Raw genomic sequence first — 54,898 nt, 5'->3', positions numbered from 1 at the left:
ACTCATCTTCGACGCCCAGGTCGCCGAGATCAGTGCCTACACCGCCTTCACCGAACGCAGGAAGAGCGAGCAGGTCACCGCCCGGCTGATCGTGCGGCGTGTCCGTGACCTGGCCAAACCCGCCACCGTCGGGGAGCAGGGCGAACTGTTCCCCGCCTGGCGCTACCACCCGTTCCTCACCGACACCCCGTTCCAGACGCTGCAGGCCGAGCGGCACCACCGCCACCACGCCGTGATCGAGCAGGTCATCGCCGACGGCAAGGCCGTACCGCTGGCCCACCTGCCCTCCGGCCACTTCAACGCCAACGCCGCCTGGCTGACCCTGTTGTGGGCGATGTCGTTCAATCTGCTACGCGCCGCCGGCGCGCTGGCCTCGGCCTTCCACACCCGCGCGACCACCGACACCATCCGCGCCCACCTGGTCAACTTCCCCGCCCGGCTGGCACGCTCGGCCCGCCGCCTGATCCTGCACCTGCCCCGCAACTGGCCCTGGGCCGACACCTGGCAGCAGTTGCTCACCACCCTCCACACCCCACCCGACAGCATCTGACCTGCCGCTATCCACCGCCCGAGCGGGCCCGACCGGAACCGAACACGTGGAAAAGCTGGACAGACCAGCCGATCACCCCTACCCGCGAGCGGTCGATAACTCGACCGTCCTCCCGAAACGGCCGAAAGATCGACCTCGATTTCACCATCGGTGGATCGAGACTAAGCACCAACAGCTTCGATGTCACGGTGCCGCCGATTGCGGGTACCCGAGGCCACATCCGGCCTGCCGCTCCTTCCAACATGGACACGAGCCCCCGACCGCTAGCATCAACGGGTACTGATGCAACTCCGAGAACCCGGTCGTCCGAGCTGCGAACTTCAACTCTGAGGCATCCCAAGCGTGTTGATATCGCTCGGTCGAAACGCCGCCGGGACGATCGCGACGAGGATGACCGGGCGCCAACATGGCTGATCATTTGGGGGCAGGCAATGGCGGGACTCAACTTTGGCAAGTTGAACAAGCGATCGGTCGTTGATACAGCCACCGAACCGAGACGAATCTTCGCCGCGCTGCCTGCACGTGACCCGAAGTACGCCCGCCCCTGGGACGTACAGACCCAGGTGTGGGACCGCTGGCACGACCGCCGCACCGAGTCCGACCTACTGGTCAAGATGAACACCGGTGGCGGCAAAACGGTGGTCGGGTTGATGATGCTCAAGAGCTGCCTCAACGAAGGAGCTGGCCCGGCCATCTACATCGCGCCTGATATCTATCTCGCCGATCAGGTCCGGGCCGAGGCCGACGCGTTGGGGATGGAGACCACCGACGATCCCCACTCTGGACGGTTCCAGTCCGGCAAAGCCATCCTCGTCACCTACATCCACAAGGTGGTCAACGGCTTGTCGGTATTTGGCGTCGTTGGTGACACCCGGCAACGCATTGAGATGGGCTCCGTGCTGGTCGACGACACGCACGCCTGTCTGGCGACCCTGGAGGAGCAGTTCACCCTCACCATCCCCCGCGGGCACGAAGCCTTTAGCGAGCTAATCGACCTGTTCGATGACACGCTTCGTGACCAGTCGCCCACAGCGGTCCGCGACCTTCTGGAGGACGTGCCCGGTGTTGCACTACGCATCCCCTACTGGACCTGGGCAGACCGCCGCGAGCGGGTCCTCGATGCCTTGCATCCGCACCGCAAGAGCACCAATGCATTTACGTTCGTGTGGCCGCTCATCCATGAGGTCCTGCACTTGTGCGACGCGGCGATCAGTTACAGCGAGATCGAGATCAAACCCCCGTGCCCGCCGATCGACCGAATAGCCAGTCTCGCTGCCGCCAAGCGGCGAATTTTCATGACCGCGACCTTGGCCGACGACAGCGTCCTAGTCACACACTTCGACGCCGCTCCAGCCACGATCGCGACCCCTATCACCCCCCAAACCGCCGACGACCTCGGCGATCGCATGATCCTCACTCCGCTGGAGACCCACCCCGGCACTACGGACGAGGAGGTACGTGACTTCCTTGTCGAGCAGGCTCAATGCCACAACGTCGTCGTCATCGTGCCATCACGCCGCCGAGCCGCATTCTGGCGAGACGTCGCCTCTGCCGAGCACGACAGCACCACGATCCACGAGGGGGTCCGCGCCCTGCGGGACGGGCACGTTGGCCTGGTGGTGCTGATCAACAAGTATGACGGCATCGACCTCCCCGGCGATGCATGCCGCATCCTTGCCCTCGACGGGCTTCCTGAGGCATACAGCGCACTGGACCGAATCGAAGCCCTGGCCCTGGACGAGAGCGACGCAATGATCACTCGTCAAATCCAGCGCATCGAACAAGGGATGGGTCGCGGGGTACGGTCCAACGACGATTACTGTGTGGTCCTGCTGCTCGGTCCGAGACTCACCCAGCGTCTCCACAAGGCTGGCGGCACAACCAGTTTCAGCCCGGCCACCCGTGCTCAACTCGACCTGTCTGAACAGGTCGCCGACATGCTCCATGGCATGCCGTTCAGCGAACTCGGCAGCGTGATCAACCAGTGCCTGGGCCGAGACACGGAGTGGGTCACTGCCAGCCGTGATGCCCTCGACGGTGTCACCTACCCAGCCGCCAGTACCGTATCGGACATCGCCGTAGCCGAACGGGAAGGGTTTCGGCTGGCCGAGCTCGGCCGCTATAGGGAAGCCCATGACAAGATACGCGAGGCGATCAACGCCGCCCGAGGCGACCGACGGTACGAGGGCTGGCTCAAGCAGCGTGCCGCCGGCTACCTACACCTCACCGACCCGGCCGCCGCGCTGCAAATGCAGAAGTCAGCGCAGACAGACAACAAGGCGGTGCTGCGTCCCCGCGACGGCGTCGAGTACCACCGTCTGAGCAGCACCGCCGACCAGGCCCGCCAAGCTGCCGAGTACCTGACCGCGCGCTACAGCAACGGCAACGATCTCATCGTCGGTGTCGCGGCGGTTCTGGAAGCCATCACGCCGGACCCCGACCCGGCCAGCGTGCCGATCTTCGAGCAGGCCATGCACGACCTCGGACTGCACCTCGGGTTCGGCGCTCAACGCCCCGAGCGCGACACGGGAGAAGGCCCAGACGTGCTGTGGTCTAGGGGTGAATTGGCCTACCTGGTCATAGAATGTAAGAGCGGCGGTACGACGGACTCGATCTGGCGCCACGACGCCGAGCAGTTGTCGCACTCGATGGACTGGTTCGCCGAGAAGTACGACCATACGTGCACCGCGACGCCGGTCCTGCTCCACAATACCCACGTGCTGCACAAGCAAGCCTCTGCCCGGCCCGGGACCCGAGTGATTACCTTTGCCAAGCTCGCTGAGCTCCGCGAGGCCGTCAGTAAGTACGCCGCCGCGCTCGCAGCCGACAACGGACACAAAGACTTCAGCAAGATAAGCAGCCAGTTGGCGACCTGGAGCCTAAACGGCAAAGCCTTCATCCAGAAATGGGGAGCGACGCCACGCAAGCAGTGACTGTTCAGAATGCCAATGCGCGGCACCGTGACGGGACGGTGCCACTCGTGCCGCAGGCCCTGGACGAGCCGTCGACGGGCGCCCGCGCCTCGGTATTCATCGGCTTGGTCCGGCGTCCGCCTGCATCCGTACGAGGCCACGTATCAGCCCTTGTCTAGGCGCAGGTCTCCTTCTGCTTCGAGCGGTGGAGCGTCCCGCCGAGTGGTGCACGCGGTGAAGATCACTGGATGAGGAAGTTACTAACAGTTGATCACGACTTCCACCTCGGCAGTAAAGCAGATGGCCACGTCCAAGCAGGTGGTGTATGAGAAGGCCACCTCGCGATCTATTGACTAGTTAAGCACCAATTGCCTCAATTGTCACTTCGGCATCATTGGTGTCGGTTTCGGTGCCGACTTTCTGGCAGGCGGCCAGGATTTCGGTGCCCATGTAGCGGCGTTGCTCGGTCCATTCGTCGTTCTGCTCGGCCAGCACGGCGCCGACGAGGCGGACGATGGCGGTGCGGTCGGGGAAGATGCCGACTACGTCGGTGCGGCGGCGGATCTCCTTGTTGAGGCGTTCCTGGGGGTTGTTGGACCAGATCTGGCGCCAGACGGCCTTGGGGAAGGCGGCGAAGGCCAGGATGTCCTCGCGGGCGTCGTCCAGGTGCTGGGCGGCGGCGGGGAACTTGGCCTCCAGCGCGTCCACGACCTGGGCGTGCTGGGCGAACACCGCGTCTCGGTCGGGCTGCTCGAAGATGGTGCGCACCAGCGTCGACACCCACGGCTGCGCCGACTTGGGGACGCGCGTGATCAAGTTGCGGTGGTAGTGGGTCCGGCAGCGCTGCCAGGACGCGCCGGGCAGCGTGGAGGCGATCGCGTCGCGCAGCCCGGCGTGGCAGTCCGACACCACCAGCTTCACCCCCGACAGGCCGCGGGCCACCAGGCCGCGCAGGAACGCCAGCCACCCCGCGCCGTCCTCGCCCGACACCACGTCGACACCGAGGATCTCGCGGTGCCCGTCGGCGTTCACGCCGGTGGCGATCAGCGCGTGCACCGTCACCGTCCGGCCGCCCTCGCGGACCTTCTGCGTCAAGGCGTCGATCCACACGAAGGTGTAGGGCCCGGCGTCCAGCGGCCGGTCACGGAAGTCGGCGACCATCTCGTCCAGCTCCCGGGCCAGCACCGACACCTGCGACTTCGACAGCCTGGTGACGCCCAGCTGCTCGGCGAGCTTCTCCACCCGCCGTGTCGACACGCCCAGCAGATACGAGGTCGCCACCACGCTGGCCAGCGCCCGTTCGGCCCGGCGCCGCCGCTCCAGCAGCCACTCGGGGTAGTACGACCCCGACCGCAGCCGGGGCACCGCCAGCTCGACCGTCCCGGCCCGGGTGTCCCACTCCCGGCGCCGATACCCGTTGCGGGAGTTGACCCGGGTGTCGGACACCTCGCCGTAGCCGGCCCCGCAGACCTGCTCGACCTCGGCGTCCATCATCCGCTGCGCCATCTCACGCACCATCGTCCGCAGCAGGTCCGGCGACGCCGACTCCAAGGTCTGCTCGAACCACTCGCCGGTCACCGGCACAATGTCACCTGCGGCCACTTCGCTCTCCTTCGTCCTGATTCGCATCGAGAAGGATCGCGAGGTGGCCGTCTCACGTCACGGAGACTCGCCCAGCAGGGCAGAAACCGGATGGAAGGTCACACAGACCCCATACACCACTCCGATGGACGTGAACAAGCAGGATGCTCGGCCCACCGCGAAGCGCCCGTCAGGGCGAGTACGCATGAGAATTGGACCCACACTCATCGGCATGTCAGTGCATTGATGCACAGCACGCGTGATCGGTGCTACGCACTCTGCCTTGGTTGAGGCGACTGTCGCGGCTATCGAGGACCTGACCTGCTTCGGGTTCTGGCGAGCGCCTCTAGGGCGGTTTCGTCGGCGTCTGGGAGGGTGTGCAGGTAGCGCTCGGTGGTGGCGATGGAGGCGTGGCCGAGGCGTTCTTTGACTATCTGGAGGTCGGCGCCGCCGTTGAGAAGCCAGGAGGCGTGGGCGTGGCGTAGGTCGCGCATGGTCGGTCTGAAGTCAAGGTCGGCGGCGGCGATGGCCGGGTACCAGATGTTGCGGCGGAACCAGTCGTTGGGGATGTGGCCGTCCGTCATGCGTGTGCGGAGGGGGCGGGGATTGTCCTTGCCTTTGGAGCGGCGGCCGGCTCGGTAGAGGGCGAAGGCGCCGCGACAGTAGTCGCAGCGGCATCTGCCGGCGGTGTAGGCGCTGAGGGTGCCGTGGTTGTAGGTACGGCCCTTGTCGTTGGGCTCGGTGCGGCCGAGGGTGGCCGGGTCAGGGATCTCGGTGATGCGAGCGCGGGGCTTGTCTTGGGGCGGGATGTGGAAGAGAAGGTCGTCCTGGGTAAGTCGCGCCGTCCTGATGTGGTCTTCGAGCTTCTCGGCCATTTGGGCGCTGAGCTTGAAGCGACGGAACTCCTTGTCCTTCGGGTAGTCCTTGACGAGGAAGTGGCCGCCGTCCGGGTGGAACTTCGGGTTGAGCTCCACGACCGTACGGCTGACCGTGAGGATGCGGGTTCGGAGGTCGAGGTCCTTCGGACGCAACTCGCTGAGTTCGCCCCAGCGGAGGCCGCTCTCGATCTCGGTTTCGGTGAGGAGACGGAAGGTTCCCTCGGGGAGCGCGTGGTAGATGTCGTCGAACTGCTCGGGCGTGACGATTTTGAGCGGCTTGCGGACGACGGGCGGGGCCTTCACTCCGCGGCAGGGGTGGAGGAACGTGACCTGGTCCTCCAGCGCCGTAGTGAAGATGGCACTGAGGATGATCTTGGTGCAGCGGATGGTCACGGGCGTCATGCCCTGCTTCTTGAGCTTGGCAATCCAGGCGCGGACGTGCTCGGGGAGGATGTCAACCATCCGCATGGGGCCGAACTCCGGCATGATGTGCTTGTAGATGGTGTAGGTGTACCCCGATCGGGTGCTGGCCTCCATTTCGTGGTTCGGGAGCCAGGTTTCCTCGACGTAGTCTTTGAAGCGCTGCCTTCCGCGTGCGGGTTCTCCGGTTCTTCCTTCAGAGACCTTCACTTCGGCGCGTTGCCATGCTTTTTCTGCTTCCTTCTTGCTCGCGTAGGTTCCGGCCGATCTCCGCTGGCCCCGGATGTCGTCGTAGTAGGCCGTGTAGCGAGGCTTGCCGTCCTTGCCCACTCTCTTGCGTGTCTGCCCCATGGGCTCTTCACCTCCCAGGCTTGATCATCTGACCCTCGTTTGACCCCGGACTATGAGTGACGGCGAGACCCTAGCCATCACTCACTGACAACGATTCAGGCCATCTACCTGGGACTTTACCGTGAAACGACGTTGATCACACATCCCGGTATTTGCGTGATCATCGGTTCGGGACAAACAGGTCGCGGGTTCAGATCTCGTTGCAGGTCGCTGCATACGTGGTCAGGGCTGAGGCGGGCGTCGGCACGGATTGCCGAGGCACCCTGGAGCCCGACGGTGGGCGTCGGCGCGCCGGGGGTCACGGCACGGGTGTAGCCGAGCGGCCGGCGCCTCATCGAGGGGCCCTCGGGTTACATATTTGTTTTCGGCTGAAGTAGATGTTAGTCATATGCATAAAAATGCCGAATCACAGGCGACTGCGATTGCTCGAAACTCATTGACAGCAATTCAGGTGCACTGCAAGCATTGCACTTCTGGACGGGGGTCTGGGCTCGACAATTGCGTGGAGGCAACACATGGGACAGCAGCATCGGGGGTCCACGGCGGGGTTGAGGCGGAAACTGGCCGCCGTGGGTGCCGTGGTCGTCATGGGTGTCATCGGTAACGCGGCGACTGCAGAGGCGGCGGCGGCGCCTGCCCGTCCTCCGGTACCGAACAAGTCCAAAGTCGACTTCTCGACCCATTCCAAGGCCTACGGCAGGAGGGTCATCCACTGCGAGATCCGGTTTATCGGTGCCCACGGCGGCATCCCGCACAAGTCTGGTCACGTGCACGGCACCGTCAACGTCCGGACTGGCGTTACCTGCACACAGCCGATCCGGATGATCCGTGGGAAGGTCGGTCTCTTCAGCAACCACGGAAGCAAGATCAAGGCGTTCGGCAGCACCGGAGCCCGCACGGCCAAGGGCAACGCAGCGCTCGTCTGCAGGACCGGCAGGTACCACGGCGAAGCGGTCGCAACCCTCTACGCGCCCCCTGGATACTCGCCCAGGGTCGTCACCGTCGGGAAGAAGACCCCGACGGTCTCCATCCACTGCTGACGCGATTCACCGGTTGATCTCGTCGCTGTCCGCCCACACCGGGTCGGCCACCTCGACCGGGACGGCCTCCAAGCGATCATCCGCCAGTATCTCGGCGATGAGCGCTGCGGTGCCCCCGAGGTAGGTGGAGTCCAGATCCGTTTCCGTCGTGACGCACCAGGCCCGGTCATCGGGCCAGAACAGGTTGGGTGACTGCGGAAGGAGCGGCATCGCGAGTTCCCCGGCAGCGTCAAGAGGGCCTTCGAGCAGGAGATATGCGCGTTCCGGCAACTCCACTCGAGGGCCCTCGGCGATTTCTGGAGGGATCGCCGGCGGAAGGACGTCGGGCTCCCACTCCTCATCCGGGTCCGCGTCCGCCGTGAACGTGGCGGTCGCCCCCTCCTGCGCCGGGTCGTAGTACCCGTCCCAGACGCAGAACCAGCAGTGATCAGCCGTTCGGGTGTGCCTGGCGAGGACGTCGCATAGTGCCGCCAAGAGCGCCGGAACCAGCGATCCCGGGTCGGGCTCCTCCACCCACGGTCGTGCGGTGCTCGAACGCGGTACCGGCCCGGCCAGTGCCTGGAACTGTACCCGCGGATGCACCACGCCCCCTGACCATGCGGCTACCTGCGCCCACGTCACGAGGCTGCCGTCGGCCGCGTAGGCCGGGTGCAGGATCCGGGCGTACGCCTCGAAACCATGCGGCACCAGACCACCCACCCCGGATCCGAACGGCCCGACACCCGCGGCCACCCAATCGGCCGGCCCGACATCGCCGCACGGAGAAAGCCGTGAACGCCGAGGCATCACCGAACCTCCGATCGAGTAACGCTCCGTCTCCGTCCTCGCACAGTACGCGACGCGCACGACATGAGCTGAGCCACCTCGGGTATCGCCCTCGGTGATGGTGGCGCGGGGAGTGGGCGGCTTCGGGTCCAGAAGGGGTGCATGTCCGGGCTGGTCATGAGGGACCGCAGGGCCTTGCGAAGCTCGGGCAGGTCGATCGTATGCGCCTCGTAGGCGACCTTCTGGATGTCGAGGATCGGGTTTCAGTGCCCCGTAGAGATCAGCAAGGTCCGGAACTGGCCCTGCTCCCCCAAGTTCTGCTCCGCGCCTGCAACTCGGACGTACAGTCGTGCCACGCTGCGGACCTGAGGGGGCAGATGACGCCCGACAGGTATCGGACAGACCGGTCCCGGTCCGTATCTACGGCCGCCGTCGGCCATCCTTGTCTCCGCGGCGCTTCGCCTCGCCTGCACCGCGCGTTCCGTCACCCGCAGCGGTGCGGGCGTCCGAAACGCCCCGGCGGACCCGGGCCATCTCGGTGTAGGGGTCGAAGGTGAGGATCCGCTCGCGCAGCTCCTTGTCCTCCTCGCTCGTGCACCCGTACCGCCAACGCTGGTTCCGCTCCGACAGGAGCGCCGCGGCCAGCCAGAGCCCGTGGGTCGCCAGCAGGCCGACGCAGGCGACGACCGCCGCGGCGATCAGTTCCTGGACCACCAACTGTGGCCGGTGACGGCCTGGATCTGCGCTCGCTACGCTCCGGCTGCGGCGGTGTTCACGGTGTGGTGGTCACGAGGGGGAGCACGGGTAGGGCGGCGCGGTTGAAGCGGGTGATGAGGCTGGGTTTGCGGTGGTGCTTTCGGTGCAGGAGCGTGAACCGTTCGGTGAACTCCTTGAGGAGGCCGGCGCGGTCGGCGATTACCTGTAGGTCCTTGAGGAGCTCGACGGCCACGTCGTAGTCGGACGGTTTGCGGGCATCGATCAGTTCGTCGACCCGTGCCCAGGTGATTTCCGGGTCGCGGGCGATGGCGTCGAGTCGCTTCTCGCGGGCCGCCGCGCGTTGTTGCTCGCGGCGGGCCTCCTGCTCCGCACGTGCCGCCTCGGCTTGGCGTTCACGTTCGTGGCGGAGTGCGGCGGCGGTGTCCAGCAGTTCGGCCACCGTGCGCCGGGGACGGTCGTCTCTTGCAGCGTCGGGTTCGCCACGGAAACGGCGGAGTAGCTCCATCTGGACCTGGGGCCCCTGGCCTTGCGCGACTCGGAGGAGGAGAGACTTCCCGTCCCTCGCCGGCAGTTCTTCGATCCACTTGGCGAGGCGGTCGGGGTCGTCCTCGTTGTCGGACAGGGGCGGGCTCTTCTGGGCGGCGACCCGGAGGAGGTCGGGGTCGAGGCGGAGGAAGTCGGCGAGAGCGCGCTGGGGGGCGGTGAGGGAACGCAGCCCGGCGGGTACCGGTGGTTCGAGTTCGTCGTCCTCGTCCTGGTCGAAGGCGTCCTCGTCGCGTTCCCAGGTTCCGTAGGCCGCGAGCCAGGCGAGGTAGAGGGGGCGCAGGTCTCCGGCGGCGAGTTCGGTGCGGACTCCGATGATCGCCGAGAGGGAGTCGTCGGCGCCTTCGATCCAGTCGCCGCCCTCGTCCTCGCTGGTCAGGTCGAGGATGACGTGCTTGCCGGAAACCTCGGCCGTGACGTGGGGGTCGATGCAGTACCGTTCGGCGACCTTGACGGGGAGCAGCGTGCGGGGAAGGCGGAGCATCACCTGATGGGTGCCCCAGCTGGTGACGTACAGGTGGGCGTCGTAGTAGCGCCGCATCATCGTCCGCGAACTGCCCCGGAAATCGCCCCAATGGTATTCGTTGGTGAAACTGGTGGCGGTGATCCGTGCCCGCGTGGACAAGGCGCGGACTTCGGCCTGCTGCCGCTCGTCCAGGGGCTGGTCGACGGCCAGGAACTCGTAGTACTGGTATGTGCTCATCTTCACTCGTCGTCAGCGGGCCCAGTGCCGGTAGGCGTCGATCCACTCGGCGCCCGCCGGTCGTGGTGTTGGAAGCGAAACATCGATCTCCGTGACGGTCACCTCGACGCCCAGGACGGTGGTCTGGAAGGGCACGGTCAGATGCTCTTCCAGCAGGCAATGGAAGGCGGCGCGTTGCTCGGGCTCGTCGTAAGCGTCGACGCTGGCGTGCTCAACCAGGGCGTCCAGTTCGGCATCGCTCAGGCATGTCACTCTGGTCAGCGTAGTGAGGCCCTGCGGACGATGTGAGATTTCGTTCAAGCCGGGTCAGGTGACGAAGACGGTTTCGCCGGCTACATGGACGACCTCCTGAAGCGTCATAAGCGCAAGACGTCGTTCATAGCCAGGCTCGGCAGGCTCCCCGTCCAATCACGTGACGTTCAGGGGTGGGTTGAAGCGGGAGTAGGCGGGGGTGGTCCAGCGCAGGGGGACGGCGGCGGGGACTTCGATGACGTCGGTGATGGTGAACTCGACCAGGCGTTGGGCGCCTGGTACTTCGGCGGCGTGGGCGGGGGTCCAGTCAGTGCGGGCGGTGCCGGTCAGGTGCAGGAGGGCGCCGGTTTGCCAGTCGGGGAGGAGGAGGCCGGCGCGGGGCTGGACTTCCAGGTTGCCCAGTGTGTTGAACATGGCGTTGCCGATGTAGTCGGGCCAGCGCAGGGCGGTCGGTGACACCACTTCCATGAAGCCCGGGTTGCCGCCTCGGTGGGAGGAGTCGGCGTTGCCTTCGCGGTCGGATGTGGCGATGAAGAACGTGTCGGTGTCGGCGATCCATTGTTGCTGGTCGCCGGTCAGTGCGCCGGATCGTTCCGGTCGGCCTGGGTTTGTGGCCGGTTCCCATCGGGGTTCGCGTTTCTGGATGTACTTGGGGCAGTTCGAGTACACCTGGTCTAGCTTGACGTGAAGTCCGTTGTCGGTCGGGACGGCTCGTCCGTTCATTCGCATCCGGCGGTGCCGGGACGGTTCGATGGCGAGCATTCCGACCGGGGCGGGCATGGTGAGCCGGTCGTGCAAGGGGTCGTCGGGCCCGGTGACGGCCTCGACGGTGACGGTGCGGGTGTCCTCGGCGCGTAGAAAGCCGGGTCGGCCGGTGAGCAGCGTGGCCCACATCTTTCCGGCGGCGTCGGCGGCTCCGACCACGACCATTGGCTGCTGCAGGAGGAAATTGCGCGCTATTTCGGGGATCTCCGTGCGGACGGCGCGTCCGGAGAACCCGCTCTGGTCGAGCAGGCCGGCGCGCCGCTGGGCGGCTCGTTCGCCTTCGTGGTAGACGTCGACCGCCACAGCGGCCTCCCTTCGACGGGTGAGGGTTAGAAGAAGCCGCAGGTCGGGGCGGCTCCGCTGGGCGCGGGGGCGGTGTCGGCGCCGGTGGGTGCGTAGATCTCCAGGCGCGTCCCGTCGGGGTCGGTGAAGAAGATCCCGCCGGACGAGACGCCCTCGCCGTGCGGGACGACGCCGTCGTGGGCGAACTCGGCGCCCAGTTCGCGCAGCACTCGTTCGGCGGCCTTCACCTCGTCGATCGTCTCGACCTGGAACGACAGGTGGTGCAGGCCCGCCGAGCGGGTCGCGAAGGCGGTGTCGCTCTGCTGCCACAGGGTCAGCACCAGCTTCCCGTCCCGTCCGAGGAAGGCCCAGCGGCGGTCGGTCTCCTTGCCCTCGGCCTGTACCTCGAACCCGAAGACGCGCTGGTAGAAGGGCAGCGACCGATCCAGGTCGGTCACGTTCAGCCCGACGTGCCCCGTCTGCAGGGCCTTGATGGCGACCGTCTCCATGACGCACCTCGCTAACCCCGGGCTGTCCCGCCCGAGCTTGACGCTTGATCTAACTGGCTATTTGAAGATAGATAGTTAGGGCGTCGATCGTCAACCGGCTAAGCGGCGATAGCCGGGTAGAATTGGGTTGTGCAAGCGCAGCATGGAGCGCAGGAACGGGACGCCGGGGACCCTCGTCCGCTGGTCGGGGAGCCGCTGTTCCTGGACCTGCTCAACACACGGTGGGTGGACGATCGCGTCCAGCACGATCTGCTCGACTCCACCGACGGGCTCGCCGTCTGGCTGCGCTCGGTGGGGCTGCGGGATCGGACCGCGGCCGATCCCGCGACGCTCGATGCCACGGTGGAGACGCGCGGGATCCTTCTGGCGCTCCTGGATCAGGGCCCGTCCCCTGAAACGGTGGACGCGTGCAACCGGGTCCTCGAACGCGGCGCGCTGCACTACCGGCTCGGGCCCGGCGGCTTGGAGGAGCATCCGCGGACCGACGATCCGGCATGGCTGCCGTCCTGGCTGGCCGCCGCCGACTACCTGCGGCTCATGGGCGACGCCCCGGGCCGCGTGAAGCCGTGCGCGCACCCTGATTGCGTACTGCACTTCTACGACACCACCAAGAGCGGCACCCGCCGCTGGTGCTCGATGGCCGTCTGCGGCAACCGCGCGAAGGCCGCCCGCCACTACGAGCGCGCGAAGACGGGGCGCTGAGGCGCAGCCGGCATGTCGAGGACGGGCGGGCCGCTCCGATCTATCGGGGAGGGGCCGCTGCGGCCCGTCGAGCACACCGGATGCGGGGGGACGCACATGTCACGGAACGTCGAGACCGTCAACGCCTACCTGGACGGGTTCCGGAAGAACGATCACGCGCAGATCCTGTCCTGCTTGACCGACGACATTGAGTGGACCGTCTTCGGCGGCTTCCACCTGACCGGCAAAGATGCCTATGACCAGGCGATCGACGGGCCGCCCGAGTTCGTCAATCCTCCCAAGCTGGAGGTCGTGCGCATGGTCGAGCAGGGTGACGTCGTCATGGCGGAGATGACGGGGACGGTGAAGCGGGCCGCGGGCGGTGAGATGCGCATGTCCATGGCGGAGGTGTTCGTCATGCGGGACGGCAAGATCGCCGAGCGTCGCGCGTGGGTCATCGAACTGAAGGAGAACGAGTACCGCTGATCGCGGGACGGCTCGGCCGGGCGATCGACGCCGACCAGCCGTCCAGCGCGCTCCCGTCGGTGAGCAGCGGTTTCCCGTGCTCAGAGGGTGGCGGCCCAAGCCAGGGCCAGGGCTGCGGTGGCGACGATCAGCCAGGTCGTGTAGTCGCCGATGCTGCCGCTGTGGATGGTTTTCACTGCGACTATCGGTGGGCGAATGCAGGCGCGTAGCGGACTTTTCAGAGCAGCGGGAAGTCGTTTCCAGTAGAGGCCTATCGCGGCGACTAGGAAGGCGCCTGCGAAAGAGATCGTGCTGTAGAGCCAGTCGCGCGGGGAGATGGCGTGCTCGGGGAGGGGAGTTGGGGGCGGGGTGGTTCCGTGGGTTATTAGGGCAGCGTGGGCGGTGTGGTCGTGTAGGGCGGTTGCGGCCTTTATCGCGTGGGCGGGGAGGTCGGGGGCGAAGGCCAGGAAGTAGCCGGCCAGGGCTAGCAGCAGGGGGGCGGTCAGGGGCCATAGGCGGTGGTGGCCGGCGCGAGGGCGACGGGGTTTCTGTTCCTGGCTGGTCAGGGTTGGGTCGTGGGCGGGGCTCCAGCCCAGGAAGATGCGCGCGATAGCGCGGAGGGGTGCGCCGGCGCTGATGGCTATGCACAAGGCCAGGACAGGGGGCGCCCAGGCGTAGCCGGTGGTTGTGAGTGCGTCGTAGATCAGCGATACCGACAGGAACGGGCCGAAGCCCGGTGGGGCGGCGAGGCCGACGGCGCATATCGTCAGGAGGACGGCGAGCCTGGCGTGACCAGTTCTTCCTCTGCCGTGGAGGACCATTTCGTCTGCCGATCCCAGGCGGACGATCAGCATGCCCAGGCACAGCATCAGTGCGCCGCGCAGGAGCCCGGCGGCGATGATGTACATGACTGAGCCGGCCAGGCCGGTGTCCGTCAGAGTGGCTATGCCCGCCAGGACCACGCCGCCGTTGCTCACGGTCATGAATGCCAGCTGGCGTTTCAGGCCGGCTTCCAGGAAGCACATGACGGCGCCAAGAGTTGCGCTTAGCAGGGCCAGGGCCAGGAGGGCATGGCGTACTGCGTCGCTGGTGCCGAGCATCGGGGCGAAGACCGTGGTGTGGACGCGGGAGTAGACGTCGAAGGCCAGGTCGCTCATCACCGCCGTGAAGATGGCGGCCGCGGGGGCCGTTGCCACACCGTAGGCGTCCGCCAGCCAGAAGTGGAATGGCGCCGTTCCCGCTTTTACCAGGAAGCCCACCGTTATCAGGGTCAGGGCGAGGGTGAGGAGGCCGGAGGGGTGGTCTCGGGTCAGGGTGGTGCCTATGCCCACCAGGTTGAGGTTGCCTGTGTGGCCGTAGAGGACGCCGATGCCCATGAGCAGAGTCAGCGTTCCGATTGTGTTGAGTACCGCGAAGTCCAGTGCGCCCTGGAGGACTTCTGGGCGTGTCACGTGGTAGCCGCTCAGCGCGTAGGCGGCGACGCTCATCAGCTCCAGGAACACGAAGATGTTGAAGAGGTCGCCGGAGAGGACGAAGCCCACCATGCCTGCCAGGAAGGCCAGCATGAGTGAATAGAAGAGGTGGCGGACGTGCTCGAAATGCCCCCACGAGAACACCAGGGCCGCCAGGACGGTGACCGCGGCCAAGGTTGCCTCGGCGGCGGCGAGGGGCTCGACGACGAAGCCGATTCCCCATGGGAAGCCGTCCCGTACCGGGCGCCAGTCGCCGAACCAGTAGACGATCGTGCGGTCGCCCGACTGGAGGGTGAGGGTCAGCGACATGACGGCCACGGCGGCGGCACAGGCTATGGCCAGCGCGTCCGGAACCAGGCGAGGCAGGTGGGTGCCTACGGCGGCCAGGAGGGCGGCGCAGACCAGGGGCAGCGCGACTACCAGGGGGACTAGCTGGTTCATCCGCGTGTGGGACGCATCTGCTCTGGGTCCACTGTCCCTGCGTGGCGGTGAGCCTGGAGAGCGAGCGACAAGACCAGGGCCAGGACGACGACGCTCACCACGATGTCGGTGAGGGTCAGAGCCTGGACCACAGGGTCGGTCAACGGGGTGCCTGGCGGCTGCCCCTTGGTGACCGGTGGAGAGGAGCCGCGGCGGTAGCCGACGGCCAGCAGCAGCAGGTACGTCGACGACTGCATGATGTTCAGGCACACGCCGAGGTGGACATAGCTGCGGCTGGTCGCCACCCCGTACAGACCGGCGACGAACAGCACGCCGGCCACCGCGTACGGGTAATAGGTCATTGCTCCGCCCTCGCACCGGGGAACGTCTGGATGTACTCCTCGATGAACTCGCGGTAGATCAGGACGAATGCGGCGGTGACCTCGATGCCGGCGGCCCAGTTCAGGGGGGCGATCGTGCCGCTGGAGGCGAGCGTTCCGGCTGATCCGAGCGGCATGGTGTTCGACAGGAAGGCGGCGCCGGCGGCCAGGCCCAGGAAGCCCACCGCGACATAGGCGGCGGCGCCGAGGCCCTCGGCCGCGTCCAGCAGCGTGGACGGTGCCAGGTGGCGGAAATGCCGGTAGCCGCCGGCCGCCCACAGCATCAGCGCGCCGGCGGAAGCGATCACGCCGCCCTGGAACCCGCCGCCGGGCGTGATGTACCCGAAGGTGATCACCCAGAGGCCGAACAGCAGGAGGACCGGCGCCAGAGTGCCGCCGACGGTGCGGACGGCATCGCTGGTCACGACGTCGCGCGGACGCTGCTCGGCGACGTCCCGGCTGGAGCGCAGCAGCAGGACGAGGCCCATCACGGCGGTGAAGAGGATGAACTCCTCGATCATCGTGTCCAGGCCGCGGTAGTCGAACATCACGGCGGTCACGTAGTTCGTGATGTGCCGCTGGGTCTGGGCGTGCCCGTTGATGAGGTCGCCGTACTCGCCGATCCGGGAGCCGAAGCCGGGAAGGCCGGTGTAGCCCCAGATGAGGACGCTGAGGATGGCCGCCAGCGGGGGCAGCACCAGCGCTCGCCGCCACTTCCTGTTCATCCCTTCCCTCCCCCGTGGGTGAGGTAGATGACGGGCAGCAGCACCATGGGCACGCCGATCGAGGAGACCGCCACCTCCGCGATCGCCACGTCGGGCGCCATCAGCGTCGCGAACGCCATGACGAGCGACAGGCCGAACAGGCTGAACACGACCACCTGGCGCAGAGGGTCCCGCACCAGGACCGTGGCCACGGCCAGGACGCCGGCAAGGGTGAGCGCCATCGCCTGCAGGACGGTCGTCAGCGTCGCCGTCACGACTCGGCCGCCTCCCCCGGGCCGGGGCCGATGTCGCCGTACAGCATGCGCCGCGCCGCCCGTCCGACCGCGTGGGTGACCACGGGGCTGAGCAGCAGAAGCACCGCGCACGCCGTGACCACCTCGACCGTCCCGGACACGCCACCGGCACCGCCGGTCACGACGACGGACGTGCCGATGAGCACCGGCCCGACGGCGGTGGACGCGGCGGTGTAGTGCAGCCGGTCGAAGACGTCGCGCATCCACCACACCCCGGCGCAGGACACGAGTTGCGCGGCGACACCCGTCCAGAGCAGCGCCTGCGCGGCCAGTTCCGCGGCGCTCACGGCAGCCGGTCCAGGAACCGGGCGAAGACCAACCCGCTGACGACCGCGCACACCGCGGTGATCAGCGCGACGGAGCCGAAGGACGACTGCTGCAGCCCCACGGTCAGGCAGACCAGCACCAGCGTCGTCTGCGTCCCCGCAGCCTGGAGCGCGGCCACGCCGTCGATCGCCTTCGCGCGGACGCCGACGAGCAGCAGCGGCAGCCAGCCGGCGAGCAGGACGGCCGCCGCCACCAGGAACAGGGGCCGGGTCACGAGGGACGCTCCGATGCCCGGTGCGGACGGAGGTCGTGGATCAGCCGTCGTCCGGTATCGGGTGAGATGTCGAGGACGTAGCAGTTCGGCGGCCAGCCCGCCACCATCTCCACCCACGCCCGCCGGCCCGCCGGCAGCGATCCGCGACCGGCCTCGCTGGCGTCCTCCAGGAAAACGCCGGCCTCGCGCCGGCCGGCGGCGATCGATGTCGCCAGAACGTGGACCACGATCGCGAAGTCCACGATCGCCGCGACCGCGGCCGGGCCGAGTTCGCGGCACCAGCGCCACCGTCCCCGAGCGTCCAGCAGCCCCGCCGACACCACCAGGCCGGCGCTCACCGCGCCGATCAGCGCCATGACCGCGCCCCAGACGCCGATCAACCAGGACCATTCGCCCACGAACAGCATCCAGAGGGCGAACAGCGGCGGCCACCAGCGCAGCACCCGCGGCACGCGGGCCCGAGCCGGGACCGTCGCATCGTCGTCGCTCGTCATGCGGCGCCTCCCGAACCCCCGTCGCCGCAGCCGGCGAGCCGTCCCGGCGTCCTCCCCATGCCGGTCAGCTATGCCCACCGGAGACTCTTGGTAAGCACATCATCGCTCTCTGTTTCGGATTGCTGGTCCCGCGGTTTGGTTGGCGGAGAGAGGGCGGGGTAAAGCCGGTCTTGGTGCGGCTTGGACGGCTGTTCACCTGTTCGAGGCGAACGCCATCGGCGAAGCGCCTAGGCTTTCCGGTCACGTTGCAATCCGTTGGGAGGACCGGCCGTGGACATCATCAGCCGGGCGGAGTGGGGCGCCCGCGCCCCGCGGTCCCGCTCGACGGTCAGCTGGGGAGACCGAACCGAGTTCATCGTCCATTACTCCGAAGGCCCCACCACGCAGTCGGTGCGGTCGATCCAGGACTTTCACATGGACGGACGCGGCTGGTCCGATATCGGCTACAACTTCCTGGTCGACGTCCAGGGCCGGATCTACGAGGGCCGCGGGTGGCTGACGGTCGGCGCGCACGCGCCGGGCCACAACGCGTCCGGGATCGGCGTCTGCATGATCGGACGGGACGGCGACGCCACGACGGCGGCCACGCGGTCCATCCGGGCGCTGTACGACGAGGCCGGCCGGCGTGCGGGCCGGAACCTGGCGAAGCTCGGGCACCGCGACGTGTACGCCACGTCCTGTCCGGGCGACCAGCTGTACGCGTGGGTGCGGGCCGGGATGCCCGCCGAGATCGAGGAGGACGACATGCCGGATTACGTGTCCGTCGGGATGACGGAGGGGCAGGACCTCCCGCCCGGCGAGTGGGTGACGATCAACTGGGGCAAGGAGTACTCCGACTCGGCGCACCACCACTGGAACCAGGGCGGGCCGTCGCTCATCATCGGCTCCGCCCGCTACGCGCTCACCGCGAACGTCCGGATCGAGGGACTGCCGCCGGGCACGGAGCTGCAGGCGCGCGTGATCGAGCGCGCCGAGTCGGGCGGCGGCGTCGACAACGGCCCGATCGCCGAATACGTCGCCAGCAATGGTTCGACGTTCCTCCACTACAACGTCGCGGCGGACACGGTGCGCAACGGCTACCGCGTGCGGTTCCAGGTCGTCCAGTACGGCACCGGTACCGGACGGATCGCGGGCGGTAACGCCAAGGGTTTCGTCTGGTCCACCTGACCCGGCCACCGGCATGAGACCGGTGATTTCGCCGATGCGGGAGCGGATCCGAGAGGTCACAGTTCAGGGCGTTGGTTCACCCCACCCCTGGAGGCCCCATGAAACGGATCCTCGGATCGCTCGTGGCCCTGTGCGCGGCGCTGGCGACATTCGGGCTCGGACTGGCCCCGGCGAACGCCGCCGGCCCGCGCCCCGTCGTGTTCGTGCACGGCTACACCGGTAGCGCGTCCAACTGGGTCACGGCCATGTCGGTGTTCCGCGCCGCCGGTTACAGCAGCGACCAGCTGTTCGCGTACGAGTACAACTCCTACGGCGACAACAAGCAGAACGCCGCCGGTCTCGCCTCGTACGTCAACCAGGTGAAGTCGCGGACGGGCGCCTCCCAGGTCGACATCGTCAACCACTCCATGGGCGGGTTGGTCAGCCAGTACTACCTGAAGGTCCTCAACGGCAACGGCAACGTCGCGCACCTGGCCTCGATCGCGGGCGCCAACCACGGGACCACGTTCGCCAGTGCCTGCACCATCTTCGCGACGTGCCGCCAGATGCTTCCCGGTTCGTCCTTCATCCAGCAGATCAGCGCGGGCGACGAGACGCCGGGCAACACGCAGTACGCGACCTGGTACTCGCCCTGCGACGGCATCATCATCCCCTACACCAGCACCCGTCTGAGCGGCGCGAACAACCACTACGTGGTCTGCCAGACACACCTCGGCTACCTCACCGACGCGGTGACCCTCGGCGCCATCGCCCAGTTCACCAAGAGCTGACCCGGCCCCCCGCCAAGCGCATTGGGTGGGACGTCCTGCGGGGCGTCCCACCCAACGCGCGTTCATCGGGATCCGCCGGCTGATGCCTGCCCCGCCGGCCGGATCCGAGCGTTTGGGCTGATGGCTCTGGGTGCAGACTGAGTGGGATGGAGGGCGGCTTCGGGGGAGGCGGGCTTGTGCGGGGGTATGCGGGTGGTCCGGTGGCCGGGGCGGTGTTGTGTCTCGGGTTGCTGGTCGCGTGCGGCGGGTCGTCGGGGGGCGGGTCGTCGGGCGGCGGCGGACGCGAGACACCGGCGACGGGCAAGTCCGCCACAGAGAGCGCGTCTCCGGTGAAGGGGAAGGTGATCGTGCTCGACCCCGGGCACAACGGCGCCAACGCGTCCCACCCTGAGGAGATCAACAAGCAGGTCTTCGTCGGGAACGGCTACAAGGCGTGCAACACGACCGGCACCAGTACGCCCGATGGCTACAGCGAGCACGCGTTCACCTGGGACGTGGCGAACCGGCTTGCGCGGCAGTTGCTGGCCGAGGGCGCGAAGGTGACGCTGACGCGCAAGAACGACACCGGTGTCGGCCCGTGCATCACGGAGCGCGCGGCGCTCGCCAACGATGTGCACGCGGACGCGACGCTGTCGATCCATGCCGACGGCTCCGCCGCGTCCGGGCACGGGTTCCACGTCATCGTCCCGCTGCCCGTGGGCAAGAACAAGGACATCGTGGACGAATCACACCGGCTCGGGCTCGCGGTGCGCGACGCCTACCGCGCGGGGACGGGCCTGCCGTTCGCCACCTACATCGGCAAGGACGGCCTCGACCAGCGCGATGACCTGGGCGGGCTGAACATGTCCACGGTGCCCGCCGCGTTCATCGAGTGCGGCAACATGGCGAACCCGGGGGACGCGGCGAAGATGTCCAGCGCCTCGTTCCGGCAGCGCATGGCCGAATCGATGGCGCACGGGTTCGAGAACTACTTCCGGTAAGCGATCTGCAGGGCGGGCCGCCCTGGTAGCGCGCTGATCGCCGCCCGTCCACCGCGTCCTAGCGGGCCAGGAGGGCGCGGAGGGCCTTGGTGATCTCCGCGGGGGCCTCCTCGGCCATGAAGTGGCCGCAGGTCACGGTGCCGTGGTGGAGATCGGACGCCCAGGCGCGCCAGAGCGCGACGGCGTCGTAGCCGAGGGCCGCGCCCCAGTCCTGCTGGAGGACGGCGACGGGCATCCGCAGCCGGTTCCCGGCGTCGCGGTCGGTCTCGTCGTGGTCGACGTCGACGCCGGCGGACGCGCGGTAGTCGGCGACGATCGACGGGATCGCGTCACGGCAGGCGGCCAGGTAGGCGGCCCGGACGTCGGGCGGGATCGCGGACGGGTCATTCCCCCACAGGTCGAGGAAGTGGCCGAAGAACGCGTCCGGGGCACCGCCGATCAGCTGCTCGGGCAGGCCGGGCGGCTGGGCCATCAGGTAGAGGTGGAAGCCCACGGCGGCGGTGGTGCCGTGCATGACGTCCCACATGTCCAGGGTCGGCAGGACATCGAGGCAGGCCAGGTGGGTGATGACGTCGGGGTGGTCGAGGCCGGCGCGGAACGCGACGAGGGCGCCGCGGTCATGGCCGGCCAGGGCGAACCGGTCGTGGCCGAGCGCGCGCGCCAAGGCGACGATGTCGGCGGCCATGGTGCGCTTGGAGTAGCCCGCGTCCGGCTTGTCACTGGCGCCGTATCCACGGAGGTCGGGGCAGATGACGGTGTGGTCGGCGGCGAGGTCCTCGGCGACGTGCCTCCACATCAGGTGCGTCTGCGGAAAGCCGTGCAGAAGGACGATCGGTGAACCCGACCCTCCCACGGCCACATTGAGGGAAACGTCCTCCGCGACAGGGACGCGCTCGTATTCGAATCCAGTGATGGTCGGCATGCCCCCAACGCTGCCCGGCGCGAATGAGCATCCGATGAGCGCGCTGTACGGTGGCGGCCGTGGACGTCCTGTTCGGGGTGCTGGGCCCGGTGACGGCCTGGGACGGGTCCGGGAACGCGATCGCCCTGAAGGGGCCGCGGCACCGCGCGGTGCTGGCCCGCCTGATCATCGCGCGTGGGCGGATCGTCCCGGTTTCTCTGCTGGTGGACGACCTCTGGACGGACCCGCCATCGGACGGCGTCGGGGCGGTGCGCACGTTCGTGGCGGCCTTGCGGCGCGTCCTGGAGCCCGCTCGTCCACCCAGGGCGCCCTCCCGGCTACTGGTCACCGAAGGGCCGGGATATGCGCTGCGCCCCGGCCCGGACGGGGTGGACGCCTGGCGTTTCGAGGAGGCCGTGGCCGCGACGCGTCCCCCGGCGGCCCGGCTCGAAGACCTCGGCGAGGCGCTCGGCCTGTGGCGCGGCCCCGCCTACGCGGAGTTCGCCGACGAGCATTGGGCGCGCGCGGAGCGGTCCCGGCTGGCGGAGCTGCGGTTGCGCGCGATCGAGCTGCGAGCCGAGGCGCAATTGGCGCTGGGCCGGGCCGCGGACGCGGTGCCGGACCTGGACGCGCACGTCGCCGAGCATCCATGGCGCGAGGACGCCTGGCGCCTGCTCGCGCTCGCCCTCTACCGCACCGGCCGCCAGGGGGACGCGCTGGCAGTACTTCGCCGAGCACGAGGACTCCTCGTAGAGCAACTGGGGATCGACCCAGGCCCGGACCTGCGCCGCCTAGAAGAGGACGTCCTCCGCCAGGCCGACCACCTGGACGCGGCGTCGCGGTTGTGGGCTCAGGCGGCCGAAGCCTACGACCGCACCGTGGCGACCGGGGCACGGTCCCGCCTGGAGTCGACGGTCGGCCTCCTGCGCAACCTCGCGGTGACCGGCGGCGGGGGTCTGGAGGCGGCCCGTGAGCAGCGGATGCCGGCGATCACCGCGGCCGAGGAACTCGGCGACCCGGAACTCACCGCGCGGGTGATCGGCGCGTACGACGTCCCGGCGATCTGGACCCGCTCGGACGATCCGCCGCAGGCGGCCCGGGTCGTGGCGGCGGCCGAGCGCGCTCTCGCCGCGCTCCCGGCCGGGCACGGCGCCGCGCGGGCCCGGCTGCTCGCCACGATCGCCCTGGAGTCGCGCGGCACCGGCACGAAACGGGCACGCGAGGCGGCTCGGGAAGCGGAGGAGGCCGCCCGCGACCTGGACGATCCGGCGCTGCTCGCCTTCACGCTGAACGGCGTGTTCATGCAGTCCTTCGACCGGGCGGGGTCGGCTCCACGACGGGACGAGATCGGCGCCGAGCTGGTCGGCCTGTCCGTCCGGCACGACCTGGCGAACTATGAGGTGCTCGGGCGGCTGATCCGCGTGCAGGCGCGCAGCGCGCTCGGCGATTTCGGCGCGGCGGACGAGCACGCGGCCGCCGCCGACCGCCTGGCGGAACGTCACGAACGTCCGCTGGTGGGCGTCTTCACCACCTGGTACCGGGCCTTGCGCCTCGCCGCGTCCGGCGCCGGTCTGGCGGAGGCGGAGGCCGCCTACCGGAACGCCGCCGCGCGCACGCGGAGCTCCGGCATGCCGGGCCTGGAGGACGGGCTGCTGCCGCTCGCCCTCCTCTCCCTGCGCGTCCAGCACCGGCGGCCCGCCCAGACCGGCCCGTCCGACTGGGGGCCCTACGAGCCGTGGGCGCGTCCCCTGGTGCTGCTGGCGCGCGGCCGTCCGGACAACGAGGCCGCCGCCGCACTGCGGGACGTCCCCGACCCCCCGCGCGACCTGCTGTTCGAGGCCCTGTGGTGCCTGACCGCCACAGCGGCCCTGGCCGTGGCCGACCATGAGACGATGCAACGCGCCCACGACGCGCTCGCCCCGGCCGCCGCCGAACTGGCCGGCGCGGGCAGCGGCGTCCTCACCCTCGGCCCGGTCTCCCGGTACCTCGACGACCTCGCCGCCGCCCTCCGCGCATGACGGGTCCACATCAAGGCGCGAGGGTCGACGTTGGATCATCCGCCCCATCCTCGCAGGCTCCCCGCGTCCGGCCGGGAGCGGTGAGGGCCGGGCCGCCCGCAGCGACAGGCGTCTTTGCTCGTTTCGGACCGTTTACTTGCTCGTTTTCGGGTAGGGCGCACCGGAGGACGTGGAGAGGAGCAGGCGTCGTGACGGACGTTGCGAGCAAGGGACCGCAGCCGGGGGACGATCGTCCGGTGCTGACCAACCGGCAGGGCCACCCGGTCTCTGACAACCAGAACCAGCGGACGATCGGGTCGCGGGGCCCGGCCACGCTGGAGAACTACCAGTTCCTGGAGAAGATCAGCCACTTCGACCGGGAGCGGATACCGGAAAGGGTCGTGCACGCGCGCGGCACGACCTCGCACGGGTTCTTCGAGTCGTACGGGAAATGGGGCGACGAGCCCATCGCGAACTACACGCGGGCCAAGCTGTTCCAGCGGGAGGGAAAGCGCACCCCGATCGCGCTTCGCTTCTCCACGGTCATCGGCGGGCGGGACTCCTCGGAAACCGCCCGCGACCCGCGCGGATTCGCCATCAAGTTCTACACCGAGGACGGCAACTGGGACCTCGTCGGGAACAACCTGGCGGTGTTCTTCATCCGGGACGCCATCAAGTTCCCGGACGTCATCCACTCCCTCAAGCCGGATCCGGTGACGTTCCGGCAGGAGCCGGCGCGCATCTTCGACTTCATGTCGCAGACCCCCGAGTCGATGCACATGCTCGTCAACGTGTTCAGCCCGCGCGGAATCCCGGCCGACTACCGGCACCAGCAGGGCTTCGGCGTGAACACCTACAAGTGGGTGAACGAGTCGGGCGAGACGAAGCTCGTCAAGTACCACTGGATGCCGAAGCAGGGCGTGCGGAGCATGACCGCGGAGGACGCGGCGAACGTGCAGGCAGGCGACCTCGGGCACGCCACGAAGGACCTGCGCGACGCCATCGACCGCGGCGACTTCCCGGAGTGGGAGCTGCTCGTCCAGATGATGGACGACCACGACCATCCGGAACTCGACTTCGACCCGCTCGACGACACCAAGGTGTGGCCCGAGAACGAGTTCCCCGCGAAGCCCGTCGGGCGGATCGTCCTGGACCGGAACGTCGACGACAATTTCGCCGAGAACGAGCAGATCTCCTTCGGTACCGGCGTCCTGGTCGACGGCCTCGACTTCTCCGACGACAAGATGCTCGTCGGGCGGACGTTCTCCTACAGCGACACCCAGCGCTACCGGGTCGGGCCGAACTATCTGCAGCTGCCCGTCAACCGCGCCAAGGGCGCGAATGTGCGGACGAACCAGCGCGACGGCCAGATGACCTACCACGTGGACGTCGGCGGCGAGAACCCGCACGTGAACTACGAGCCGTCGATTACCGGCGGGCTGCGGGAAGGCCAGTCCCCGGCGCACGACGAGCAGGGTCCGGAGATCCGGGGCCGGCTGACGCGCAAGCGCATCGCGCGGGCGAACGACTACAAGCAGGCCGGTCAGCGCTACTGCCTCATGGAGGACTGGGAGCGCGACGACCTCGTGCGCAATTTCGTCGAGCTCATCTCCGAGTGCGCGCGTCCCGTCCAGGAACGGATGGTGTGGCATTTCCTGCTCGTCGAGGACGACCTCGGGCTGCGCGTCGGCGAGGGCCTCGGCATCGGGCCGGACGACGTCCAGCACCTGGATCCGCTGCCCGGCCAGGACCTCACCGACGAGGACCGGGAGCGGCTCGCGAACCTCGGCAAGAACGGCCCGCGGGACGTCGGCGGCCTGCAGATGACGCACTGCGTCCCGAACGAGAGGGCCGTCCAGGAGCGCTAGCAGCCTGCCGGACGACCCCGGCGGCCTTTCACCGGCCCGGCGCCGCGGTCTCTCGTGCCGGTCAGTTGCCGCTCAGCAGCGGGTAGAGGCGGCGCGCCACGGCGGGGCGCGCCGCCCGCCGGTAGGCGTCGACCGCGGCCCCGACGATCGCGCTCTCGGCGGTGAAGGCGGTCTCCATGACCGTGATGAACTCCGCCGTCGGCGGGTAGAGGCGGGCCGCGGCGCCGGCCGTCCGGCGGACGAGGACGCGGGCGCCGGTGCGCAGCGCGGACTCCAGGTGCCGGACGTCGTGCCCGGCGCAGGCCTCGCCGGCGCCGAGCGCGCGGAACACCGGCAGCACGGCGCGCGGCTCGCGCGCCCCCGAGTAGACCGCGATGGCCTCCTCGACGAGGTTGGAGATCTCGCCGGGCCGCAGGTGCGTGTAGGCGGGGACGCGGGCGGCGATCTCGCCGACCATCTCCGCGGTGATCTCGTCGATGCGGTCGGCGAGGAAGCGCTGCAGATCGGGCTTCATGCGACGTCCCGGGTCTCGTTGGCGGCACCGCCCGCGCCGACGAGGCGGGTGTCCGCGCCGGCGGCGAGCCACTGGCTCTCGGAGTCGGCGAGATGCCGGCGCGCGTGCCGGGTCACGGTCGCGGGGATGAAGGCGCGCACGCCCTGCAGGAACGGCAGCCAGCGCTGCCCGTACACGTGGGCGCGGCGGCGCAGGATCCCGGCCACCAGCCGATCGACCGTCGGCTCCAGCGGGTAGGTGCGGTTGGTCGGGAACGGCAGCTTCGCCCGCATGCCGGCGAGCGCGGCGTCCTGGTCGGCCCCGCGGACCATGTCGGTGTCCGTCCAGCTGAGGTAGCCGACGCCGACCCGGACGCCGTGGTGGGCGACCTCGGCGCGCAGGCTGTGCGCGAACGCCTCGACACCCGACTTGCTGGCGCAGTACGCGGCCATCATCGGCGCCGGGCACAGCGCGGCGAGCGACGCGACCTGAAAGAAGTAGCCCTTGCTCTCGCGGAGCGCGGGCAGGAAAGCGCGGGCGGTGGCGACGCTGCCCAGCAGGTTGACCTCGATGACGCGGCTGAACGTGCGCGGATCGGAGTACTCGACCGGGCCGCCGGTGGCGATGCCCGCGTTCGCGATCACGATGTCGACGCGGCCGTAGACCGCCTTGATCTCGGACGCCACCCGGGCAAGGGCCGCGTCGTCGGTGACGTCGGCCTCCCAGTGCCGGGCGTCCGGGCCGCAGGCGGCGGCGGTCTCGGCGAGCTCGGCGGGTTCCAGGCCGAGCAGCGCCACCTTCATGCCGCGGTCCGCCAGCCCGCGGGCGAGCAGCGCGCCGAGTCCACGGGCGGCGCCCGTCACCACTGCCACCCGACCGTCGTTCGTCCCTGCCACCGTGCGACCCCCTCGCGACTCGTTCCCAGTGCAGACTGGGACTGTTGCTGAGAGTAAAGCAATCCCGCGGGGATGCGGTAGGGGTATGTTACCGGCGCGTAGGCCGGATGTGCTCCTTGATCTCCGAAATGTCCTTAGTGAGGCGGCGGTCCATCGCGCGGGCGAAATGCTCGTCGGCGACCGTCCGGGCGATGGGGCGCAGCCGCCCGACCAGCTCGGCCAGCCGGTCCAGCTCGTCCGGCGACGGGTCGCCGGCCCGGTCGTCCGGCAGCCCGCTCCTGACCAGCTGGACGAAGCCGAACGCCATCCGGTCGAACGCGGCCTCCAGCTCCCAGCTCATGGCCAGGATCGACCGCAGCGGGATCCCGGCCCGGACGAGCTGGACCGCCGCGTCGAACAGCCGCGGGCTGTTGATCACGACCCGCTCGCCGTCGACCGTGATGTAGCCCAGCTCGGCCGCCTCCGCGATGATCTCCGGAGTGAGCCGCCCGTCGAAGACCGCGGCCAGCTCCGCCGGGCTCACCTCGGCCGACTCGCGCTCCGCCCACGGCGTAGCGGCGGCCCACTCGTAGCCGAGCAGTTCGGTCACGTCGCGTCCCTCGTCCGCGGCGGCGATCAGCTCCTCGATGCCGTCCAGCCGGTGGCCGCGGTCGAGCAGATCCGCGATCAGGCGCAGCCGCCCCAGATGGGACGCGTTGTAGTAGGCGACCCTTCCCTGCCGCCGCGGCGCGGGCAGCAGCCGCCGCTCCTGGTAGTAGCGCAGCGTCCGGACGGGCACCCCCGCCTCGGCCGCCAGCTCCTCGACCCGGTACTCGCGGCCCTCATCGCCCATCCCACCCACCCTGACAATCGGCACTGCAACGATCGGCACTGTAAGGATCAGCCGCGCTACGAACGTTCATACGCACGTACCCGGCCACCCCACTCAACGACACAGCCGTCCGCAATGGCTCCAGGCCCCACGACCTTCAGTTTCCAGCAGGACGGCCGTCCGGCATGACCCGGGGCCAGGGTGAGGCGATGTCAGGGGAGGGAGGGGTTGGCCGCTTGGCCCTCTGTGTTCAGCAGGACGATCGTCCGGACGTGCTCGGGGGCCAGGGCGGGTCGGTGGGGTAGGGCCGTCCGGGTTCCGGCGAGGGACGCGGCGCCGCAGGGGCCGGCGGATACGCCGAGGGCGGAGAGGTCCTCGGCTGCGTGGGCCGCGTCGGCGTCGGTTATCGCTACGGCCGCGTCCAGACCGGAGCGCAGGACGGGCCAGGCGAGGGCGGACGGGGTGGCGCAGTTGAGGCCCGCCATGGTGGTCGACCCCGTCTCGACGGTCAGGGGCTCCTCTTGGTGAAGGCTCGCCAGTATGCAGGGCGCGGCGTCCGGTTCTACGGAGAGAACGGTAGGTCTGGAGGGGCCTGACCTGTAGTGGGTCACGGCTGCCTGGGCGAGCGAACCCACGCCGACCGGAACGGCGACCAAGCCCGCCGGGGCGGCACCGGCTGCGGCCAGCTGGTCGTCGATCTCGGTGAAAAGGGTGGAGTAGCCCTCGACGATCCACTGCGGGACGCGTTCGTAGCCGGGCCATGCCGTGTCCTGGACGAGGAGGGCGGAGGGGTCGGCGGCCGCCACGTCCGCCGCGAGGCGCACCGCCTCGTCGTAGGGGCCCGGGACCTCGGTCAGGCCGGCGCCCTCCGCTTTGATCGCCGCCATGGCGGCGGGGTGGACGCCGTACGGGACGTAGACGTCGGCCGTCAGGCCCAAGAGGCGGGCCATCGCGGCGACCGCACGGCCGTGGTTGCCGTCCGTCGCCGTGATCAGCCGGACCGGGCCCAGTTCGCGCAGCCGCGACAGCGGGACGTCCGATAGCCGGTACCTGTCGCAGAGTGCCCGGTAGATCCCCCAGGAGGCGCCGAGGATCTTGAAGGCGGGGAGCCCGAGACGGGACGACTCGTCCTTCACGAACACGCGCTCCACCCCCAGTCCGGCGGCCAGCGGCGGCAGTTCCACGAGCGGCGTCGGCGCGTATCCGGGGAGCGTCCGGTGAAAGGCGGGGACGTCGCGGGGAGCCGGCGGGCACGTCCAGGCGCGGGCAGCCGGGCGGCTGAACCAGCGGGCGGGGGCGTCGACCATGGGACGTACGTTTCCGCAGCGGTCTATGGTCGGTCCAGCGAATGTTTCCGAGCGATAACCATCAGCTGAACCGATGAATGGACGGGCATGCTCGACCTGCACCGGCTGCGCCTGCTGCGCGAGCTGAAACACCGCGGGACGCTCGCGGCCGTCGCCGAGGCCCTCTCGTACAGCCCGTCGTCGATCTCGCAGCAGCTGTCCGTCCTGGAGAAGGAGGTCGGGGTCCCGCTGCTGGAGCCGGTGGGACGCCGGGTCCGGCTGACGGCGCAGGCGGAGATCCTCGTCGCGCACACCGAGGCGGTGCTGGAGCGGCTCGAACGCGCCGAGGCCGATCTCGCGGCGTCGCTGGCGGGCCTCACCGGGGTGCTGCGGGTCGCCGCGTTCCAGACCGCCGCGCTCGCGCTCGTCCCGGACGCGCTCAGCCGGCTCCGCGCCGCCCACCCGCGGCTGCGCATCGAGATCACCCAGCGGGAGCCGGAGAGCGCGCTGCCCGCCCTCCTCGCCCGGGACTTCGACCTCGTGATCACCGAGGAGTATCCGGGGGAGCCGGGGCCGCGCCCGGCGGGGGTCGAGTACGAGGAGCTCGGCGAGGACGAGATCCGGCTGGCGCTCCCCGGCCACACGCCGGACGCCGGCCTGAGTGGTTTGGGCGGCCTCCCGTGGGTCATGGAGCCGGTGGGGACGGCGTCCCGGCAGTGGGCGGTGAGGCTGTGCCGGACGGCCGGGTTCGAGCCGGACGTCCGGTTCGAGTCCACCGACCTGCTGCTCCACCTGCGGCTGGTGGAGCGCGGCCACGCCGCCGCGCTGCTGCCCGGCCTCGTCTGGGCGGGACGTCCCCCGACGGTCCCGGTCGTCCGGCTGCCGGCGGAGGACCGGATCCGGCGCCTGTTCACCGCCTCACGCCGGGGAGGCGGCGAGCATCCGGCCGTGCGCGCGTTCCGGGCGGCGCTCGCGGACGGGTTCGCGGACCGGAACCCGCCGTCCGGGGGATGACCCCGGCGCGGTTAGGGGTTTTCCCGTATGGCGGTTACTTCGCCCGGCGGGCAGAGTCGTATCTGGCAGCAGGGGAACGAGGCCCCTACGCAGGAAGAAGGCACACGATGTCGAACATGCCGACCCTCACCTCGATGACCGCGTCCGACTTGGCCGAGATCCTGTTCTGCAGCGGGCTGCAGGAGTCGGACCGTCCCTCCGCCGAGCAGGTCCGCGCGGCCATCGAGGACCGGATCGGCGCCTGCTCCGGCGACCGCTCCGTCTGCCTCGCGTTCGTCGCGCAGGAGGCGGGCGACCACCCCGAGGCGTACCGCAGCCGGATGCGCTGGGCGCTCAGCACCGTGTCCGAGGTCTATCCCGAGCTCAGCACCGCAGCCTGACGGAGCCGTCCGAAAGGGAGAATCCGATGCGTTCACCGTTCACCGACCGGCGCGAGGACATCCTTCCCCGCTCCCTCCGCGAACTCCTCGCCGCCGAGGCTCCGCAGACCGGGAACGAGAGGCGCCGCCGCCGCCAACGCAGGCTCAGGACGGCCCGGCGGGCTCCCTAGCCTCAGCGGCGCGACTTCGTCTTGGTTTGCTTCGTCGTCGTGCGCTTCGTCTTCGTGTGCCTGGTCGTCTTGTGCTTCGTCTTCGTGTGCCCGTCCGTCTCCCACTCGTAGCCGGGCGTGCCCTTCTTGCAGTAGCTGTCGCTGACCTTGGTGTCGGTCGCGTCGTGCTCGCACCACCTGTCCTGACCGCACGCGGTCAACCCGAACGCGGCGACCAGGACGGTCAGCGCGAGTGCGGCGGGACGGGTCTTGGACATGAGGGGCCTTTCTCTCGGACGACAACGCACGTCAGACGCCCGCCGTCCCGATCCCGTTCCTTTACCGGACGCTGAACGCCGTGACCGTGTCCGGCCGCGAACTATGCTGACGCTCGTGAGCGAAGAGCCGACGGAGGACCGTCCCGGCGGCGGTGGCCGCGAGTACCGCATCGGCGAACTCGCCTCGGCGGCCGCCGTGCCCGTGCGGACACTGCGCTACTACCAGGAGCGCAAGCTGCTGCCGCCGCCCCGCCGCATGGGCCGCATCGGCCTCTACTCCGAGGACCATCTCGCCCGACTCCGCATGATCGGGAACCTGCTCGAACGCGGGCACACCCTGGAGGGCATCCGGGAGCTGCTGTCGGCGTGGGAGCAGGGCCGCGACATCGGCGCCCTCCTCGGCGTCGAGAAGGCGGTGACGACGCCGTGGTCGAACGAGGTCCCCGTCACGATGACGCTGGACGAGCTGGCGGCGCTGTTCCCCGGCGAGGTCCGCCCGGATGCGGTGGAGCGGGCCGTCGCGCTCGGCCACATCGAGATCGACGGCGACCGCGTCACCCACTGGAGCCGCCGCCAGCTGGAGGCGACGGTGGCGCTCGTCCGCGCCGGGGTGCCGCTGGACGCGGTCCTGTCGGCCGGGCAGGAGCTCCAGCGCAGCATGGACGACCTCGCCACCATGTTCGTCCAGCTGATCAGCACGCACGTCGTGAAGAGCATCGACGACCATGACCTGGGTGAACTCACCGACACGCTGGCCCGGCTGCGTCCCGGCGCGCAGGTCACGGTCGAGGCGGGGTTCGCGCGGGCCATGGACCGCCAGGTCCGCGCGGCCATCGACCAGCTCCTCGGGCGCCTGACCACCCCCTGAGATCGCGATACTGGGGGCATGGTCGACGACGAGCGCTGGAAGGCGCGTTTCCGGGCCGCCCGGATGAGCCTGCCCCGATGGGCGCGTGACGCCCCGAACCGCAGCATCTACCGGTCGAACGTGACCGGGACATGGGAGATCTACGCGTGGGACCGGGAAACCGGTGCCCACCGTCAGATGACCGATCGTCCCAATGGCACGTGGATGGGAACCGTCGACCCGTCCGGCGAATGGCTGTGGTGGTTCGCCGACACGGACGGGGACGAGTTCGGCGTCTGGAACCGCGTCCCGTTCGAGGGGACGGAGAGCGAGCCGGCCGTTCCCGGGCTGGAGCCGTCGTATCCGTCTGGGCTGTCCCTGGGCCGCAGTGGTCTCGCCCTCGTCGGACGGACGACCGACCAGGGCAACACCATTCACCTGTGCCGTCCTGGGTCCGCCCCAGAGGTGCTCTACCACCACGCAGAGGACGCGCACGTCGCCGCCCTCTCGCGCGACGAGACCCTCATTGCGATAGGCCACAGTGAGCACGGCGACAGCCGGCACATGGCGCTGCGCGTGGTCCGCCCTGACGGCTCCACGGTCGCCGACCTGTGGGACGGGCCCGGCAAGGGCGTCTACGGCGCCGGATTCGCCCCGGTCGACGGCGATGCGCGGCTGCTCGTCAACCATGAGCGGCGCGGCCGGGACGAGATGCTCATCTGGGACCCGGTCGCCGGGACCGAGCACGAGATCGTCCTCGACCTGCCCGGCGAGATCGGCGCCGGCTGGTACCCGGACGGGACGGCGCTACTGATCTCCCACTCGCACGAGGCGCGCGACGAGCTGTACCGCTACGACCTGGAGAGCACCGCCCTGACCAGGATCGACACCCCGCGCGGGGTGATCGGCGGCGCCGACGTCCGGCCGGACGGGACGGTCGAGTTCTCATGGTCGTCCGCCGCCGAGCCGCCCGTGATCCGCTCCACGTCCGGCGCGGTGGTGCTCACCCCGCCGGGTCCTGCCGCCCCGCCGTCCGTCCCGGTCGAGGACGTGTGGGTGGACGGCTCCGGCGGCCGCATCCACGCGCTGGTCAGCAAGCCGGGCGGCGACCGCCCCTACCCCGCCGTCTTCGACGTCCACGGCGGCCCCACCGCGCAGGACGACGACTCGTTCGTGGCGACCGCCGCCGCCTGGGTGGACCACGGGTTCGCGGTCGTCCGCGTCAACTACCGGGGCTCCACCGGATACGGCTCGGAGTGGCGGGACGCCATCGAGGGCCGCGTCGGGCTCACCGAACTGGAGGACATCAAGGCCGTCCGCGACTGGGCCGTCGAGTCGGGCCTCGCCGACCCGTCCCGGCTCGTGCTGACGGGCGGCTCGTGGGGCGGGTTCCTCACCCTGCTCGGCATCGGCACGCAGCCGGACGACTGGAGCGTCGCCGTCGCCGCCGTCCCCGTCGCCGACTACGTCGCCGCCTACGAGGACGAGATGGAGGGCCTGCAGGCGTTCGACCGCTCGCTGTTCGGCGGCTCGCCGGACGAGGTCCCGGACCGCTACCGCGAATCGTCCCCGATCACCTACGCCGCGCGGGTCAAGGCGCCCGTCCTGATCCTGGCCGGGGAGAACGACCCGCGCTGCCCCATCCGGCAGATCGACAACTACCTCGGCCGCCTCGCCGAACTGGGCCTGCCGCACGAGGTGTACCGGTACGACGCGGGGCACGGCTCCCTGGTCGTCGAGGAGCGCATCACGCAGATGGCCGCGGAAATGAACTTCGCCCGCAAACATCTCGGCATGTCGTGACTTCTCCCGGGGGACGGGCGGCCGGCCGCCCGTCCCCCGGGTTTACAAGATCGAGCCTCGGGCATTCTCGCGTCGGCCGCTGATCAACGCGGCCGGCGCACCCCCCGGTACATCGAAGATCACCGATCGGGGGGAACCACATGACACGCCTTCGGCACGCCCATGCGCCCGTCCGGCACGCCTTCACCGACCGAATACCGGGCCTGGCCGTCCGCCTGACCGCCCTGGTCATGTCCCTGGTCACCGCCGCGACCATCCTCACCCCCGTCCCCGCCTCGGCAGCCGCCCCGCTGCCCCCGCCGCCGCCCCCCGCCACCGCACCGGCCGCCCTTGCCCCGGGACGCGATGCGCCCTTCGCCTCGGATACGCCGGCCACACCGGGCTGGTCTCCGGGGTCGGACGAGGACGCGACCTTGACGGCCGCGCAGGACATGCCGGAGGGCACGCCCGAGTTGGCCGAGTCGTCGCGGCTTGAGCAGCGGTTCGCCGAGTCGGCACTGCGCGGTTCCGGCATCCGGTGGCGTTCGACCGGGAACTGCTCCGACCGGACGGTCCGGACCTGCACCTCGTTCGAGGGCGTCCGGTGGGGGACGGTCAAGGGGCTGATCGGCTTCGCGAAGTCGAGCGGCTGCACGATCACCGTCACCGGCGGCACCGAGCGCGGCCACGCGACCGGCGCCTACAGCCACTCGAACGGCTACAAGCTCGACATCGCGCCCGGACGGTGCGTGGACGCGGCGATCAAGCGCTACCCGTCCGCCGGCACGCGCGGCGACGGCGCCCGCCTCTACCGCTCACCGGACGGCACCGTCTTCGCCCGCGAGAAGGACCACTGGGACATCACCTTCCACTGAGCCGCGACGCGGGCCAGGCACGGGTCAGACGCGGCGCGGGTCAGGCGCGGACCTCGCGGATGATGCCCACCAGTTCCCGCGTCACCGACTTGAAGCCCGGCAGGCGGGACATCGACACCATGCGGTTGACGAGCGGGACCGTCCGCTCGACGAGGAGGTACGTCTTGCGGCAGCCCGGCGAGCTGTCGTGCACCCAGTACAGGACGATGCCCATCGAGTAGATCCACAGCAGTTCGGGCAGCTCCGCCCGGAACTCCTTGTCGATCTTCAGGTCGGAGCCCTCGACGACCTGGCGGTAGATCGCGACCGCCGAGTCGCGGGCCGGACCGGACTCGGCGCTGAACGGGTTGAGCGGGCTGGTCGGCTCGGCGGCGAACTTGAAGAACTTCCCGGCGAACTCGTGGTACGGGACCATCGTGTCGACACGGGCCTTCAGGACGCCCAGCAGCCGGGCAGCGAACTCCGTCTCGGTGTCGAGGACGGCCCGGCAGGCAGCGGCGTGCTCGTCCTGCAGCTCGTCGTAGTACGCCTGGATCAGCTCTTCCTTGGACCCGAAGTAGTAGTACGCGTTGCCGACCGAGACGCCCGCCTCCTTGGCGATCGCCCGCATCGTCGTCGCCTCGTATCCGCGCTCCCGGAACAGGCGCAGCGCCGTCTCGACGATCGCGGCCCGCGTCTGCTCGGACTTCACGGCCTTCGTCTCGGTCACGCTTGCCACCCTAAAGCCCTCGCGCGACGTCCCGCTCATGCCGCGGACCCCGGCCCCCGCCGGCGGCGGCGGGTTCAGGCGGTCAGTTCGGCGGCTATCAGCTCGGCCGTCTGGGCGGTGTTGAGCGCGGCGCCCTTGCGGAGGTTGTCGCCGGACAGGAACAGGTCGAGGGCCTGCGGGTCGTCGAGCGACCGGCGGACGCGGCCGGCCCACGTGGGGTCGGTGCCGGCGACGTCGGCCGGGGTCGGGAACTCGTGCGTCTCGGGGCTGTCGCACAGGACCACGCCGGGCGAGCGGGCGAGGACCTCCTGCGCCTCGCGCTGGTCGGTGCGCTCCTCGAACACGGCGTGCACGGCCATCGAATGCCCGATGATCACCGGGACGCGGACACAGGTCGCCGACACCTTCAGCGCCGGCAGGCCCAGGACCCGGCGGGTCTCGTCGCGCAGGCCGAGCTCGTCGGACGTCCAGCCGCCGTCCTCGCCCGTCCCCGTCCACGGGACGACGTTCATCGCGAGCGGCGCCGGGAACGGGCCGAGGTCGCCGACGGCGCCGCGGACGTCGCCGGAGCGGCGGCCGAGCGCCCGGTCGCCGCCGACCTTCTCCAGCTGCGCGTACAGGGTGTCGGTGCCGTGCCGTCCGGCGCCGGAGGCCGCCTGGTAGGACGCGACGACCAGTTCCCGCAGCCCGTAGCGCGCGTGCAGCGCGCCGATCGCCACGATCATCGAGAGCGTCGCGCAGCCGGGGCCCGCGACGATGCCGCGCGGACGGTCCCGCACCCGCTCCGGGTTCACCTCGGGGACGACGAGCGGAACGTCCCGGAAGGCGCGGAACGCGCGCGACCCGTCGACCACCGCGGCGCCGTGCCGGACCGCGACCGGCGCCCATGCGGCGGCCACCTCGTCCGGTACCGCGAACACCGCCACGTCGACGCCCTCGAAGACCTCCGGGGCGAGCGCCAGCGCCTCGGCCGTCCTGCCGCGCAGCCGGAGGCCCCGTCCGGCGGAGCGTTCGGAACCGGCGAGGCGGATCTCCCCGTACACGTCCCGGCGGGTGGACAGCAGGTCGAGCATGACCGCACCGACCGCCCCGGTCGCGCCGACGACCGCGAGCGTCGGCAGGTCGGAGGCGAAGCCCCTCGTCGCACTCACATCCTCAGAACTACCGCCGTCCGCGCGCGGTTCCCGAAACGCACGGCGGCGCCGCCCGGAGGCGGACGTGCGGCGGCGGACGTGCGGAGCCGCGCCGCCCGCGGGGAGGCGCGGCCCGCGCGGAGGGTCAGCGGCCGGTGCCGCCGTAGACGACGGCCTCGACCTGTTCGGAGTCGAGGTCGAAGGCGTGGTGCGCGGCGGCGACCGAGGTGTCGACGTCGTCCTGGGCGACGACGACCGAGATCCGGATCTCCGACGTGGAGATCATCTCGATGTTCACGCCGGCCTCGGCGATCGCGCCGAACAGCTTGGCCGTGACGCCCGGGTGCGAGCGCATCCCGGCGCCGATCAGCGACACCTTGCCGATCCGGTCGTCGTAGCGGAGCGACTCGAAGCCGATCCGCTCCTTCAGCTTGTTGAGGGCGGTCAGCGCGGTCTGCCCGTCGGTGGACGGCAGCGTGAACGAGATGTCGGTCCGCCCGGTGGACGCCGCCGACACGTTCTGCACGATCATGTCGATGTTGATCTCGGCGTCGGACAGCACCGTGAAGATCGCCGCGGCCTCACCGACCTTGTCCGGCACCCCCACGACGGTGATCTTGGCTTCGCTCCGGTCGTGCGCGACACCGGAGATGATCGCCTGCTCCATGTCCTGTCCTTCGATCTCGCTGCTGTCGACGACCCACGTGCCCTCCTTCTGACTGAACGAGGACCGCACATGGATCGGGATGTTGTAGCGGCGCGCGTACTCCACGCAGCGCAGATGCAGGATTTTCGCACCGTTCGCCGCCATCTCCAGCATCTCCTCGTAGGAGATCTTCGGGATCTTGTGCGCGGCGGGCACGATGCGCGGGTCGGCGGTGAAGACGCCGTCGACGTCGGAGTAGATCTCGCAGACGTCGGCGTTCAGCGCGGCCGCGAGCGCGACCGCGGTGGTGTCGGAGCCGCCGCGTCCCAGTGTGGTGATGTCCTTGGTGCCCTGCGAGACGCCCTGGAAGCCGGCCACGATGCAGATCGAGCCCTCGTCCAGCGCGGTCCGGATCCGGCCCGGCGTCACATCGATGATCTTGGCTTTGCCGTGCGAGCCGTCGGTGATCACACCCGCCTGGGAGCCGGTGAACGAGCGGGCCTCGTGGCCCAGGTTCGCGATGGCCATGGCCAGCAGCGCCATGGAGATGCGCTCGCCGGCGGTGAGCAGCATGTCCAGCTCACGGCCCGGCGGCAGGGGGCTGACCTGCTTGGCCATATCGATGAGATCATCCGTCGTGTCGCCCATGGCGGAGACGACGACCACCACGTCGTTGCCCGCCTTCTTCGTTGCGACGATGCGCTGGGCGACCCGCTTGACGCCATCGGCGTCGGCGACGGAGGAGCCACCGTACTTCTGCACGACTAGAGCCACGGGTGGGCGCTCCTCGGATCGGGGTCAGGCGTTCCGGACGATGAGTCTACAGACGGCGCACCGATGCATTACGACCAGGTAACTCAGGCCGCACGGCTGCGCGGGCGGGGGCCCGGCGTCGGTGCCGCCGTCCGTGGCGGTTTCCGTGGTGAGCACGGAGGCGGCCCGGACGCCGGCCGGGGGAGGCTGTGACCACGGCGATCAGCCCGGCGGGACGGTCCGGGCCGATCATGAGCGACGACTACGGGAGCGACCATGGCCGGCAAGAGCGGTTACGAGGGATTCACGGCCGAGGAGCGGGCCGCGATGAAGGAGCACGCGCAGGAGCAGAAGGCGGCGGCGCGGCGCAGCACGAAGGCGGACAAGGCGGCGGAGGCGGCGCGGGACGTCCTCGCGAAGATCGCCGAGATGGAGGGCGCCGACCGGGCCCTGGCCGAGCGGGTCCACGCCCTCGTCACCGCCAACGCCCCGGAACTCGCGCCGAGGCTCTGGTACGGGATGCCCGCCTACGCGCTGGACGGCAAGGTCGTCTGCTTCTTCCAGAGCGCGGCGAAGTTCAAGGCGCGCTACGCCACGCTCGGGTTCAACGACTCGGCGCAGCTGGACGACGGCCCGATGTGGGCGACCGCGTTCGCCCTGACCGAGGTGACGCCCGAGGTGGAGGAGCGGATCACCGCACTGGTGAAGCAGGCCGTGAACTGAGGAGGCCCCGGGCGGCGAGGGCGGCGCGGCCCGCGGTGGCGTGCTCGCCGCCGGCGAGGAGCAGGGTGCGCGCCGACTGGTAGTGGCACCCGGCCGCGTCGAACGCCGCCGCGGTCGCGAGCAGCCGCGGCGGGTCGCCGTCGAGCAGCGCCTCCGCCCGGTCCACCTGGGCGGAGGCGACCGGGTTGCCGGCGACGGTCGTCCGGGCCACGGCGATGCGGTCGCGGGCATCCGGGTGCCTGGCGAGGACCGCCGTCTCCGCCCGGAGCGCCGCGTACCAGTGCAGCCAGACCCAGCAGACCCACTTCCACACCTGGTCGGGCTCCGGGGCGACACGTTCCAGCGCCGCGTCCGCGTCCCCGTGGTGGAGCAGGACCATCGCGTCGAAGACCGCGCCGTAGCCGAGGCGGTGGTCCGCTTCGGGGCCGGACTCGTCGACGATCGCGAGCCAGCGGGCACGGGCGTCGTGGTCGCCGCGCAGGCCGTGGATCATCGCGACCGACGCGGCGGCGGGGCCGGACGACCGTGACCGCAGGCGGCCGCTGTGCTCCCACGCGTCGAGGAACCGCACGCTGGTCGCGAGCACCTCGCCGGCTTCGCCGCTGAACGCGTCCGCGACCAGGAGCCAGGACGTGGCGTGGTGGCCCGCCTCGGCCAGCAGCGGATGGCCGGCGAGGCGCCCGCCCCACCGGCGGGCCCCCGGCAGGTCGCCCACGCCGACGGCGGTTCCGGCGGCCATGGCGAGGGCGTCCATCAGCTCGTGCGTGCCGGCGGGGCCGCGCGGTCCGGACGCCAGGAGATCGATCCGGCGCCGGGCGGCGCCCGCGGCGGCGAAGCCGTCACCGGCCCAGCTCTGGGCGCCGGACAGCGCGTCGAGGGCGGCGGACTCCGCCACCGGATCGCCCGCGCGCCGGGCGAGCTCGACCGCGCGCCCGGCGTGCCGCACCGTTTCGTGTGCCGGGTTGTCCGGGTCGCCCTGGACGGCGCCGAACGCGTCCGCGACCACCGCCGCCTCGGCCAGCGCGACGGCCGCCTCGGCGGCCGGGGCGTCGCCGGACAGCTCCCGCGCCTCCGCGAGCATGGCGGCCACCTCGTCCGCGGGCGGGGTCCGCTCGAACGAGCTGGAGAAGCGGTACGCGACGGTCGCGGCGAACGCCAGGTCGCGGCCGGCGCCGGCGGTGTCCCCGGCCCGGCGGGCGGCCTCCGCGGCGGCGCGGTGCAGGCGGAACATGTCGCCGTCGAGGCTGCGGCACCCGGCCACCGCGGCCGCCTGCCGCAGTGCCGCGGGGGCTTCGGCTTCGTCGGCGAGCCGGGCCGCCTGCTCGAACCGCTGCTGGGCCTCGCCGAGCAGGTTGCGGGCGAAGGCCAGCCCGGCCATGGACGAGGCGAGCCGGCAGGCGTCCGCGCGCCGCTCCGGCCGGTCGGCGGCCCAGGTGAGGGCGGCCCGCATGTCCTCGGCGACGGCGTCGAACCGGGCGCGCCAGTCCGCGCCCCCGGTCTCGGCGAGGGCGGCCGCGTTCGCCAGGCACCAGCGCAGATGCCGGGCTCGGACGTCCGCGAGCTCGCCGGCGTCGGCGAGCCGCTCCGTCCCGTACTGGCGGATGGTCTCCAGTGCGTGGTACCGGGTGCCGGACTCGGCGGGTGCCACGCCGAGGAGGCTCTGCTCTGCCAGCCCGCCGAGCCCGCCGACGACCGCGGCCGGATCGAGCGGGGCGAACCCGGCGACCTCGGCGGCCGCCTCGGCGGTGAACGGCGCGACGAACACCGACGTCCGGCGCAGCAGTGCCCGGTCCTCCGGCTCCAGCAGGTCGTGGCTCCAGTCCAGCACCGCCCGCACCGACCGGTGCCTGCCGTCGGCGCGGGGCCCGCCGGTGAGGATCCGCAGCTGGTCGGACAGGCCCGCCGTGAGACCGTCCAGCCCGAGCGTGGACCACCGCGCCGCCGCCAGCTCGATCGCCAGCGCCATGCCGCCGAGCCGCTCGCAGACGGCGACGACGCCCTCGCTGACCGCCGGGCCGGTCGGCCGCCCGACCGCCGCCGCCCGGTCCATGAACAGCGCCACCGCCTCCGACTCGTCGCCGCCGGCCCGCGACAGCGGCGGGACGGGGAAGATCCGCTCGAACGGCACCATCAGCCGGGCCCGGCTCGTGACCAGCACCCGCAGCCGCGGGCAGGCCGCGAGCAGCCGCTCCAGGAACGGCGCCACCCCGTCGCGCACGTGCTCGCAGTTGTCCAGCACCAGCAGCGCCCGGCGGTCCGCCAGCGCGGCCGGCACCGCGTCGTCGATGTCGCGGCCTGGCTGCTCGCCGACGCCCACGGCCGCCGCGACCGCCGCGCCCACCCGCCCCGGTTCGGTGACCGGGACCAGGTCGGCGAACCACACGCCGTCCTCGAAGTCGCCGGCCGCATCGGCCGCCACCGCGAGCGCGAGGCGCGTCTTGCCGACCCCGCCCGGCCCGGCCACGGTCACCAGCCGGTGCGTCCCGACCGCCTCGGCCAGTTCCCGGCGCTCCCGCGTCCGGCCGATGAACGCCGTCAGCGGCGCCGGCAGCGCGGGCGCCGGCCGCTCCTCGCGGGCGAACTGGGCCGCGTGCCGGGCGAGCGCCCGCCGGTCCGGCAACTGCAGCTTGCGCAGCAGCGAGGACACGTGCGACTCGACGGTGCGAACGGAGATGACCAATCGTGCGGCGATCTCCGCGTTGCTGAGGTGCTCCCCGAGCAGCGCGAGGACTTCGGCTTCCCGGGCGGAGATCAGTGGGCGGGACACCGGCTCATTATCCGCAACGATCCCCGTGCCCGGTACGGAGCGGCGGGTGTGAAACGCGCCGCCCGGAAACGCGGATCTTCTCAGCGGACCACCCGGAAGTAGGACAAAGCGTCTAGATAACGGCGGGTGTGGGCGGAGGGACGCGGTTCGGGTCGTCCACCGGTGGTCCACCGCGTCCGCACGGCGGTGACCGAGCTGATGGGAGAGCTGATGGGCGCGTTCGACGAGCTGCCGAGGGTACGCCGGGGCCCGCTGCATTCGCTGTACGCGGCGCTGCGGCGGCGGGCCCCGCAGGTGTCCGCGACGCGGCCCGGGGACGGCGAGGACGTGCTGCGCGTCGCCTACCGGGGCCGGGCGGCGCAGGTCGTCTGGGACGACGGCCTGGAGGTGTTCGCATGGGCCGCCGCGGACGGCGGGCCGATCGGCCCGGACGCCGAGAAGGCCGCCGAGGTGATCGCCTCGGCACTGGACGCGCCGGTGAGCCCCGGCGCGCCCGGCTAGGCCGTGGCTGCCTCGGGTGCGGCGTCGGGGGCGACCTCGGGGGCGACGTCGACTTCGGGCGCGACGTCCAGGCGGGCGTTCGCGACGAAGGCGTGCAGGGCGCGCAGCGCGGCACCGGCGTGGTTGCCCCAGTGGTTGAAGTAGGAGTACTGCCACCACCAGAGGGCTTCGAGGGGGCGGTCCTGGTTGTAGTGCCTGAGCCCGTGGACGAGGTCGCTGGCGACGTCGACCAGGTCGTCCGACAGGCGGTAGGACGTGGGCTCGGTGTCCTTGTACGGGTCGAAGACCTCGACGTACTCGTCCAGGGCGACGAGGCGCTCGGACAGGCCCTGCCGGACGGAGTCGAGGTCGGGGTCGTCGCCGACCTCGGGCTCCCAGTTGTCCGGGAGGATGACGTCGGCGCTGGCGCCGAGCTGCGCGCCGGCCAGGATGACCTGCGACACCTCGAGGAGGAGCAGCGGGATCGTGTGCGTCCCGCCGTCGCCGCGGGCGACCGCCTCCAGTCCGTTCAGGTAGTTGTCGACGTGGCACGCCACGCGCTCGGCGAGGGCGTTCCAGTCCTGCGGGCTGTTGGTGTCAGACATCGAGCAGCCTCCGTCCTTCGAATGCGCGGCCGAGCGTCACCTCGTCTGCGTACTCGAGGTCGCCACCCACCGGCAGGCCGCTGGCCAGACGGGTGACGGTAAGGCCCATGGGCTTGACGAGCCGGGCGAGGTACGTCGCCGTGGCCTCGCCCTCCAGGTTGGGGTCGGTGGCGAGGATCAGCTCGGTCACCGTCCCGTCCGCGAGGCGTTGCATCAGCTCGCGGATGCGCAGGTCGTCCGGGCCGACGCCCTCGATCGGGCTGATCGCGCCGCCGAGGACGTGGTAGGTGCCGCGGAACTCGCGGGTCTTCTCGATCGCGACGACGTCCTTCGACTCCTCCACGACGCAGATGATGTGGGGGTCGCGGCGGGCGTCCCGGCAGATCCGGCACTCCTCTTCTTCGGCGACGTTCCCGCACGTCTTGCAGAAGCGGACCTTGTCCTTGACCTCCTTGAGCGCCTTCCCGAGCCGTTCGACGTCGGCGGGGTCGGCGGCGAGCAGGTGGAAGGCGATCCGCTGCGCGCTCTTGGGGCCGACGCCGGGCAGCCTGCCCAGCTCGTCGATGAGGTTCTGGACCACCCCTTCGTACAACGGACCCCTCCTTTCCTAGTCGTCCCGGTCATGCGTGGTGCGTGGTGCTTGGTGCGTGGTGCGCGGTGCGGCGCCGTGCGCGCTCAGGCGCCCTGGCCGCCGCCGAGGCCGGGGAAGCCGCCGGGGAGGTCGCCGCCGCCCGGCAGCCCGCCGCCGAGCCCCTGGGCGAGCGGCCCCATCTTCTCCTGCTGCAGTTCCTGGGCCTCGCGGGCGGCGTCCCGGATCGCGGCGAGGACGAGGTCGGCGATGGTCTCCGCCGTGTCGGCCGGGTCGGCCGGGTCGACGGCCTTCGGGTCGATCGCCAGGCCGACGACCTCGCCCTGCCCGTTGACGGTCGCCGTGACGAGCCCGCCGCCGGCGGTGCCCTTCACCTCGGTCTCCGCGAGCTCGCGCTGCGCCTTGAAGAGCTGCTCCTGCATGGCCTGCGCCTGCTGCAGGAGCTCCTGCATGTTCAGCTGACCACCGGGTTCCACGGTGCACTCCCTCTTCCGGCCCCCGAGGGCCTTCTCTCTGGCGCTCCGCCAGCCACCGGACGTCCGTCCCCCGAGACTACGGGTTCGCGCCATCATGCGGTAAGTACGCCCGTCGCGATCTTGGCGAGTGTGGTCCCGCCCCTGTCCCGAGTCAAACAACGGCGTCCGCGGCCGCTCCCCGCAACGTGTGGCTGGGCGGCGGCGCCATCGTCCTCCCGGACGTCGTGGCCGCAGGGAACCCCGCCAGGGTGATCCGCTCCTTGTGAGCCCGGCTCCGGTGCGGACGGCTACGAGTTGTCGATCTCGCGGATGATCTGGCCGCCGAGTTCGCGCTGGATCAGCGCCATGCCGTTCATCTCGGCCTCGGTGCCGTCGGCGTCCGCGTCTCCTTCGGGGTCGACCTCGTCGCTCTCGTCCATGGGTGCGGGTTCGGGGGGCGGCGGAGGCTCGTCCGGCGGGGGCGGCGGCGGCTCCGGGGGCCGTTCGGTCTTCGGGGCCTGCTGCCGGGCGGCAGGCTGTGCGGGCGGCCGTGGCGGTGGTGCCGGGTTCGGCGTGGCCGCCCCACCGAACCCGCCGCTAGGGCCCGGCCTGCCGGGCGGAGGCCCCGCGGGCGCGCCGCCGACGACGGTCTCGATGCGCCAGTCGACGCCCATCCGCTCCTTGAAGACCTCGCGGAGGACGGTGTCGCGGCCGCCGTTGACGAAGCCCAGGCGGCGCCCCTCCGCGTCGAAGCCCAGGGTCAGCACCTTGCCGTCCAGCGACACCGGCTGTACCCCGGCCATGATGACCATCCAGGTGGCGCGGCTCTTCTGCTTGACCGCCTCGACGACGTCCGGCCACAACCGCTGAACGGTCCCGAAGTCCATACCCCCGGCCGGATTCGCCTGCGGAGAAGCAGACGCGCCTCGGGCGGGACCGGCTCCGGCGGGAGCGGCTCCGGCGGGGGCACCAGGTGCGTTGCCTGACGAACCGGCGCGAGGTGTGCCGTGGCGGTTATCCACAGAACCGTGTTCTGGTGGTGCCGGGGCGGGGCGCTGGTTGACACTGGAAGTGGGGTCGCCCCCCTGGGAGGGCGGGGTGTGTTCTCCGCGCGTTTGAGCAGCGGCGTCGCGTCCTTGTCCTCCGGCACCCTGCTCCGCCCGCGCTTGCACCGGCGGCGCTTGCACCGGCGTTGCGGGCGGGGGGGCTGCGGTCGCGAAGGCCTGCGTCAGGCCGGCTCCGCCGCCCTGGCCGCCCGCGAGGCCGCCCTGGGATGCCTGACGTTCCAGCCGGTCGAGGCGGGCGAACATCGACGCCTCGTCCTCGTAGGCCGCGGGCAGCAGGATGCGGGCGCAGATCAGTTCCAGCAGCAGCCGCGGGGACGTGGCGCCGCGCATCTCGGTGAGCCCGGTGTGCAGCAGGTCGGCGGCGCGCGTCAGTTCGCCCGGCCCCATCGAGGACGCCTGGCGCCGCATCGCCTCCAGCTCGTCCGGCGGGACGTTCAGCAGCCCGGTCCCGCCCGCCTCCGGGACGTTCGACAGGATCACCAGGTCCCGGACGCGTTCCAGCAGGTCGGCGGTGAACCGGCGCGGGTCCTGGCCGCTCTCGACCACGCGGTCGATGGAGGCGAAGACGGCGGCGCCGTCGCGGGCCGCGAAGGCCGCGATGACCTCGTCCAGCAGTGCGGAGTCGGTGTATCCGAGCAGCGAGACGGCCCGCGTGTAGGTGATGCCCTTCTCGTCCGACCCGGCGAGCAGCTGGTCCAGTATCGAGAGCGTGTCGCGGGCGGAGCCGGCGCCCGCCCGCACCGCCAGCGGCAGCGCGGACGTCTCGTAGGGGACGTTCTCGGCCCGCAGGATCTCCTCGACGAGGTCCTGCAGCACGCTCGGCGGGATCAGCCGGAACGGGTAGTGGTGGGTCCGGGACCGGATCGTCCCGATGACCTTCTCCGGCTCGGTGGTCGCGAACACGAACTTCAGGTGCGGGGGCGGTTCCTCGACGAGCTTCAGCAGCGCGTTGAAGCCCTCGCGGGTGACCATGTGCGCCTCGTCGATGATGTACACCTTGAAGCGCGCCGCGACCGGCGCGAAGAAGGCGCGTTCCCGCAGGTCGCGGGCGTCGTCGACGCCGCCGTGGGACGCGGCGTCGATCTCGATCACGTCGATGTGGCCCGTCCCGGCCGGTCCGAGCGCGACGCACGAGTCGCATTCGCCGCACGGGTCGGGCGTCGGCCCCTTCTCGCAGTTCAGCGAGCGGGCGAGGATCCGGGCGCTGGACGTCTTGCCGCAGCCCCGTGGACCGCTGAACAGGTACGCGTGGTTGATCCGGCCGTTGCGCAGCGCCTGCTGCAGCGGCTCGGCGACGTGCTCCTGTCCCTTCAGCTCGGCGAACGTCGCTGGCCGGTACTTGCGGTACAGCGCCAGACTCATCGGGGGCCCGCCCTCCTGGACAAGCAGAGCGTCAGAAGCACAGTGCTGCCTTAACCAAACACAGTGCTGCCTTCAAACAAAGCACAGTGCTGCCTTAAACAAGGGACCCCCCGCACACCCGCCAGAGCCTGCTTATCCTTGCTGCCTTCCGGCCCTGGGGAGGTTCACAGGATGACGCCATGCGAGGGGTCTGCCCGAAGTCTATGCCATCCCCGGCCCTGGATTGCCACGCTTCCCGCGTAGTCTCCGCCTCATGCCCGCCTCGCACCAGGACACGCTCCTGCACATCGCCGAACGATCCCACTGGGAATCCGCCCGCGCCGCCGGTGTGTCGTACACCATGTCCACGCTGGGCCGGACGCTGGGCGAGGAGGGCTTCATCCACTGCTCGTCCGACATGGCCCAAGTGGACGGCGTCCTCGGCCGCTTCTACGCCGGCGTCCCGCGCGAAGACCTGGCTCTCCTGACCATCGACGTGTCCCGGCTGGACGTCCCGGTCCGCTACGAACCCGCAGGCGACGAGCTCTTCCCCCACGTCTACGGACCGATCCCGGTCTCCGCCGTAATTGATGTCGGATCACTGCCTGAGAACCGGTAGGCTTCCCCGTGGAGGATTCGCCTAGTGGCCTAGGGCGCACGCTTGGAAAGCGTGTTGGGTTCACGCCCTCGCGAGTTCGAATCTCGCATCCTCCGCCACATCGAGGCCGGTGCCCGCGTCGGGCACCGGCCTTTCGCATGCCGTCCCCGCTAGAGGGGCGGGCGGACGCGGCGGCGGCGGATCGCGTCGTCCGCGTCGAAGCGCAGGAGGATCTCGGCGAGCAGCCCGCGCGTCTCGGCGATGCGTTCCGCGCCGAACCGGGCCGCCAGTTCCGCGTCGAGTTCGGCGCGCAGGGTCCGCGCGGCGCGCACCGCAGCCTGACCGTGCTCGGTGAGGTGCAGCAGTTTCGCCCGCGCGTCCTCGGCGGAGCGCCGCCGGGCGAGCACACCACGGGCTTCCAGGTCGGCGACGGCCTTGGACGCGGCCTGCTGCGTGACGCCCATCCGTTCCGCGAGCGCGGTGATCGACAGAGGTCCGGCGACCACGTGCTGGATCACCACGCCGTCGTTGAATCGCAGGTCGGCGAAGCCCTCCGCCGCCAACCGCCGCTGTATCCGGTCGGCCATGGCCCAGCCCGCGAAGAGGGCCAGGAGTGACAACTCCAGGTCGCCCGGCCTACTATTCACAACCATGGTTGTGGAAGTTAGCAGACCGGGGACCGCTCTTCTCACGGAGTTCGTCCGGATCGCCCACCGGATCGTGTGGTGCTCGCTCGCGACGGTCGACCGCCTGGACCGTCCTCGCTCCCGCGTGGTGCACCCGTACTGGGAACTCGCGGACGGCGACGTCACCGGATGGGTCTTCACACGGCCGGCCTCTCCCAAGGCCGCCCACATCGCCCATCGCCCGTACGTCTCGTGCTCGTACTGGGACCCCGCGCAGGAGGTCGCCGTCGCGGAGTGCGCGGCGGAGTTCGCCGACGACGCCGCCGCGCGCCGCAAGCTATGGGACCTGTTCGAGAACGCCGCACATCCGCTCGGCTACGACCCCCGCATTCTGGGGGCCGACGACCCCCTGGACGAGAAGATCACCGTCCTGAAGATGACGCCCTGGCGCCTCAGCACGCTGAACCGCACCTGGCGGCGCGCATGAAGCCCGTCCGGGCGGACGCGCACCGGTCGTGGCCGCGTCGGTAGGCCGGTACTAAATAACGAACGGCCTGAGCTGCGAGGTAATTGGTTTACCGGAGGAGGCAACTCAAGTGACACGTGTTGTTGCGTTGCCTTCTCCGACTGGAGGGCGACGCCGTAGACTCGAAGCGTGATCTTCAAGGCGGTCGGTGACGGAAGGCCCTATCCGGACCACGGGCTCTCGTCCCGGGACTGGGCCAAGATCCCGCCTCGCCAGGTACGCCTCGACCAGCTCGTCAGCACCAAGCGCGAAATGGACCTGCAGTCGCTGCTCGCGAAGGACTCCACGTTCTACGGCGACCTGTTCCCGCACGTCGTCCAGTGGCAGGGCGAGCTCTACCTGGAGGACGGCCTGCACCGGGCACTCCGGGCCGCGCTGCGCCAGCGGTCCGTCCTGCACGCCCGCGTCCTGGACCTGGACGCCGTCGGCATGGGCTGATCAGCGCGTACGGGCCGGCGCGAGAGCGGGAGCCCGCTCCGGACGGGTCCGCGGCTCGGCCGGACGGACGAATCCGGGCCGCGTGGCCAGCAGCCCGAAGACGATCTCGGGCACGACCAGCGCGAGCATGAGCACGATGGCGACGTCCCAGCCGCCCGTGGCATCGTGCAGCACCCCGACGGCGAGCGGCCCCGTGCCGGCGAGGAGGTAGCCGCCCGTCTGCGCCATCCCGGACAGCCCCGCCGCCACGGACGGGCTCGGCGAGCGCAGGCTGAGCAACGTGTAGGCCAGCGGGAACGCACTGCCGGTGCCCACCCCGAGGACGACGACCCACGCCCAGCCTGCGGACGGGGCGAGCAGCAGCCCGGCGAGGCCCAGCACCATGGTGACGGCGACAGCGGCGACGACCGGGCGCTGGTCGCGCAGCCGCGCGGCGAACACCGGGACGACGAAGCCCAGCGGAATGCCGACGATCATCATGACGGAGACCATCATCCCGGCGGCGGCCGGGGCGAACCCGGCGTCCTGCATGATCTCCGGCAGCCACGACATCAGGACGTAGAACATCAGCGACGTCAGCCCCATGAAGGCGGCGACATACCACGCGATCGGGGAGCGCAGCAGGGAGCCCTCACCGCGCGGAGCCGCCACGGGAGCGGTCGGCGCGCGGCGGCCGCGGAGGGCGAGCGGCCCCCACACGAGCACGGCGATCAGCGACGGGACGGCCCAGACGGCGAGGGCGAGCCGCCACCCGCCCGCCTCGTCCAGCGGCACCGCGAGTCCGGCCGCGACGGCGCCGCTCGCCGCCATGAGCATCATCGCGAGCCCGGTGAGCGAGCCCACGCGGGACGGGAACGCGCGCTTGATCACGGCGGGCATGAGGACGTTGCCCATCGCGATCCCCGCGCCCGCCAGGACCGTTCCAACGAACAGCGACACCGGGGACTGCACCACGCGCAGCACGATCCCCGCCGTGATCATGACGAGGGACGCGGTGATGGCGGCCTCGGTGCCGAGCCGCCGCGCCACGACCGGTGCGACGCCCGCGAAGACGCCCAGGCACAGCACCGGCAGCGTGGTGAGGGCGCCGACCTCGGTGCCCGACAGCCCGAAGACGTCCCGCAGTTCGCCGAGCACCGGGGCGATCCCGGTGATCGCGGCCCGCAGGTTGACCGTCAGCAGCACCAGCCCGGCAAGCGACCACACGGCCGTGGCACGGGACACAGGAGTGGCAGAACTGTTCATCTCACCTTGCTCGTCGTCACATCGTCCCGGCGTCGAACACCGGGGCACGTTCGTCTCCTGACCGCGCCTTCGGCGATCAGGGCTTGGGAAGGGCCTCGCGGCCTGGCGCTCGGCCCGGCTCGGCGCCCCGCGCCCGGCCCCGCCCGGGGCCGGGCGGGGTGGTGGAGGCGAGGATCTGGTCGAGGCACGCGTGGGTGGCCGTCGTCGCGGCTTCGGCGTCGCCTGCTTCGACGGCCGCGGCAATGGGGCCGTGGGGGACGTCCGCGTGCTCCAGCAGGACGCCGGCGGCGCCGATGCTGGCCCGCAGCGCGGCGCTGAAGTCGCGGTACAGATCGGTCAGGACGCGGTTGTGCGTGGCTTCGACGACGGCGGTGTGGAAGGCGAGGTCCGCCTCGACGAACGCGACGTGTTCACCGGCGGCCCAGGCGGCGTCGCGGCGCGCGAGCGCCACCGCGATGGCGGCGATGTCGGCTTCGGTGCGGCGGGTGGCGGCGAGCCGGGCCGCCTCCACTTCGAGCCCGCGCCGGACCTCCAGGATCTCGACGAGTTCCGCCGTCTCCAGGCGCCGCCGCACGGCCCCGGACAGCTCGCTCGTCGCCCGCACGTACGTCCCGTCGCCCTGCAGGCTCTCCAGGAGCCCCGCGTGGGTGAGTGCGCGGACGGCCTCGCGGACCGTGTTCCGTCCGACCCCGAGCGTCTCCGCCAGCACCGGCTCCGGCGGGATCTTCGCGCCGACCGCCCAGCCTCCGCCGACGATCTCGTCCCTGAGCTGGCCGATCACCTGGTCGACCAGCGATGACCGCCGAGCCGTGCGCAGCGTCATCAGCAACCTCCGGTCAACCAATCATCCTACGTTTAACCCTAAAGCAAGATCGGGCCGATTCTGTTCCCCGCTGCGTGGGAGATCGGTCACTCATGCCCTCGGCGCACGGCCTCGGGCGGGACACGGCAGAGCATCCGCGGCAGAACCGGCGCACGCGCCGATCGTCTCGGCGACCCGGTCACCGAGATCCCCACCGGTCCCGTCGGTCCGCCCGGCCGCAGTGCAACGCGGCGGGTGGTCAGAGGCCCGGGTCGTCGTGGGGGCCGTGGAGGGAAGGCGTCCTCGCGCCGTGGGGCGAGGACGTGATCTGGGACGCGGAGAGGCCGGCGGCCTGCAGGGCCTGGCGGTAGGCGGCGGCGGCGCTGTCGGTGTCCTGGACGAGTTCGTGCAGTTCGCCCAGTTCCCTGAACAGGTGCGCCGCCGGACGCCCGGGAGCCAGCGCCGCGAGCTGCTCGGACGCGGCGCGAAGGACGACCCGCGCGGCCGTGCGGTCGCCCTGCGCCACGCGTGCGCGCGCGAGGACGAGCCTGGCCAGGATGGTCTTCTGCGTGCGCACGGCGAGGTCGCTGCCAGGCTGCGGGGTCACGGTGTGGGTGCTCGTCGGGGCGGCCAGCGCCAGCCCCGTGTCGAGGAAGCGCTCCAGCGTGGCGATCGCGTCGTCCAGTTCACCGACCAGAACGAGCGCGCGCGCCTTGGCGATGGTGCTCTCCGTGGACTCTTCGCCTTCGAGACCCGCCGTCCCTTGGAGAAGCTCCAGTGCCTCTTGCGCGGCCTCATGCGAGCCTTCCGGCCGCGGACGTTCGACCCCGAACTCACTGGACGGCTTGGCCCCCGGAGGCGCGATGGCCGAGAACGGGACGACGCCCCTGAGCAGCGCCTTGGCGCCGGCAAGGGCGAGGCGGGCGCGACTCTGCACGGGTGTGGAGTCGCTGCGTGCCGCCAGTGCCTGATCGGCGAAGTACAGGGAATCGCCGATGGTCCCCTCCTCCAGTGCCCGCATGCTGGCCCGCTGGTACTGGACGCTCACCAGCTCGTCCTCAGCGGACTGCTCGGGGTGGAGGAGGCGCCGTCCGAGCTCGTGCGCGCGCACGGGGTCGGATCGATCCACGTAGGCGAGGAGGAGGATCCGCCCGGCCTCGGTGTATTCGTGTCCCACGCCGAGCCCGAGCTGCTCCAGCCGTTCGACGGCGCGCTCACCGAGCGCGATCGCCTGCCCCAGGTCGCCGACGGTGTGGTAGCACCTGGCCAGCGCGATCACGGGCGGCAGCCAGCTGGCCCGGCCCGGGTCGCGTTCGGCCTGCTCGCGCAGCTCCTCGAACAGCGCGATGGCGGCGTCCGTCCGGCCCAGCTCCTCCAGGGCGCGGGCACGGCCCCAGCGGGCGCGGGACGTCAGGTCGGGGTCGTCGCTGCGGGCGATCACCTCATCGAAGCCGGTCTCGGCGGTGGCGGCGTCGCCGCGCAGCAGCGCGAGGTGGGCGTGCCGCTCCCGCACCTCCAGGTGCGCGCGCTGCTCCGGCTCGACGCCCTCGGCGAGGTACTCCGGGGTGCAGCCGAGGCGCTCGGCCAGCATCCGCAGGACGGTCGGCGTCGGCGTGCGCTTGCCCGACTCGATCAATGAGATGTAGCTGTCGGAGAGGTCGTGACCGGCGAGCTGCGCCTGCGACAAGCGTCTGGTCAGCCGCAGGTTGCGGACGCGTTCTCCGACGTTGCCTGGACCCGGCATGTGGACTCACTTAGCGGAAGTAAACAGGCGGCTGGGGTGCCGACATGATTGCACATTGCGGGTTATCGCACATCGACGGCAATGAAGCGAGGATCGAAGACGCCGTCCGGCCGAGCCTGTCCCGCTCCGGCGCGTACGTCGCCGGAGCGCGGTGGCCCGCCGGTTCGCGGCGGTGGCACGTCCGGCGGTCGCGACGTCTGTCACCCCGCCGACGGTATCCGACCGAGCGCTCAAGATCTTGAACACCGCCGATATTGACCAGTCCGCCGCGCTTTCCGGTCAGCCGCGCGGCTCCGGCGAGCGGACGGCGGCCGGACGGACGGCCAGGTCAGATCAGGTCAGATCAGGTCAGGAGGAGCACGCCGGCGGCGGACCGCGGCGAAGGTCACGCCTCCGGGTCGGGGCCGCCCTGCGGGCCGGGGGAGGTCGGGACGTCCTCCGGCTGCCTGGGCCGACGCGGCGGCGGGGGCGGCGGCAGCGTCTTCTCCACGGGCTCCGGGTTCTTGTTCGGGAAGATCATCTCGCAGACTTCGAGGTACAGCTGCTCCGGGTACGGCAGGTAGTCCACGTTCGTGAGCGCCTGGTCCTGGCCGGCGGACTCCAGGATGAACTCCCCGTAGCCGAGCATGCGGCCCGCGATCGTCCGCTTGAAGCTCATGTCGGTGACCTTGGCCAGCGGCATCATCGCGACCCTGCGGGTGATCAGGCCGGTGGTCAGCAGCATCCGCTGGTTGGTGATGACGAAGTAGTCGACGGACCACTCCGCGACGCGCCACACGAACCACGCGAGCAGGATCAGCCAGATCCACCAGATCCAGCTGATGACCGTCCCGGCGTCGCTGGCGACGGTGTTGCTCAGCACGCCCGCGACGATCAGGCCGCCGAGGACGAGCCCGACCGGGACCATCAGGATCGCCGGGTGCCGGCGCACCGTGATGACCTGGTTCTCGTGCGGGAGCAGGTACTTGTTGACCGACGCGGGCGCCGAGTCGCCGGGGGTGACGAGTCTCATCGCGGCCCCGTCACGCGAGCGCGTTGACGAAGGCGGCCAGGGAACCGGCGGCGGACGCGATGCCGTTGGCGGCGCTCTCCACCGACTGGGCCGCGCCGTCCGGCTGCTTGATGACGTAGAACGCCACGAAGGCCACCGCGGCCCACGTCACGTACTTCTTTGCGGGCACGGCTGCCTCCCGGAGCGTTGACTCACGGACCCCGGTCCAGTTTCGCACAGCGCACCCGACCGGCAAAGCAAGCCCTATGGCGCGTTGTCCATGGCGCGGCGTCCAGGGCGCGGTGTCTATGGCGCATGTCTATAGCGCGTTGTCTTCGCGCGTTGTCTAGGGCGCGTTGTCGAACGAGGAGCGGCTCGCCTTGCGGCGCTTCTCGGCCGCGACGGTCGCGAGCACCTCCAGGTGCCGGCGCGCGATGCGCTCCACGAAGTCCGGCGGCGCCGACCCCGTGACCTCCTCGGCGCCGTAGCGCGCGGCGGAGACGCACCTGTCCACCGTGTCGGCCCCGTGCACCCCGTCGAACTCCTCGCTCAGCCGCTCGCCGATCACGGCGTAGCGCGGCAGATCGTCCCCTTGGTGAGCCATGACGTGTCCTCGTGCTCGCTCGCACCGCCCGGTCCCTGACGGTCCCCTGTGCCGGGACGGCGGAGGGGAACGCGCACTGGCGCTCCGTAGGGAAGTTGGTACCCCCTGCGGCCGGATACGAACATCGCAGGTCACGTCCGGTATCGGCCCGTGCCGCGGGGATGGGGGCCTCGGGAGGGAGGGGTCAGACGACGCCGTACAGCCGGTCCCCCGCGTCCCCGAGGCCGGGCATGATGAATCCCTGCTCGTTGAGGTGCGAGTCGATCGCGGCCGTCACCACCTTGACCGGCGCCGAGATGTCGGAGAACGCCTGCTCCAGGTACTTCAGCCCCTCCGGCGCGGCGAGCAGGCAGATCGCGGTGACGTCGTCGGCGCCGCGGTCGATCAGCAGCCGGATGGCGGCGGCGAGCGTCCCGCCGGTGGCGAGCATCGGGTCGAGGACGTAGCACTGCCGCCCCGACAGGTCGTCCGGCAGCCGGGTCGCGTACGTCTGGGCCTGCAGCGTGCCCTCGTCCCGGATCATCCCGAGGAACCCGACCTCGGCGGTCGGCAGCAGCCGCGTCATGCCGTCCAGCATCCCGAGCCCGGCGCGCAGGATCGGCACGACGAGCGGCTTCGGGCTCGCCAGCTGGACGCCCTGCGCCTCGACGAGCGGGGTCCGCACGGTCGCCTCCGCGACCCGGACGTCGCGGGTGGCCTCGTAGGCGAGCAGGGTGACCAGCTCGTCCGCCAGGCGCCGGAACGTGGGGGAGTCGGTGCGGACGTCCCGCAGCGTGGTGAGCTTGTGCGCGACGAGAGGATGATCGACGGCGAGGGTCTGCATGGCCTCACCGTAGCCCACACGGCCCTGCCCGGCCGGACCCTGCCGATCTAGGATAGGACGCCGCTGAGCTGGGCACGATGGCCATATGAACAGCGAGAGCGATCACCAGCCGAGAGGACCGGCGCCGCCCCCCGAACCCCCCGAAGGCGCTGCTCACGCACAGGCTCCCGAGACCGCGCCCCCGCCCGCGCCCCCGCCCGCGGACGCCGAGGTGACCGATGTCACAGGCACCGATGTCACCGGGGACGCCCCGCCGCGTCCGGGCCCCCAGGGCGACATCTCCCCCGAGCAGGTGCGCGAGCACCTGCGCCGCAGGGCGATCTTCCTGCGCGAACTGGCGGAGGCCCGTGAGCTGCGCGCCCGGGTGACCCCGCACCGGTCCCGCCGCGCGCGGATCCACGCCGCCCTGCGCCGCCGCACCTTCCGCATCAATTGATGCGGATTGGATAGGTTCTTGGCGCCAGGTACCAGCAAGTGGTGCCGCCTCCCGGTTTCAGCTCCGGGTGCGGCGCCGAGTTTGACGGTGGGGCACGCGAGCGCGCGCCGCATCTGCGACCATGCCCTGGCAGAAGACGCGCCGGTGGGGTGGAAATGACGGATGTGGACGCGACGGACTTCGCCGTTGTGGTGTATCGGGAAGACGAGGGCTGGGAGGCCGAGATCCTCCCGGTCGCGCTGACCGAGGACCTCGCGGGGCTGATCCATGCCCTGCGCCAGCAGCCCAGCCTCGGCGGCACGATCGGGCTGGTCTCGGTCGGCGACGACTTCTTCGTCGCCATCCGGCTGCTCGGCGACGACGTCATGGTGTTCCTGTCGGACGTCACGGCGTCGGTCGACTGGCCGCTGGCCGTCCAGGTCCTGGAGTACCTGGACATCCCGATCCCGGACGACGAGGAACTCGACCAGGTCCTCCCCGTCGGCGACATGTCGATCTTCGCCGACCTGGGGCTGGACGAGATGGAGCTCGGCGCGATCTCCGGCGACCTCGAGCTCTACCCGG

The 54,898-nt window shown here is 70.6% G+C and carries 59 protein-coding genes, 1 tRNA gene, 1 other RNA gene and 1 pseudogene (2 of these 62 cut by a window edge); 24 read left to right on the top strand and 38 right to left on the bottom strand.

Annotation, left to right across the window (positions count from 1 at the left end; genetic code table 11):
• Positions 1-550 carry the 3' portion of an IS1380 family transposase gene (locus AL2_RS01545; protein WP_067628383.1) on the top strand. It extends 851 nt beyond the left edge of the window, so 550 of the gene's 1,401 nt are visible here — the last part of the coding sequence; its start codon lies off the left edge, out of view; its stop codon occupies positions 548-550.
• A gap of 431 nt (positions 551-981) precedes the next feature.
• Positions 982-3,483 (top strand): DEAD/DEAH box helicase, encoded by a 2,502-nt coding sequence (locus AL2_RS01540; RefSeq protein ID WP_067628379.1) that lies wholly within the window; start codon positions 982-984, stop codon positions 3,481-3,483.
• 336 nt (positions 3,484-3,819) lie between these two features.
• Here AL2_RS01540 and AL2_RS01535 read toward each other — a convergent pair whose 3' ends face one another.
• Positions 3,820-5,091 (bottom strand): IS256 family transposase, encoded by a 1,272-nt coding sequence (locus AL2_RS01535; RefSeq protein WP_439951352.1) that lies wholly within the window; start codon positions 5,089-5,091, stop codon positions 3,820-3,822.
• Between the two features lie 257 nt (positions 5,092-5,348).
• The gene (locus AL2_RS01530) at positions 5,349-6,692 is read right to left on the bottom strand and encodes a tyrosine-type recombinase/integrase (protein WP_067628375.1); all 1,344 of its coding nucleotides are present in this window, start codon (positions 6,690-6,692) and stop codon (positions 5,349-5,351) included.
• Positions 6,693-7,207: 515 nt separating this feature from the next.
• On the opposite strand from AL2_RS01530, the gene AL2_RS01525 reads away from it, so the two are divergent.
• Positions 7,208-7,732 (top strand): hypothetical protein, encoded by a 525-nt coding sequence (locus AL2_RS01525; protein ID WP_067628373.1) that lies wholly within the window; start codon positions 7,208-7,210, stop codon positions 7,730-7,732.
• A gap of 6 nt (positions 7,733-7,738) precedes the next feature.
• On the opposite strand, the gene AL2_RS01520 is transcribed toward AL2_RS01525, so the two are convergent.
• From AL2_RS01520 to AL2_RS01495, 6 genes are all read right to left on the bottom strand, one after another.
• The gene (locus AL2_RS01520; RefSeq protein ID WP_210747741.1) at positions 7,739-8,431 is read right to left on the bottom strand and encodes a hypothetical protein; all 693 of its coding nucleotides are present in this window, start codon (positions 8,429-8,431) and stop codon (positions 7,739-7,741) included.
• A gap of 486 nt (positions 8,432-8,917) precedes the next feature.
• Complete coding sequence (locus tag AL2_RS01515) at positions 8,918-9,214, bottom strand: hypothetical protein (protein WP_067628370.1); 297 nt, start codon at positions 9,212-9,214, stop codon at positions 8,918-8,920.
• A gap of 55 nt (positions 9,215-9,269) precedes the next feature.
• Positions 9,270-10,460 (bottom strand): hypothetical protein, encoded by a 1,191-nt coding sequence (locus AL2_RS01510; RefSeq protein WP_067630033.1) that lies wholly within the window; start codon positions 10,458-10,460, stop codon positions 9,270-9,272.
• 12 nt (positions 10,461-10,472) lie between these two features.
• Positions 10,473-10,712: a hypothetical protein gene (locus tag AL2_RS01505; RefSeq protein WP_067628369.1), complete on the bottom strand. Its 240-nt coding sequence runs from the start codon at positions 10,710-10,712 to the stop codon at positions 10,473-10,475.
• A gap of 156 nt (positions 10,713-10,868) precedes the next feature.
• Positions 10,869-11,780, bottom strand: a complete 912-nt coding sequence (locus AL2_RS01500) for a pyridoxamine 5'-phosphate oxidase family protein (RefSeq protein WP_067628368.1) — start codon at positions 11,778-11,780, stop codon at positions 10,869-10,871.
• Positions 11,781-11,806: 26 nt separating this feature from the next.
• Complete coding sequence (locus AL2_RS01495; protein ID WP_067628366.1) at positions 11,807-12,268, bottom strand: VOC family protein; 462 nt, start codon at positions 12,266-12,268, stop codon at positions 11,807-11,809.
• Between the two features lie 129 nt (positions 12,269-12,397).
• Between AL2_RS01495 and AL2_RS01490 the strand changes: the two genes are divergently transcribed.
• Both AL2_RS01490 and AL2_RS01485 read left to right on the top strand, forming a co-directional pair.
• Positions 12,398-12,970: a CGNR zinc finger domain-containing protein gene (locus AL2_RS01490; RefSeq protein WP_067628364.1), complete on the top strand. Its 573-nt coding sequence runs from the start codon at positions 12,398-12,400 to the stop codon at positions 12,968-12,970.
• 96 nt (positions 12,971-13,066) lie between these two features.
• Positions 13,067-13,435: a nuclear transport factor 2 family protein gene (locus AL2_RS01485; RefSeq protein ID WP_067628362.1), complete on the top strand. Its 369-nt coding sequence runs from the start codon at positions 13,067-13,069 to the stop codon at positions 13,433-13,435.
• 80 nt (positions 13,436-13,515) lie between these two features.
• Here AL2_RS01485 and AL2_RS01480 read toward each other — a convergent pair whose 3' ends face one another.
• Genes AL2_RS01480 through AL2_RS37965 form a run of 7 tightly spaced genes read right to left on the bottom strand, consistent with a single transcriptional unit; the run spans position 13,516 to position 17,739 of the window.
• A complete protein-coding gene (locus AL2_RS01480) occupies positions 13,516-15,327 on the bottom strand; it encodes a complex I subunit 5 family protein (RefSeq protein ID WP_067628360.1) in 1,812 nt (603 codons plus the stop codon).
• Positions 15,324-15,668, bottom strand: a complete 345-nt coding sequence (locus tag AL2_RS01475) for a sodium:proton antiporter (RefSeq protein ID WP_067628359.1) — start codon at positions 15,666-15,668, stop codon at positions 15,324-15,326. Before AL2_RS01475 ends, AL2_RS01480 begins: the two co-directional genes overlap by 4 nt.
• Entirely contained in the window at positions 15,665-16,411 is a 747-nt protein-coding gene (locus AL2_RS01470) for an MnhB domain-containing protein (protein ID WP_067628357.1), read from the bottom strand. Before AL2_RS01470 ends, AL2_RS01475 begins: the two co-directional genes overlap by 4 nt.
• Positions 16,408-16,665, bottom strand: a complete 258-nt coding sequence (locus AL2_RS01465; protein WP_210747740.1) for a Na(+)/H(+) antiporter subunit B — start codon at positions 16,663-16,665, stop codon at positions 16,408-16,410. Before AL2_RS01465 ends, AL2_RS01470 begins: the two co-directional genes overlap by 4 nt.
• Positions 16,662-16,991, bottom strand: coding sequence for a monovalent cation/H(+) antiporter subunit G (locus AL2_RS01460; RefSeq protein ID WP_067628355.1), 330 nt, complete (start codon positions 16,989-16,991; stop codon positions 16,662-16,664). Before AL2_RS01460 ends, AL2_RS01465 begins: the two co-directional genes overlap by 4 nt.
• Positions 16,988-17,245, bottom strand: a complete 258-nt coding sequence (locus AL2_RS37970; protein ID WP_067628352.1) for a monovalent cation/H+ antiporter complex subunit F — start codon at positions 17,243-17,245, stop codon at positions 16,988-16,990. The genes AL2_RS01460 and AL2_RS37970 overlap by 4 nt, the downstream gene beginning before the upstream one ends.
• Positions 17,242-17,739 carry a hypothetical protein gene (locus tag AL2_RS37965; protein WP_067628350.1) on the bottom strand — a complete coding sequence of 166 codons (498 nt, stop codon included), beginning with the start codon at positions 17,737-17,739 and terminating at the stop codon, positions 17,242-17,244. Before AL2_RS37965 ends, AL2_RS37970 begins: the two co-directional genes overlap by 4 nt.
• A 270-nt stretch (positions 17,740-18,009) precedes the next feature.
• Between AL2_RS37965 and AL2_RS35945 the strand changes: the two genes are divergently transcribed.
• The 3 genes from AL2_RS35945 (at position 18,010) to AL2_RS01435 (ending at position 20,656) form a co-directional block, all read left to right on the top strand.
• Positions 18,010-18,906 carry an N-acetylmuramoyl-L-alanine amidase gene (locus AL2_RS35945; protein WP_083945824.1) on the top strand — a complete coding sequence of 299 codons (897 nt, stop codon included), beginning with the start codon at positions 18,010-18,012 and terminating at the stop codon, positions 18,904-18,906.
• A 98-nt stretch (positions 18,907-19,004) separates the two neighbouring features.
• Positions 19,005-19,676: an esterase/lipase family protein gene (locus tag AL2_RS01440; RefSeq protein WP_083945823.1), complete on the top strand. Its 672-nt coding sequence runs from the start codon at positions 19,005-19,007 to the stop codon at positions 19,674-19,676.
• Between the two features lie 329 nt (positions 19,677-20,005).
• The gene (locus AL2_RS01435; RefSeq protein ID WP_245666245.1) at positions 20,006-20,656 is read left to right on the top strand and encodes an N-acetylmuramoyl-L-alanine amidase; all 651 of its coding nucleotides are present in this window, start codon (positions 20,006-20,008) and stop codon (positions 20,654-20,656) included.
• A gap of 58 nt (positions 20,657-20,714) precedes the next feature.
• On the opposite strand, the gene AL2_RS01430 is transcribed toward AL2_RS01435, so the two are convergent.
• Entirely contained in the window at positions 20,715-21,578 is an 864-nt protein-coding gene (locus tag AL2_RS01430; protein ID WP_067628347.1) for an alpha/beta fold hydrolase, read from the bottom strand.
• A 59-nt stretch (positions 21,579-21,637) separates the two neighbouring features.
• Between AL2_RS01430 and AL2_RS01425 the strand changes: the two genes are divergently transcribed.
• On the top strand, positions 21,638-23,575 hold the full coding sequence (locus AL2_RS01425) for an AfsR/SARP family transcriptional regulator (protein ID WP_067630020.1): 1,938 nt from the start codon (positions 21,638-21,640) through the stop codon (positions 23,573-23,575).
• 188 nt (positions 23,576-23,763) lie between these two features.
• Complete coding sequence (locus AL2_RS01420; protein ID WP_067628345.1) at positions 23,764-25,422, top strand: catalase; 1,659 nt, start codon at positions 23,764-23,766, stop codon at positions 25,420-25,422.
• A 61-nt stretch (positions 25,423-25,483) separates the two neighbouring features.
• Here AL2_RS01420 and AL2_RS01415 read toward each other — a convergent pair whose 3' ends face one another.
• The 4 genes from AL2_RS01415 to AL2_RS01400 form a co-directional block, all read right to left on the bottom strand.
• Positions 25,484-25,936, bottom strand: coding sequence for an RsbRD N-terminal domain-containing protein (locus tag AL2_RS01415; RefSeq protein ID WP_067628343.1), 453 nt, complete (start codon positions 25,934-25,936; stop codon positions 25,484-25,486).
• Positions 25,933-26,787 (bottom strand): SDR family oxidoreductase, encoded by an 855-nt coding sequence (locus AL2_RS01410; RefSeq protein ID WP_157437948.1) that lies wholly within the window; start codon positions 26,785-26,787, stop codon positions 25,933-25,935. The genes AL2_RS01415 and AL2_RS01410 overlap by 4 nt, the downstream gene beginning before the upstream one ends.
• Before the next feature lie 112 nt (positions 26,788-26,899).
• Positions 26,900-27,643, bottom strand: a complete 744-nt coding sequence (locus AL2_RS01405; RefSeq protein ID WP_067628339.1) for a MerR family transcriptional regulator — start codon at positions 27,641-27,643, stop codon at positions 26,900-26,902.
• Between the two features lie 191 nt (positions 27,644-27,834).
• Positions 27,835-28,929 carry a pyridoxal-phosphate dependent enzyme gene (locus AL2_RS01400; RefSeq protein ID WP_067628337.1) on the bottom strand — a complete coding sequence of 365 codons (1,095 nt, stop codon included), beginning with the start codon at positions 28,927-28,929 and terminating at the stop codon, positions 27,835-27,837.
• 87 nt (positions 28,930-29,016) lie between these two features.
• On the opposite strand from AL2_RS01400, the gene AL2_RS01395 reads away from it, so the two are divergent.
• From AL2_RS01395 to AL2_RS37120, 3 genes are all read left to right on the top strand, one after another.
• Entirely contained in the window at positions 29,017-29,922 is a 906-nt protein-coding gene (locus AL2_RS01395) for a LysR family transcriptional regulator (protein WP_067628334.1), read from the top strand.
• Between the two features lie 107 nt (positions 29,923-30,029).
• Positions 30,030-30,302: a hypothetical protein gene (locus tag AL2_RS01390; protein WP_083945822.1), complete on the top strand. Its 273-nt coding sequence runs from the start codon at positions 30,030-30,032 to the stop codon at positions 30,300-30,302.
• Positions 30,303-30,328: 26 nt separating this feature from the next.
• A complete protein-coding gene (locus tag AL2_RS37120) occupies positions 30,329-30,472 on the top strand; it encodes a hypothetical protein (protein ID WP_157437946.1) in 144 nt (47 codons plus the stop codon).
• Between the two features lie 2 nt (positions 30,473-30,474).
• Here AL2_RS37120 and AL2_RS01385 read toward each other — a convergent pair whose 3' ends face one another.
• The gene (locus tag AL2_RS01385; RefSeq protein WP_067628333.1) at positions 30,475-30,729 is read right to left on the bottom strand and encodes a hypothetical protein; all 255 of its coding nucleotides are present in this window, start codon (positions 30,727-30,729) and stop codon (positions 30,475-30,477) included.
• Positions 30,730-30,844: 115 nt separating this feature from the next.
• Here AL2_RS01385 and AL2_RS01380 point away from each other — a divergent pair, with 115 nt between their 5' ends.
• The 3 genes from AL2_RS01380 (at position 30,845) to AL2_RS38415 (ending at position 34,233) form a co-directional block, all read left to right on the top strand.
• A complete protein-coding gene (locus AL2_RS01380) occupies positions 30,845-31,597 on the top strand; it encodes a MerR family transcriptional regulator (protein ID WP_245666244.1) in 753 nt (250 codons plus the stop codon).
• Between the two features lie 18 nt (positions 31,598-31,615).
• Entirely contained in the window at positions 31,616-33,379 is a 1,764-nt protein-coding gene (locus tag AL2_RS01375) for a S9 family peptidase (protein ID WP_067628329.1), read from the top strand.
• A 140-nt stretch (positions 33,380-33,519) separates the two neighbouring features.
• The gene (locus tag AL2_RS38415; protein ID WP_210747738.1) at positions 33,520-34,233 is read left to right on the top strand and encodes a hypothetical protein; all 714 of its coding nucleotides are present in this window, start codon (positions 33,520-33,522) and stop codon (positions 34,231-34,233) included.
• 40 nt (positions 34,234-34,273) lie between these two features.
• Here the strand turns inward: AL2_RS38415 and AL2_RS01365 are convergent, their stop codons facing one another.
• From AL2_RS01365 to AL2_RS01355, 3 genes are all read right to left on the bottom strand, one after another.
• Positions 34,274-34,942: a TetR/AcrR family transcriptional regulator gene (locus tag AL2_RS01365; protein WP_157437945.1), complete on the bottom strand. Its 669-nt coding sequence runs from the start codon at positions 34,940-34,942 to the stop codon at positions 34,274-34,276.
• A 74-nt stretch (positions 34,943-35,016) separates the two neighbouring features.
• Positions 35,017-36,093: an aspartate-semialdehyde dehydrogenase gene (locus tag AL2_RS01360; protein ID WP_281181557.1), complete on the bottom strand. Its 1,077-nt coding sequence runs from the start codon at positions 36,091-36,093 to the stop codon at positions 35,017-35,019.
• 127 nt (positions 36,094-36,220) lie between these two features.
• A complete protein-coding gene (locus AL2_RS01355; protein ID WP_067628324.1) occupies positions 36,221-37,495 on the bottom strand; it encodes an aspartate kinase in 1,275 nt (424 codons plus the stop codon).
• 255 nt (positions 37,496-37,750) lie between these two features.
• Here AL2_RS01355 and AL2_RS01350 point away from each other — a divergent pair, with 255 nt between their 5' ends.
• A complete protein-coding gene (locus AL2_RS01350) occupies positions 37,751-38,197 on the top strand; it encodes an iron chaperone (RefSeq protein ID WP_067628322.1) in 447 nt (148 codons plus the stop codon).
• Here AL2_RS01350 and AL2_RS01345 read toward each other — a convergent pair.
• Positions 38,166-40,964, bottom strand: a complete 2,799-nt coding sequence (locus AL2_RS01345) for an ATP-binding protein (RefSeq protein ID WP_067628320.1) — start codon at positions 40,962-40,964, stop codon at positions 38,166-38,168. The genes AL2_RS01350 and AL2_RS01345 overlap by 32 nt on opposite strands.
• 162 nt (positions 40,965-41,126) lie before the next feature.
• Here AL2_RS01345 and AL2_RS01340 point away from each other — a divergent pair, with 162 nt between their 5' ends.
• A complete protein-coding gene (locus AL2_RS01340) occupies positions 41,127-41,465 on the top strand; it encodes a hypothetical protein (protein ID WP_067628318.1) in 339 nt (112 codons plus the stop codon).
• Here the strand turns inward: AL2_RS01340 and AL2_RS01335 are convergent.
• From AL2_RS01335 to ffs, 5 genes are all read right to left on the bottom strand, one after another.
• On the bottom strand, positions 41,462-42,049 hold the full coding sequence (locus tag AL2_RS01335) for a DUF5063 domain-containing protein (protein ID WP_067628316.1): 588 nt from the start codon (positions 42,047-42,049) through the stop codon (positions 41,462-41,464). The genes AL2_RS01340 and AL2_RS01335 overlap by 4 nt on opposite strands.
• Complete coding sequence (gene recR / locus AL2_RS01330) at positions 42,042-42,641, bottom strand: recombination mediator RecR (RefSeq protein ID WP_067628314.1); 600 nt, start codon at positions 42,639-42,641, stop codon at positions 42,042-42,044. The genes AL2_RS01335 and recR overlap by 8 nt, the downstream gene beginning before the upstream one ends.
• 83 nt (positions 42,642-42,724) lie before the next feature.
• Positions 42,725-43,114 (bottom strand): YbaB/EbfC family nucleoid-associated protein, encoded by a 390-nt coding sequence (locus AL2_RS01325; protein ID WP_083945821.1) that lies wholly within the window; start codon positions 43,112-43,114, stop codon positions 42,725-42,727.
• Between the two features lie 287 nt (positions 43,115-43,401).
• Complete coding sequence (locus tag AL2_RS01320; RefSeq protein ID WP_067628312.1) at positions 43,402-45,522, bottom strand: DNA polymerase III subunit gamma and tau; 2,121 nt, start codon at positions 45,520-45,522, stop codon at positions 43,402-43,404.
• Between the two features lie 98 nt (positions 45,523-45,620).
• An RNA gene (gene ffs / locus AL2_RS01315) (signal recognition particle sRNA small type) lies at positions 45,621-45,716 on the bottom strand.
• 59 nt (positions 45,717-45,775) lie between these two features.
• Here ffs and AL2_RS01310 point away from each other — a divergent pair.
• Both AL2_RS01310 and AL2_RS01305 read left to right on the top strand, forming a co-directional pair.
• The gene (locus tag AL2_RS01310; RefSeq protein ID WP_067628309.1) at positions 45,776-46,120 is read left to right on the top strand and encodes a DUF952 domain-containing protein; all 345 of its coding nucleotides are present in this window, start codon (positions 45,776-45,778) and stop codon (positions 46,118-46,120) included.
• Between the two features lie 10 nt (positions 46,121-46,130).
• A tRNA-Ser gene (locus AL2_RS01305) sits at positions 46,131-46,218 on the top strand.
• Between the two features lie 51 nt (positions 46,219-46,269).
• Here the strand turns inward: AL2_RS01305 and AL2_RS01300 are convergent.
• A complete protein-coding gene (locus AL2_RS01300) occupies positions 46,270-46,752 on the bottom strand; it encodes a MarR family winged helix-turn-helix transcriptional regulator (RefSeq protein ID WP_067628307.1) in 483 nt (160 codons plus the stop codon).
• Here AL2_RS01300 and AL2_RS01295 point away from each other — a divergent pair.
• Together AL2_RS01295 and AL2_RS01290 are read left to right on the top strand one after the other, a co-directional pair.
• A complete protein-coding gene (locus AL2_RS01295; RefSeq protein WP_067628305.1) occupies positions 46,751-47,212 on the top strand; it encodes a pyridoxamine 5'-phosphate oxidase family protein in 462 nt (153 codons plus the stop codon). The two genes, AL2_RS01300 and AL2_RS01295, sit on opposite strands and share 2 nt — an antisense overlap.
• 168 nt (positions 47,213-47,380) lie before the next feature.
• The gene (locus AL2_RS01290) at positions 47,381-47,689 is read left to right on the top strand and encodes a type II toxin-antitoxin system VapB family antitoxin (RefSeq protein WP_067628303.1); all 309 of its coding nucleotides are present in this window, start codon (positions 47,381-47,383) and stop codon (positions 47,687-47,689) included.
• Here the strand turns inward: AL2_RS01290 and AL2_RS01285 are convergent, their stop codons facing one another.
• The 7 genes and pseudogenes from AL2_RS01285 to upp all read right to left on the bottom strand — a co-directional run bounded on the left by AL2_RS01285 (position 47,690) and on the right by upp (position 53,898).
• Complete coding sequence (locus AL2_RS01285; protein ID WP_067628301.1) at positions 47,690-48,934, bottom strand: CynX/NimT family MFS transporter; 1,245 nt, start codon at positions 48,932-48,934, stop codon at positions 47,690-47,692.
• A 76-nt stretch (positions 48,935-49,010) separates the two neighbouring features.
• Complete coding sequence (locus tag AL2_RS01280; RefSeq protein WP_083945820.1) at positions 49,011-49,757, bottom strand: FadR/GntR family transcriptional regulator; 747 nt, start codon at positions 49,755-49,757, stop codon at positions 49,011-49,013.
• 238 nt (positions 49,758-49,995) lie between these two features.
• Complete coding sequence (locus AL2_RS01275; protein ID WP_083945819.1) at positions 49,996-51,480, bottom strand: helix-turn-helix transcriptional regulator; 1,485 nt, start codon at positions 51,478-51,480, stop codon at positions 49,996-49,998.
• Between the two features lie 502 nt (positions 51,481-51,982).
• Positions 51,983-52,492 (bottom strand): annotated as a pseudogene (locus tag AL2_RS01270) (PH domain-containing protein); the annotation flags it as partial.
• Positions 52,493-52,502: 10 nt separating this feature from the next.
• A complete protein-coding gene (locus AL2_RS37960) occupies positions 52,503-52,661 on the bottom strand; it encodes a hypothetical protein (RefSeq protein ID WP_168444544.1) in 159 nt (52 codons plus the stop codon).
• A 156-nt stretch (positions 52,662-52,817) separates the two neighbouring features.
• Positions 52,818-53,075 (bottom strand): hypothetical protein, encoded by a 258-nt coding sequence (locus tag AL2_RS01265; protein WP_067628297.1) that lies wholly within the window; start codon positions 53,073-53,075, stop codon positions 52,818-52,820.
• A 184-nt stretch (positions 53,076-53,259) separates the two neighbouring features.
• Positions 53,260-53,898 carry a uracil phosphoribosyltransferase gene (gene upp, locus AL2_RS01260; RefSeq protein ID WP_067630011.1) on the bottom strand — a complete coding sequence of 213 codons (639 nt, stop codon included), beginning with the start codon at positions 53,896-53,898 and terminating at the stop codon, positions 53,260-53,262.
• 211 nt (positions 53,899-54,109) lie between these two features.
• On the opposite strand from upp, the gene AL2_RS01255 reads away from it, so the two are divergent.
• Together AL2_RS01255 and AL2_RS01250 are read left to right on the top strand one after the other, a co-directional pair.
• Complete coding sequence (locus tag AL2_RS01255) at positions 54,110-54,334, top strand: hypothetical protein (protein WP_067628294.1); 225 nt, start codon at positions 54,110-54,112, stop codon at positions 54,332-54,334.
• A 155-nt stretch (positions 54,335-54,489) separates the two neighbouring features.
• A protein-coding gene (locus AL2_RS01250) for a tRNA adenosine deaminase-associated protein (RefSeq protein ID WP_067628291.1) crosses the window boundary here: on the top strand, positions 54,490-54,898 show its 5' portion. It continues 77 nt past the right edge of the window; 409 of the gene's 486 nt are visible here — the first part of the coding sequence; the start codon lies at positions 54,490-54,492; the stop codon falls past the right edge of the window.

The sequence above is a fragment of the Actinomadura latina NBRC 106108 genome (genome assembly GCF_001552195.1).
Taxonomy (GTDB): domain Bacteria; phylum Actinomycetota; class Actinomycetes; order Streptosporangiales; family Streptosporangiaceae; genus Spirillospora; species Spirillospora latina.
This window is presented reverse-complemented; position numbering and strand designations above follow the sequence as displayed.

What these genes read in the sequence shown, in the direction of transcription:
- AL2_RS01540 (WP_067628379.1), top strand. Translation starts at nt 982, where the DNA reads ATGGCGGGACTCAACTTTGGCAAGTTGAACAAGCGATCGGTCGTTGAT.
- AL2_RS01535 (WP_439951352.1), bottom strand. Translation starts at nt 5,091, where the DNA reads ATGCGAATCAGGACGAAGGAGAGCGAAGTGGCCGCAGGTGACATTGTG.
- AL2_RS01530 (WP_067628375.1), bottom strand. Translation starts at nt 6,692, where the DNA reads ATGGGGCAGACACGCAAGAGAGTGGGCAAGGACGGCAAGCCTCGCTAC.
- AL2_RS01525 (WP_067628373.1), top strand. Translation starts at nt 7,208, where the DNA reads ATGGGACAGCAGCATCGGGGGTCCACGGCGGGGTTGAGGCGGAAACTG.
- AL2_RS01510 (WP_067630033.1), bottom strand. Translation starts at nt 10,460, where the DNA reads ATGAGCACATACCAGTACTACGAGTTCCTGGCCGTCGACCAGCCCCTG.
- AL2_RS01495 (WP_067628366.1), bottom strand. Translation starts at nt 12,268, where the DNA reads ATGGAGACGGTCGCCATCAAGGCCCTGCAGACGGGGCACGTCGGGCTG.
- AL2_RS01485 (WP_067628362.1), top strand. Translation starts at nt 13,067, where the DNA reads ATGTCACGGAACGTCGAGACCGTCAACGCCTACCTGGACGGGTTCCGG.
- AL2_RS01480 (WP_067628360.1), bottom strand. Translation starts at nt 15,327, where the DNA reads ATGAACCAGCTAGTCCCCCTGGTAGTCGCGCTGCCCCTGGTCTGCGCC.
- AL2_RS01475 (WP_067628359.1), bottom strand. Translation starts at nt 15,668, where the DNA reads ATGACCTATTACCCGTACGCGGTGGCCGGCGTGCTGTTCGTCGCCGGT.
- AL2_RS01470 (WP_067628357.1), bottom strand. Translation starts at nt 16,411, where the DNA reads ATGAACAGGAAGTGGCGGCGAGCGCTGGTGCTGCCCCCGCTGGCGGCC.
- AL2_RS37965 (WP_067628350.1), bottom strand. Translation starts at nt 17,739, where the DNA reads ATGACGAGCGACGACGATGCGACGGTCCCGGCTCGGGCCCGCGTGCCG.
- AL2_RS01440 (WP_083945823.1), top strand. Translation starts at nt 19,005, where the DNA reads ATGAAACGGATCCTCGGATCGCTCGTGGCCCTGTGCGCGGCGCTGGCG.
- AL2_RS01430 (WP_067628347.1), bottom strand. Translation starts at nt 21,578, where the DNA reads ATGCCGACCATCACTGGATTCGAATACGAGCGCGTCCCTGTCGCGGAG.
- AL2_RS01415 (WP_067628343.1), bottom strand. Translation starts at nt 25,936, where the DNA reads ATGAAGCCCGATCTGCAGCGCTTCCTCGCCGACCGCATCGACGAGATC.
- AL2_RS01405 (WP_067628339.1), bottom strand. Translation starts at nt 27,643, where the DNA reads ATGGGCGATGAGGGCCGCGAGTACCGGGTCGAGGAGCTGGCGGCCGAG.
- AL2_RS01400 (WP_067628337.1), bottom strand. Translation starts at nt 28,929, where the DNA reads ATGGTCGACGCCCCCGCCCGCTGGTTCAGCCGCCCGGCTGCCCGCGCC.
- AL2_RS01395 (WP_067628334.1), top strand. Translation starts at nt 29,017, where the DNA reads ATGCTCGACCTGCACCGGCTGCGCCTGCTGCGCGAGCTGAAACACCGC.
- AL2_RS01390 (WP_083945822.1), top strand. Translation starts at nt 30,030, where the DNA reads ATGTCGAACATGCCGACCCTCACCTCGATGACCGCGTCCGACTTGGCC.
- AL2_RS37120 (WP_157437946.1), top strand. Translation starts at nt 30,329, where the DNA reads ATGCGTTCACCGTTCACCGACCGGCGCGAGGACATCCTTCCCCGCTCC.
- AL2_RS01385 (WP_067628333.1), bottom strand. Translation starts at nt 30,729, where the DNA reads ATGTCCAAGACCCGTCCCGCCGCACTCGCGCTGACCGTCCTGGTCGCC.
- AL2_RS01375 (WP_067628329.1), top strand. Translation starts at nt 31,616, where the DNA reads ATGGTCGACGACGAGCGCTGGAAGGCGCGTTTCCGGGCCGCCCGGATG.
- AL2_RS38415 (WP_210747738.1), top strand. Translation starts at nt 33,520, where the DNA reads ATGACACGCCTTCGGCACGCCCATGCGCCCGTCCGGCACGCCTTCACC.
- AL2_RS01350 (WP_067628322.1), top strand. Translation starts at nt 37,751, where the DNA reads ATGGCCGGCAAGAGCGGTTACGAGGGATTCACGGCCGAGGAGCGGGCC.
- AL2_RS01335 (WP_067628316.1), bottom strand. Translation starts at nt 42,049, where the DNA reads ATGTCTGACACCAACAGCCCGCAGGACTGGAACGCCCTCGCCGAGCGC.
- AL2_RS01320 (WP_067628312.1), bottom strand. Translation starts at nt 45,522, where the DNA reads ATGAGTCTGGCGCTGTACCGCAAGTACCGGCCAGCGACGTTCGCCGAG.
- AL2_RS01310 (WP_067628309.1), top strand. Translation starts at nt 45,776, where the DNA reads ATGCCCGCCTCGCACCAGGACACGCTCCTGCACATCGCCGAACGATCC.
- AL2_RS01295 (WP_067628305.1), top strand. Translation starts at nt 46,751, where the DNA reads ATGGTTGTGGAAGTTAGCAGACCGGGGACCGCTCTTCTCACGGAGTTC.
- AL2_RS01300 (WP_067628307.1), bottom strand. Translation starts at nt 46,752, where the DNA reads ATGGTTGTGAATAGTAGGCCGGGCGACCTGGAGTTGTCACTCCTGGCC.
- AL2_RS01285 (WP_067628301.1), bottom strand. Translation starts at nt 48,934, where the DNA reads ATGAACAGTTCTGCCACTCCTGTGTCCCGTGCCACGGCCGTGTGGTCG.
- AL2_RS01280 (WP_083945820.1), bottom strand. Translation starts at nt 49,757, where the DNA reads ATGACGCTGCGCACGGCTCGGCGGTCATCGCTGGTCGACCAGGTGATC.
- AL2_RS01275 (WP_083945819.1), bottom strand. Translation starts at nt 51,480, where the DNA reads ATGCCGGGTCCAGGCAACGTCGGAGAACGCGTCCGCAACCTGCGGCTG.
- AL2_RS01265 (WP_067628297.1), bottom strand. Translation starts at nt 53,075, where the DNA reads ATGGCTCACCAAGGGGACGATCTGCCGCGCTACGCCGTGATCGGCGAG.
- upp (WP_067630011.1), bottom strand. Translation starts at nt 53,898, where the DNA reads ATGCAGACCCTCGCCGTCGATCATCCTCTCGTCGCGCACAAGCTCACC.